We start from the raw sequence: 56008 nt of genomic DNA on the forward strand, positions 1-56008 counted from the left end.
GCCGAACACCACGACTGGCCCCAACCCACCCACACCGGAGCTCAAGCCGTCACCATCCAGCGACCACAACCCGCGAACCCGTAAAGCAACAGCATTGGGTCTAAACGGGCGGTTGCCTCTGAAGTCTTGTTCCGGCAGCGGCCGGGTTCACCGTGCTGAGGGCTGCGTGACCTCATGTGCGGTGCAGGCGTTGAACGGTGGGCTTCGTGTGCCTGGGGGTCATCCATGACGGATACACGAACCGAGAGGGCTCGCACCCGCTGTTCCGCTCGGGTACGATCCCTCGCTCTCCTCCTCGTGCACAGACACGGCCGGACACGGCTCACAGCCCCGGCCGCGGACATCGCCGACGGCCGAAGCGCGCTCTGTGTTCTCCGGCATCCGCCGCCCGCCCGCCTCCGCCACCTGTCGCCCGGCACCAGTGACCGTTCAGGAACAGGATCAGGCGTGCAGGGCGTGCCGGAGGTCGGGATAGCAGCCGAGGAGACCGGCGAGACCACTGAGTTCAAGGATGCGCTGGACGGGAGGTTGCGGGCCGGCCAGGCGGAGCCATCCGGAGGTGTCGCGCAGGACGCGGTAGGCAGCGACCAGGGCGTTGATGCCGCTGGAGTCCAGGAAGGTCACCCCGCCCAGGTCGACCACGATGCGTGGGGCGGGATCAGCGGTGTCGGCGGTGAGGGCCTGGCGCAGCCGCCCGGCGCTGCCCAGGTCGACCTCGCCCTGTAAGCGCACGATGGTGCCGGCCTGGGTGACGGTACGGATCACACAGAGCCGACTGGGGCCTGTCGTATTGCGAAAGTCGATTGCATACCCCTGTGCCTTGGTCAATGGATGGTCCGTCCGCGCTGGTCATGGACGCGCGGCTCTTCAACCCTAGGCGGGCACCAGGCGCGTGGCCCATCCATGTGCCCTGTGAACACTCCTTTGACCATGGTTTGCGTGCCGCACAACAGTGCGCACCACGCGGGAGCGTGCGGCCCGGGCGGGCGCACCCGGCACAGCATGACCCGCCACAGGGAAGGGCCGTTGGGCACGGCGTTGCACAACTGAAGATCATCCATGGCCACCAGCGCACCGCGGAAGGAGGGCCCGAGACGAACCGGTCCCGTCATGGGCCCTCCTGCTTTCCTTTTCGCCGGCTGCGCCACCACTCGGGCCCCGCTCACCTGCCGCCGCACATTCCCGCCCCCCCGGCCCTCGGCCCTGGCTTCCGGGCGCTGTCCGGGACCCGGGATCAGGCGTGAAGGGCGTGCTGAAGATCGGGATGGCAGGGGATGAGAGTGTCCAGGCCGACGAGCTCGATGGCGCGCAGCGCGGCGTCCGGGCAGCCGGCCAGGCGCAGCCAGCCGCCGGCCGCTGCGGCGGTGCGGTGGGCCTTGATGAGGACGTTCAGGCCGCTGGAGTCCAAAAAGCTCACGCCGGAGAAGTCCAGCACCGTCCGCGGGACCGCGGTGGCGTCCTCGGTCAGCAGCGCCTGGGTCAGCTGCGGGCAGGTGGCGTGGTCGATCTCGCCGGCTACCGCGACGATGCGGACGGCGTCGACGGTCTTCGTGGTGATGGACAGCTGTCTGGGGCGTGGGGCCGATCCGCTGGTGTGGGTCATGCTCTCCTCAAGCGCGCGGTGCTCCGGAACACGGCGCGCCGGACAGGGTCTGGGTCGAAGCTTCGCCGCACGGGTGCGATCCGATGCTATCGAGGCCAGGCCGCCACCTCGATGTCCGGGCCGATGGAGTATGCGGGAGAGGATTTCGGGTACGCAGGCGCCACAGAGCGGGGGGTGGAACAGCACGTGACACACGCACCCGAAGGCGAGGACGCCATGGTGCCCGGACCTCCCCACTCGAAGGCCTGCGTCGTCCTGGACGGCGACGACTCCTGCATCGCCTTCGCCCGCCACTGGACCGTCGACTACCTCACCCAGCTCAAGGACGACCACGGCCCGGCCGTGTCCGAGCGCGCCCGGGACCTGGCCCAGCTGGTGGTCAGCGAACTGGTTACCAACGCCTACAAGCATGCCCCCGGCCCCGCCCGCATGGAACTGCACGCCACCGGCGATCGGCTGCACATCACCGTCTGCGACAGCCAGCCCGTCCTGCCCTCCGCGCGCGCTGCCGATCCCGAACGCGTCGGCCAGCACGGTCTGGAAATCGTCGCCGCCATCACCGACAGCCTCGACATCCAGCCCGAGGCGGGCGGCAAGTGCATCACCGCCCGCCTCCCCCTCACCGACACCCCCACCACAACCGGCAAGGCTGTCTGAACAGGGGCGTACAGGCACAGCGGTCGTCCGGGTCCCGGCGGGGGCCACGGCATCCGCACGGGCGTACCAGCCGGCCTCCCAAGACCAGACCGCGCAACCGGGCGCCCGGAAGCGGACCATGCCGGGGGTGCCCGCGCACACCGGGACGAGACAGGAGCAGGACCGGCCGGCGGCAAGCGGCGGTGCCGACAGGCGCGTGCGCACGCTGCCGTCGCCCCACAGAGGCAAGCGTGCCGGGATCCGCCTGCTCATGCTTACGAGGGAAAACAAAGTCCAGCGCACCCCCAACCGGCCAGGCCAGCAGGTACGTACCGGCTGTTGTGTGATCATCCGGCACCTGGAGACCTCCGGCCGTCCGGGCACACTGGCCAGTGCTGCCGCGCGCAGATCTGGCAGCGCCGGGGCGGTTGTCGCCGTTTTCCCTGGCCGCTGCTGCGACCGCCCCGACTCCTTCCCGCACCGGCCCGTCCACACGCGCGCACGTGGCCGTGCCCGCGCCCGGGGCGTGCCACCACAGGCGCACGGCCAAACCGGTGCACCCGGCGCGGCGTGACCCGGCCCAGGAGCGTCCGTTGGACAAGCGGTCGCACCGATGGGCACGGCAGCCGTGCGACCAGGTGCGGCCCGGGATTGCGCCAGCTCCCGGGCCGCACCCTTGCTTCCCGAGCCCCTGTACGGACATGCAGGCGCAGCAGCACGACGGTTTCCAGCGGGAGAGATCAGCGCGGGGCGAGGGCGGGCCCAGGTACGGGAGAGGGCCGGAAACGCCACCGCGGCGCCGGCGCAGCAGATGTCTTCCCGGCCGGAAGCAGCCGTAACGCGCAGACCGGACCACCGAACCGGATTCCGCTGTGTGCCGACGTCCGTGAAATCGCAGGACATCGGCGCGCACGAGGTCGTGCGCCCGGGCGCCGCGCGCCGAGCCGGGCGTGACCTGCCACGGGGATGAACCGTTGGAGCAGGCGTCGCACGGCGCGCGCAGCACAGAGCCCTCATCGAGGGCCTTGCGCATCAGGAAATCCTATTGTTTCGTCGCAGATCGGGCTCGATGGGGTGTCACATGCCACTGCGGAATGGGCAGAAGCGCCTCGCAGAGTCGCGGGTTTGCGAGAGGTTTCCTGCAAGCGGCCTTGGGGGCACAACGGACGCAATCCGAACCTTTCGCAGAAGCTGCGCAGCTGGTCGTTTACGACCAGCACCGTCCGCGGCAGTCGTCACGCTGGAAGGGTGTGAGCATCTGATGGCTGGTCGACGCACTATGCCAGAATCCGCAGAGGAGCAAAGCCTTCCGCAGCCGACGCCGGGCTCGATGCCGTCGAGCCATCCGGCTGACGGGCATCGAGAAAGTCCGCGCATGGACGCCTCACCCGCCGCGGACCGGCCCGTTCCGGCGGTGCCGGCACGCGCTGCTTTTGAGGTGCACGTGTTGCCCGACCGTCCCGGGATTCGAGCCGGTGGCGAGATCAGCACAGCCACTGGTTCTGTCTGGCGAGAGGCCCTGTCACAGCTGGCCCGCCGGCACACAGGGGTGTCGTATGTGGACCTGTCGGACGTAGCCTTCGTGGATGTGGCCGCAGTGACAGCGCTGGCGGTCACCGCCCTGAACCTGCCAGAGGGCCGGATGGTGGTGGAGCATCCGCCACCACAGCTGTCGCGGGTACTGCAGATGTTCTGGCCGGGCCAGAACCGGATCGAGGTGAGGCCACGATGAGCGCGGCAGTGGCCGACGAGGCATTCGAGCATCCCGCGCTGTTCTACAGCAGCAAGCAGGAGTACACCGAGCAGACGGTGGCCTTCGTGCGGGAGGGCCTGGCCGCGGGCGAGCCGGTGGCGGTGGCGGTTCCGGGCCCGAATCTGGAGCTGATCAAGACGGCGCTGGCGGCAAGCGCCGAGGATCTGCTGCTGGTGGACATGGAGCGGGCCGGCCGCAATCCGGGACGGATCATCCCCGGGGTGCTCAGGCACTTCGCCGACGCGCACGCCGAGGCGCGCGTGCGGATCATCGGTGAGCCGATCTGGGCGGGCCGCTCCCCGGTGGAGTACCCGGCGTGCGCGCAGCACGAGGCGCTGATCAATGCCGCTTTCGAGGGCCGGGCGGCGATCATTCTGTGCCCCTATGACGAGTCGCGGTTGGAGGAGCAGGTGCTGGCCGATGCGCGGATCACCCATCCCACCCTCATCCGCGCCGGACAGGAGGAGGTCAGTGACGTCTACGACTGGCAGGAGGTGGTCGCCCGGTACAACCAGGCATTGCCGCCCGCGCCGCACGCCGCGACCTTCTCCTACGAAGCCGAAGACCTGCCCCGGGTCCGCCACTTCGCCGTCGAGCAGGCCGTACGGCTGGGGCTGACCGGAGGGCGCCTGCAGGATGCACAGCTGGCGGTGGCGGAGCTGACCACCAACAGCGTCCTGCACGGCGGCGGCAGGGGAACGCTGGCGATCTGGGCCCACGACGGCCAGGTCGTCGTCGAGGTCCGCGACGCCGGCCATCTGAGCGACCCACTCGCCGGGCGCAGACCGCCACAGCCCAGGCAGATCGGCGGCCGCGGCCTGATGCTGGTCCACTACGTATCCGACCTGGTACGCGTGCACACCGGCACCGAGGGCACGACCGTGCGCTTCTACCTCACCATCTGAAAAAGGCAAGCAGTTCGTCGCGGATATGCCCTCGGCACCGCGCGCGGCACGGCACTGCACTGCACTGCACTGCACTGCACTGCACTGAGAAACGATTCCCCAGCCAGAGCACCGCCTTCCCTTCGCCCCACCGCTCGCAGACCTGCCATCGCACCAGCACGTCGCAGGCACGACAGGACCAGCTATGCACAACCAGGCCATCCAGCTCGGCCAACCAGGCACGCGGCCAGTCCCCAGCCGTAAGCGCGTGAGCGCGGCCGGCGCCAGACGAGCCGGGATCCGCAAAACCGCATACGAACGCAACGGCAAGGACACGCTGCTGCTTTTGCAGGCCGAGGCCGGGCATTGAGCCTTAGCACGTTTGTCCGGCTTTGCGCCATGCGCGATGATTTCCGTTCGCTGCCCATACAACCTCGGCGCGCGGCACAGGAAGAGAGAACTTGTCGTGCAGGACCGTGTGGTGAGGGATGTACATCGTCGTGGCGAGGGCGGACCAGTGCTCTGGCGGCTATCCGCATCAGGGGTTCGGGCGTAGGCTGCAGGTAGTCCGTGAACCATCGGCCGTCCGTTGCTACGGCGCCGTGGTCCGACGATCGCTCGGGGCCCAAGGGGCGCTCCTACGTCAGCGGCTGTCTTCTGCGGGATCCTTGAAGCCCGCCTTTTCGGCACCGTCCGAGGAACCGCCGCGGCCCCCTCTCGTGACATCTCGGGAGCCCCTCACTTTCCCGGCAGTGCATGGCTTTAGGGAATCCTGGTCATGACCGACCACTACATCGACGACCTCATGTTCATCACGCCCCTGGGACATGCACCGGGCATCAGGCTCTTCGGCCAGGTCACAGCCGCTCACAAAAGCCCCGTCACCCTGGCCGTGCTGCACTGCCACGGACAGCACCAGGACACCACCGACGTCACCGTCGACCTCACCGGCGTCCACTACCTCTCCCAGGACGCACTCAAAGCCCTGATCGACGTCGCCCGCGCCCTGCCCCCCTCCTTGCGCCTGACCCTGCGGGCACGCCCCGAACTCGGCCTGCCCGAGCGGCTCGCCACCCACGGCTGGCACGAGATGGACAACCTCCAGGTCAACGAAGACTGAACGCGCCCCCACGGTCACGGCAGGCCACAAAGACACACGCCGCGCGCGATTCGGGCGGTCCCCGACAGATGGCGCGTCGGCAGCGACCACTCCGGCACAGAACCGCCGGGGCCGAAGCCGGCTTCGGCAGACCGGCCCCGCCCCGCCCCACTTCCTCGCCACCGTCGGCGTGCACGACCACCACGGCCGTGCTGCCCTTGCACGAAGGAGTCCCACGGAACTTCGGCCTCGTCCAGCCCTCAGGGCACTGCGCGCCCGCCAGGACTCCGAAACGCCCTCTTGGGGCCCGCCTGACCTGACGATCCTGGCGCTACGGCAACGGCCGGCAGCGTGCCGCACCCATCGAGCAGGGCGTGACGGACAGGCCGGGACGGTGGGTCCTGCACACCTCCCCAGGCCGCAGAGCCCACCGCCTTTACCCACGCTACGAAGGACGTTCCCGTCCCGCACGCGGGAGACCGGATCTGGGCACGACCGGCCGGATGCTTCCCGCACCTGACAGAAGCCGGACCGCTTCTCGTCGTCCGACCTCACCGTTATCAGCCCCTGCGAGCCGTTGCCGTTCTTGTTGTGGTCGGCGACGACCACCGCACCGTCATCGCACAGCACCAGCAGTGAAAGCTGTTCGTCTATCCGTGGGCGCTTCGCATGGCGTAGCCGATGCCGCTCGGCTGCACAGTGGTGCTCAAGGCGGCGCGGCGCCAAGGTGTGGGCAGTGCCAGACGGCGCCCCGGGCTATCCCTTCCGGTGGCGGCTCATGGGCAGGGACGGACCTTGGACCGGGGCTGCCCGGCCTGCGTGAGGCAGGCCGGGTTCCTCGTCACTACGGGGGTCGGGACGACTGCCTGTCGCCGGCCGGGCAGAGGGAGACCCTTTCAGGAGGCAGCTCAGCAACCAGGCGGTAAGGCTGTGCGGCGGTTCCTGCCGCGCCCTTGCTCGCTCGGCTTGTGCCGGCTCCTGAGCGCGGTCGCCTTCACCACGGCGGTGCGTGGACGGCCGCTTGATGAGCCGGGGTACGTCCGTACCGGCGATCAGTGCGATATGGGCAAAACCTCGCCGCCTGGCCTACCTCGGCCCTACGCTGCCGGGCAGACACAGGCGCCTATTTCAGATGGGTAAAGCATGCAATGGTCCGAGCTGGTACCTGATTTGCGGTTCGCCCTCACGCGCGGCGAGGAGCAGACCACCCTGCATCTGGCCGGTGAGCTCGATGTCGCCGCGGCCCTGGCGCTGTTCCGCCGGCTGCCGCTGCCCACGATGTGCTCGCGACGGCTGGTGCTGGATGTGAGCCGGGTGACGTTCTGCGACCTGGCCGGGGTGGACGTGCTGCTGGCCCTGCACCACCAGGCCGCCGCCAGCGGCGGGCAACTGGACCTGAAGGTCGCCCACAGCGCGGTGCTGCGCGCCCTGGCCCGCAGCGGGGAGACGGCCGCGGTGGAACTGGCCCGCGCCTGCACCGCCCGGATGCGCCGGGAGCACCACCCCGACCAGCGTCTGCTGCACCAGGCGATGGTCATGGCCCTGCGCCTGACCGAGACGTCACTCGGCACCGCCCAGATCTGGGACGCACAAGCCCAAACCCTGCGCGTCGTGACCCAGCACGGCTTCCCCTCAGATGTGGTCTCCTTCTTCGAAACCGTCAACGGCGGCGAGTGCTCCTGCGGCAGCGCCGCCCTGAAGCACTCCCCCGTCTTCGTCGAAGAGGTCGCCGGCCACCCCTCCTACAGCGGCACCCCGGCCGCCGACGTCCTGGGCACCGTCCCCGTCGGCGCGGTGTCCTCCCTGCCCATCATCAACCCGAACAGCCAGCTGGTCGGTATGGTCTCCGTCCACCACGACCGGCCCAGCCGGTGGCCGGCCGAACAGCGCCGCCGCCTGCACACCCTCGCCCACGCCACCGGCCAACTCGCCCAGCATTCGGCTTAGCCCCACCGCCCCGGCCTGCCGCACTGTCATCTTCGGACGGCACATACCGTTCCCCCTGACGGCACCGGCGCAGGCTCAGCCCCGTGCCCGGCGGCGAGGCCGGCAGGACCGGCGCGGGGCGCGTCGCCCACAGGAGGGAGCCATGTGGTGGCCGGGGAGCGCGCCTGCACTCGGACGAAGGCGGGGCAGGCAGATCCTCCTTGCAGGGCGCGCGCAGCCGCTGACTACCCAAAGGGACGGCTGCCGCCCGGGTCCGGACGGTTTCGCGCCCGGGACGTCCCCGGCACTATGCGGTCGGCCGGTGCGGCCGCTCGTGACGACGCGGGGTGCGGGCCGGGCGTGTCCACGGCCCGCCTGCAGTCGGCGCCATGGACAGCGAACTGCGCGAGCCGCAGGAGTCGCGGTCCGGCGCCCCGAGGACGGCCCCGAACCGCGCGTGAGGACCTGGCCGCCGGGCGACCGCCCGGCCCTGGCGGTGCGGGCCCACGGCACGTGGCGCTACGCGGCAGTGACCTCCCGACAGGACTGGACCGACGGCAGCACGCACTACCGGGTCGCCGTCGACCTGAAAGGCGACACCTCGGTGGTCTCGCGACTGTACCGCTGGCCCCGACCCGGCCCGCGCATCGCCCACGGCCCCACGCCGAGCCTGAGCACCCGGGAAACGCAACGGCATCGAGCAGGTCCTGAGCGCAGAGGCAGGGCGTGGTGCGAGGCACGGTCTGCACCGGCTGCTCATGGCGAAAATGGCAATCACAGCGGTTGCGGGCTCCGCGTCGGTACGCGGTGAACGGTGCGCGGGCAGGGTACGCACCGCCCGGCGCGGCCGTGCGCCGATGCGGAGTCTTCCCCGGCCGACGACCCTATGGCTTTGTATCTCAGCAGGGATGTCGTTGCGAGGTGGCTGCGGGAGACACCGTCCGGCCGAGGTCGCGATGCCGGTTCGTTTTGATGTCGCTCAAGGGCTTGCGAGGAGGGTGAGGTGTGCCGCTGCCGCAGGGAGCAACCTCAGGATGAGGTCCGCGCAGCCTGCCCGGCCGGATCTCATCTGCCGCGTCCGGCCGTTTTCGCTGCAGCGTGGGCCCGGCCCGCGACAAGCGCGCCGATCACGACGGCGAGGACGTAGACGGTGATGCCGGCCGTGGATCCGCCCGGCAGCCGGCCGAGCAGGCCGGCGTTGCCGTGGTCGACGAACTGGCGGATGGCTCCTTGCCCTCCGAGGGCGAGAAGGACCACCCCGAGGCCCTCGAGGATGCCGTACTTCATGCGATGCCCTTTCGATCCCGGGACGTTGTTGCCGTGTAAAAACACCGTGGCAGGCAGCTCTGCGCACCTCCGCGGCCCTCGCCGACACGGTTACAGTGCACTTGCACTGTAAAAGGATCGAAGCACCGTTCGCAATGCAGCCGCATGGTGAACGGTCGAGGAGGCGACGTGCCGAAGATCGTGGATCACGAAGAGCGCAGGACGCGCCTGGTCGAGGCCGTCTGGGCGCTGGCGGTCCGGGGTGGCATCGAACAGGTGACGCTGCGCAAGGTGGCCGACGAAGCGGGCGTCTCCATGGGCCACGTGCAGCACTACTACTCCTCGATGCAGGCCCTGATCCGCGACGCGCTCGACCGGGCCGTGCGAGCCGTGCACACCACCATCGAGAACACGGTCGGGACAGCCGGCACGAGCCCGGAAGCCGTGCTCCGCGCATGCCTTCACGCCTTGGTCCGTCCCGATGAGGAGAGCATGCGGCTCATGCGGTTCTCCCTGGCCGCTGCCGGGCGAGCCGTCTCCGACCCGACCACGGCCAACGTCCTGGCCCCGGGCGACGAGAAACTGCTCACCTTCACCGCCAAGCTCATCGCCGCAGCCCGGCAGGAACGCGGCAACCGGTCTCACGGCGAAGAGCGCACCGACGCCGACATCTGCTGGTCGCTCGCCACAAGCCTCGGCGTGGACGTCGCCCTCGGATACCGCTCCCCGGATGCCGCCGGACGCATGCTCGACCACCACATCAACCAGGTCCTGGGAGCGGACCAGAGCAAGGCAACGACCTGAGACACCATGCACGCTCGTTCGTGAACTGCAAAAGCCCGAGACGGCACCGGCAAGCCCTGCCGCCCTCGAGCGACATCAAAACTCACCGACTTTGACCATGGAGGGGGCCACGAAACGACTCCCCGAGCCGTCTCGGAATGACTTCCCCGGAGACTGATGCAGCCAACCCTTGGGCCGGCACCAGCACCAGGCCCCGTGTGGACGACATCCATGGCTTTTAAGCATGAAATTGCAAGGCAGAGGCGCGTTAGAAGGCGCGCGCCCGACCCGTACGCCCGCTGGTGCGTGACCTGGAACGAGTGAGGGTGCTTGGATCGGACACCGCGTACAAGCCGCGCATCCCGGCTCCCCGGGAGTACGCGGTCGGCGAGGGCCTGGACCAGCACGGGCTTTCGGCGAGGGCCTGAACCAGCACAGGCTTCAGGTCCTCGCCCTGCGCCTTCCCTCACGGCAGGAACGGACGGGTGCCTGCTCCTGCCTACCCTGCTGTCGCGCCCTCTTGCCTACTCGCCGACGTCATGGCCACAACGCTGACCTGGCCCGGCCGCCAAAAGGACCGGCAGCAAGGCTGCCGTCAACCGGACGCCGTACGTCCGGAAAAGGACCATGCGGGTACAGCGTCTTCCCGGCGTGAACAAGGCGCCGTCCAAAACGCGCCTCTCGTCCCTGCCCACCCTGCTCATGGCCCCCTTGTGGCCTGCATGCCGCAATGAGACGGTCCTGTCCGCGCATTGCGCATACCGGCGCGTCGCGCCTAACTGGTCCGGGAAGGCGCCCCACATGACGCGCCAGGAGAACATCCCACCGGCAGTTGCCGAGGACCGCGCGGCGGACACGGTCCGCCGCACCACCCCCGCGCCTCTGTCCTTGGCCCGCACCACCACATCCGACGGCGTCACCGTCCTGCGCCCGCACGGCGAGATCGACCACTGCACCGTCGCTCCGCTGCGCCAGGCCCTCACCGACACCCCCACTACCGCGCCGGCCCGCACCGTCGTCGATCTGAGCGAGGTCACCTTCATGGACTCCACCGGTCTCAACGCCCTCATCATCGGCCAGCGCGCCACCCGCGGCACCCCCGGCTGGATTCGCCTTGCCCACCCCCGACCATGCGTGCAGCGCGTCCTTCGCCTCTCCGGCCTGGACGCCTTCATCGACTGCTACCCCACCCTCGACCAAGCCCTGGCCCGCTGACACTCGCACCCCTTCGGCTGTCGCCTTCAGGGCGCGGGAGAACGGATGATCACTGGGTCGGTGAACGCGGTCCGATGCCGACACTTCGAACGGTTGGACACGCCAGCGTGAGGTCCTGACCAAGGGACTCGCCGACCGGCCGATCAGGACCGGCCACAACCCCAGGACCGTGGCTCGCCGCGGTTCCCTGCGGCTCAGGCAGCCAGCGCCCGGCGCAGGGTGGGATAGCAGTCGAAGAACGCTTGCAGACCGCTGAGTTCGAGCAGGCGCTGGACGGGCTGCTGTATGCCGGCCAGACGGACCCAGCCGGAGGCGTCCTGCACCGCCTGGTGGAGATCGATGAGGGCGTTGAGACCGCTGGAGTCCATGAAGGCGACGCCGTCCAGATCGATCACCATCCGGGCCGGGCCGTCAGCGCGGTCGGCGCTGAGTGCCTGGCGCAGCCGCGGCGCGGTGTGATGGTCGATCTCGCCCTCAAGGCGGACGACGGTGACGGCATCGGCGACGGTCCGGATCGCGGTAAGTCGGCTGGGGCTGTGCATGTTGTCGGGGTCGATCACACAGTTCCTCTGCAACAGATCGGTGGAGCATGTCCTGGGCACCCTCGTGTGAAGGGCAGTCTTGCGACCCTAGGCGGGGGAGGAGCACGTGGCCTACCCATACACGTGTCAAAGCCGCCCGGCGGCAAGACCTCGGCAGACAGAGCCCGCACCGCCGCGCCCGACTGCTTCCGGCTTCCGCCCCGGGCGGGGCCTCTCATCCGCCACCGGCTGCGAGCGGGAGCTGTTCGGCCACCCCCGTGCTCTCGAAGGCCAGCCGCGCCATCGCACTCACCTCCGCGATAACGACGCGGATGCCCACGACCTCCATGCCCCAGCACACGCCCAGCAGAGTGCAGGCGCTGTCGCGGCCGCAGTAGGAGACCTCGGACAGATCCAGCACCACCCGGCGCCCCTCGCCTTGCCCCCGCGTCAGCTGCTCGACCGCCTCGGTCAGCAACTGCACCTCCTTCAGCCCCAACTCACCGACCACGCTCAAAAACGCCGCACCGTCGTGCGTCCTGACATCACGGATCACCAGCTCACAACGTGGCGTGTGTCCCATGTCTGCCCCTTCCCTTCAGCGGTGACGACCCCTTGCGCCTGTTTCCGCAGCCGCCGCCTCCAGCCCGCCGGCGCCCCCTGGCCCGCGCATCGGTGTACGGGCCGAAAACGCCGTCGCACCGTCTACCCCGCTCCTGCCGCCCCATCGGCGCGGCAGGAGCGCGCCTGCGGCACACACCCCACCGGCCGCCACCGGGCACCTGCGGCAACGCGTCCGGCACCACCCCTCGGCGCACGCGAGCACGCCAGAGCGCACGGCTCAGGCGAACACAACCGCCACGGCGTGACCGGCCCCGCACACCGGCTTCGGGACTGGTGGGCTCGCAAGTTGAGGTGTCGCGTATTCGTAGCCGAGGTCGGCAGCCCCATGACGCTGAGTGAGCCGTCAGGGGCGGTCGATCGCAGTGGGGTGATCGCGTGGTGAGTGATGCGAGGGTGTTGGCCGCGGAGGCCGTTGAGTCACATGTCCGGGCGTTCTTCGAAGGGCACTCCGTGGAGGTCGTCGACTACGACCTCGGGCCGGAACGGCGCGAGGTGGCGCCCGATCTGCGAGTTCTCGTTGTGGGGCCCGGTCCCCGCAGCGACAGCTGGGCCTATGTGACCGCCGGGTGCTGGGCCGCGATGGAGAAGGACGGTCACGGCCTTGAGTTCGTCATGACCGCCCACGTCCGCGACCAGCGGTTCATCGAGCTCATGGCGATGATCGCCTACTACCACTGCGGAGGACATCAGCTCGACCTGGAGCACAGCATGCCGATCGGGGAACCGTGGGTGCCGGGGTCAACCTGCGATCACCTGCTGATCAGCCTGCCCTATCTCCACGGACCAGACCTTGAACACTGCCCCGTTCCCGGGGGCCACGCCCGCATCCTGTGGACCCTGCCCGTAACGACAGCCGAGATCGAGTTCCGCAGGTGTCACGGGCACGAGGCGTTGGAGCAGCTCTTCGACAAGGCAGAGATCATCCCCACCGATCCTTTCAGGGCGTCGGTTGCCTGAGTCTCCGTCCTCCGGCGGTCATCAATTGTGGTCGCCAGGGGCGTATCGGCTCCAGGTTCCGCCAGCCTCGGTGACCAGCCGGGTGGCGGCCTTGTCGTGATAGCCGAGTGCCTTCGCGACGACGAGGGCCGGGGCCTGCAGGACGAGCTGACGGATCGCGGAGGCTCTGCCGCGCTGTGGCGGGACGCCGATCTCACGCAGATGGGCTTGGAGGCTGACCGGGTTCATCGGCTGTCCGGGTTGGCGGCCGGGGAAGAGCCAGTGGGAGCTTCTGCTGCTGGCGTAGGGCAGATGCTGGCGGGACAGGATGTATGCCCGCATCAGGTCCGCAACGGGCCCGGGGAGCGGGGAGGGCGGATCATCCAGCCGGACAGTGACAGTGACTCCGTCGTCGATGATGTCGTCCATAGTGAGGCGAACGATGCGGCTGACGGGCTGGGCATAGGCAAGAACGAGTGCGGCAACGATGCGGCTCCGCAGAGGTAGGGAGTTGTCGTTGAGGACCCGTCGGAGCATGGGGAGTCGGCGGTGCTGGTGCAGTGGCGCCTGGTCCTGGGTGATGGCCTGGGGCGGAAGGGTGAGGCGGGGCATGCGGCCCGTCTTCATGCACCAGCGGAGGAAGGTCTGAGCTGGGCGCCGGGTGGCGAGGTTCTCGGTGTGCCAGGCGTCGGGGTCGGCCTGCCGACAGTGCTCGATAGTGCGGCCTCGGCCGGCGAGCCAGGCAAGGAAGGAGCCGGCCTGGGCGGTCTCCTGCTTGGCCTGGTGCGTCTGAGAGTGTCCCAGCGGCCCCTTCTCCGCCGTGGCCCGTAGTCGGCGCATCTGGTGCCAGGTAGCGAAGTGCCGGACGAGGCGGTGGTGTTCGGGGTCCTCGATGGTGGCGAGCCGTTCGGTCAGCCAGCGCTGGTAGAGCAGGAGCTGGTTGCGTCCACTGACGTGGTGTGCGGGTTCGACCTGATCCGGGGGTTTGTTCCGGCTTCAGGGCGGATGCCCGCATGGATGAACGGCCACCGGCTGATCTTCGAGGTGTCGAAGCTCGAAGGAGATCAGAACGATGACCGCACCCGACAGTCCGCCCCTGCACGCCCTCACCGAGGAGAATCCCGCCTGGGGGCGCCCCCGCTTGCGGGGGAGAGCCCCGATCTGCTGCGCACGATGGTCAAGACGTTCACCGACGCCCTCAGGTCCGCCAAGGCCGACACCCTGTGCAATGCCGCAGACGGGCAGGTCAGCGACGACCGCGTCAACCAGCGCAACGGCTACCGCCCGCACGAGTGGGACACCCGGACCGGCACGATCGAGCCCGCCACTCCCACACTGCGCTCCGGCAGCTACTTCCCCACCTGGCCCCTGGAGTGCCGCCGCCGGACCGAACAGGCCCCGATCAGCGTGGTCGCCACCGCCTACCTGCCGGGCATCTCCCCCCGCAGAGCCGAGAAGCCCGCCGAGTCCCCCGGTGTCACCCAGTTGTCGAAGTCGCAGGTCAGCGCGATGGCCAAACACCTGGACGAGCAGGTCACGGCCTTTCGCAACCGGCCCCTGGACGGCGGCCCCTACACCTTCGTCCGGGTCGACGCGCTCACGCAGAAGGTCCGCGAGGGCGGCCGCATCGCAGGCGTCCACGCCCTGGTCGCGGTCGGGGGCAACGCCGACGGCCACCGCGAGATCCTCGGCCTGGACGTCGCCTCCAGCCAGGACGGCGCCGACCGGCCGGCCTTCCTGCGCCCACGGGCCGCCCACGGCCTGTCCGGCGTCCACCTGACCGTCTCCGACGCCCACACCGGCCTGGTCAACGCCAGCGGCGCCACCCTGCCCGGTGCCTCCTGACAGCGCTGCCGCACCCTCCCCCACGCCCTGCACGGGCGCGGGCGGTACCCCCACCGCCAGAAACCTGCTCTCCCAGGCCCCGAAGTCGGCCCAGCCCTGGGTGGCCACCTTGCTGCGGACCGTCTTCGAACAGCCCGACGCCGACACGGTACAGGCCCAACTGCGCCACGCCCTGCACGCCCTGGAGGCCAAGTTCCCCAGGGCCGCGGCCCACCCGGACGCCGCCCAGCACGACCTGCCGGCCTTCACTGCCCTCACCCCGGACGATTCCTGCGATGAACGGCACGGAACAGTTCACGGGTCGCGCCGGAGCGCCAGCAGGTGGAAGGACGCGCCCCGGCGCTCCCTGGGCAGCGCTGCGACCGGCCCACAGGAAACCGGCCGCAGCCCCACACCACCACCACGCGCACGAGAGCATTCCGTGCACCCACCAACTCCCCCGGCTCCCCGACCGCAGGCTCGCCCAACAGGGTGATCATGCATGCAGCCCCGGCCGGAGGGATTTCCGGCCGGAGCTGCGGCGTGGGTCGCGGGAGGGGCGGTCGCCTACGCGGCGAAAGGCATTTCGGCGATCCGTGCAGGGCAGGACAAGGTCGACGGGCACATCCCTCGGTCCTGTCAGGTGGAGGCGGGGCGGAACGGCGTGCGGGCGGCCTTTCACGCGCCACTGACACGACCGGCGCGCCATCCGGTTCCCGCGCGGTCCGGCCTCACAGAATGGGCCGCCGGCCTGGGCGCCTGGCCGCTGTAGCGGTCGTCCGCTGCGGGCACGACCGCCCGGCGGGCGTGGCGGCCGTCCCGCGCCTGGACGGCTCGGCGGCCTGGTCCGGTGGCGTGGCCAGGGAACCAACGGGCTGTCCAGTTCTCTTCTTCGGCGAGAGATTGTCCGGTTACGCGGGGTGCAGTGACCGGAGCCGGTCCGCGATGTCGTACACGGTCAGGCGCAGCGCGCGGATGTCGGTGATCAGGTCGCGCCAGGGTTCGTAGGAGGTGTCCACGGTTTCGCCGGAGGCCCGGATGTAGGCCACGGCGACGCCGTATGCGAAGTACTCGTTGCGTGCAGGTAGCGGCCGCAGCAGCACCAGCTGTTCCAGCAGCGCGGCGGCCCGCCAGTACGCGTCGGGCTTGCCGACCTCGATGTGCGGGGTGTTCACGCGGTGCCGGGCCACGGCGGCGACGAGCCCGGAGTAGTCCCGTACGGCCAGTTCCTTGCCGAGCAGTTCCTCCTGCCGGTCCAGCAGCCAGCGGACATCGATGTGCAGGTCCAAGGTCAGGCCGCCCGGTGCATGCTGTCGGCGCTCTGGGGCAGGCCCCCGAAGTCACGGTCGAAGGCCTCGGCGATCCCGGGTTCGGCGATGACCTCGCGGAAGGCCGCGGTGGCCGCGCGCAGCTTGAGCTGGTTCTCCTCTTGGACGGCAAGCTCCGCCAACAGGGCGCGGACACTCGTGCCCCGGGCGGCAGCGATGCCGGCCAGCCGGTCTCGCGTCTCGGTGTCGATCTTTACCGTCGTGTCTGCCATGCTCACGAGTATACGTCCATGACTACCTTCATGAATACTTTTTCAGTGGTGCCGCTCGGCTCCGAGGGCGTGACGGTGCGCTCGGACAGGCGGGGCAAGGACTCGCGGCCACGTTCGAAGACGACGCCAGCAACTGGCTCCCGAACGAAGTGCGCGAAGACCAAGAACACACCAGTCCGTCCTTCAGCCACACTGGGCCGGAAGGGCCGGCCGTGATCGACTTCTTCCGCGCCCAAGGCATTGAGGTGCACGACCGCGGTCGCGTCCCCCGCAATGCCCGCGTCGCACCCCTCGGCACCGACCCTGCTCCAGGACAACCGACCGCCGTCCAGATCGGCAGCGGCTACGACCAGCAGCTCTACGTCTGTCCGATGGCGCAAGAACACCCCCACTCCGAGCTGATGCACTAGGTCGTTTCTGATGGCTCTTGGACGGTGTCGCGGAGCCGGATGACGATCGCGGTGACGGTGAGGGTGTCGTTGAAGATGTAGTCGCGCTTGTCGTAGCGGCTGGCCACGGCCCGGAACCGTTTCCACTTGCTGACGCACCGCTCGACCGCGCTGCGCCGCCGGTACCGGGCCTTGTCGAAGGCGGGCGTCGGCGTTCTGGACGGCGAGGAAGGCGGCGGCCGGCATGGAGCGTGTGATGTGCCGGTACCAGCCGTGGTGGGAGCGCACCTCGTAGCCGGCCAGTCAGGCCGTCTGCTGGGCCAACCGGATGGCCTCCTCCACCCGCCGGCGGGCGCCGGGCACCAGCACCGACTGCTCCACCGGGGTCTGCTGCGGCCCCCAGGCCAGGTAGCAGTCCCGCTCACTCGGGTCTTCCGGGCGGCGTCGGGTGATGAGCCAACGGGCCCACGCTTCGTCGCCGGCGGGTGTGTCCGGGTCGGGGATGCGCCGTACCCACCACTGCCGGCGGCGGCTGTCGAGCTGGGAGGGGCCCGCGGGCAGCTGCACCCAGTCCTCGTCCTGGGCGACGCGCTCGACCAGCCGGGCGGCGTGCCGCCGGCCCGGCCGCGGCAGCACCGTCTGGTTGGCCTGCACCATCCGCCGCATACGACAGCTCACGTGACTCCAAAAAGGTGCGGAAGGCGCCGTCGCGACCGTAGACCTCGTCCGCCGCCACCCACACCTGCCCCTGCGGCAGGTCGGACAGAATCCGGTCGATCAGCCGCTCCGCCTGGCGCGGCTCGACGGCAGAGCCCACCGCGTCGGGCACGTGCGCGGCACGACAGCGCGCCCGATCACGCGTCCACTCCTGCGGCAGATGGAGCTCTCGGTCGATGAGTGCCTGTCCGGCGCCGGTGGCCCAGGCGGCCATCACCCCCACCTGGCAGGGAGACCCCCCGCCGAGCGAGCCGGTGAACTGACGGTCCACTCCGGCCGAGACATGACCTTTCTTGGCGAAGCCGGCCTTGTCCACGACCAGCACTTCCGCGCCCGCCGGCCCGGCGCCGCAGATCAGCCCGCGGGAAAACGCTCCCGGCCCCAAGCAGCACATCCTCCAGCCGGTCCGACCACTCATCCGCCCGTTCGCGGTCGGTGGCAACCGGTGGAACGTCCAGCGATGGTGCCTGCATACCCGGTGGTTGACCGCTTCAGCAGATCACCGAACTGCAGCGGCGCAGTCGATCTCCAGCTGAAGGGCCAGCTGGTGCACCCCCAGCGGGCCTGGGGCCGCGGGACGCAGGGATTTGAGCGGTTGTCCGACCGGGGGCCGGGCAAGGGGCGCCAGGCTGGAGGAGGAGGCATGAGATGGGTGTCGTGGTTCATCGTCGACCTTGCATGGGCATTCCCGGCTTCGGCCGGAGGGGGAAACGCATTCCCGCCTCGGAGGCGCGCAGCCCCGGAGTTCGCTTCGCTGTCAGGGGCATGGGGCCGGTGGTGTCCCGGCTTGACGTAGTGTGCGGGCGGCCGCTTCCCTGGTGGCAGAGGCGGCTGCCGGGAGCGGTGTGACGCAGGACACTGGAACTCGACCGCACCTGCAGGCAGTTCAAGACGTGACCACAGATATGCGAACCCGGGTGCGAGCCGGAGATCCGGACGCCTTCGCCGGACTCTTCGACGCATACGCCCGCGCGGTGTACAACCACGCTTTCCGGCTGACCGCCGACTGGTCCGCGGCCGAGGACGTCATGTCGGCGACGTTCATGGAGGCGTGGCGGCGCCGTACGTCGGTCGAGGCCGAGGGCGGCTCGCTGCGGCCGTGGTTGCTGGGCATCGCGACCAACGTCGCCCGCTCCCAGTACCGCAGCAACCGGCGCTACCGGAACGCGGCCGAGGCGGCGGCGGCCGCGGGCGCCGCCGAGGAGAAGGTCGAGGACCACGCCGAGGAGACCGCCGGACGGCTTGACGACCGGCGTCGGATCGCCGCCACGCTCACCGCGCTCAGTCTGCTCAAACGTCCCGAACGCGAGGTCCTGACGCTGTGTCTGTGGGAGGGCGTGGAGTACTCCGAGGCCGCTCGCGCCCTCGGCATCCCCATCGGCACCGTCCGTTCCCGGCTTTCTCGCGCCCGCGGCAGACTCCGCAAGCTCGCCGACGCGGAACTGCTCGGAAGAGAACGGGAACCCACCGCCGCGAACCGGCAGACAACAGGTGATCGCGGATACGTGATCCGGTCCGCACAGGAAGGAAACCGATGAATGCCAGCCCCTTTCAGCCGCACCCGGCTGAGTGGACGGAGACCCAGGACCTTTTGCCCTCCGTCGCGCGGGATCTGCCGGCGGGCCGCCACCAGTTCCACAAGGAGCAGCTGATGGCCCAGATCCACGAGGACCTCCGCACCACCCGGGCCCCCGCCCGCCCCGTCGTCGCCCCGCGGCGCGGCAACCCGTTCCTGCGCCGTGCGGTCCTGCTGCCCGCCGCGGGCTTCGTCCTGGCCGGCGCGGTCGTGGCCGGCGTCGTCCTGTCCGGCGGCGACGGGGGCGGCAAGACCGCTCTGGCCACCGGTCCCGCCCTGACCACCCGGATCGGCGCCGCCGACGCCGAGGGCGCCCCCCGGCTGCTCGACCGCATCTCCCTGGCCGCCGCCGACGTGTCCGGACCCGCGCCGCGTGCCGGCCAGTACATCTACATCGCCTCGAAGGTGGCCGGCACCTACCTCAGGACCGTCGACGACAAGACCGAGGTCGTCAGTCAGGAGCTGCACTCCCGCCAGGTCTGGAACTCCCTCGACGGCCATGACGGCTGGCTGATCGAGGCGGGCGAGACGAGCGACGAGGGCATGGCCCTGTCCAGCGACACCCCACTCAGCTCGGCCTACGACGCCCTGGTCGAGCTGCCCACCGACCCCGACAAGCTGTTGCAGCGCATCTACCGGGACTCGGGCGCCGTCCGCGACCACGAAGTGCCGCGCGACCAGGCGGCCTTCGTCGCCATCGGCGATCTGCTGACCGAGAGCTACCCGCCGGCCGATCTCGCCGCCGCCCTCTACAAGGCCGCGGCCAGGATCCCCGGGGTCGTGGCGGTGGAGGACGCGGTCGACGCAATGGGCCGTCACGGAGTGGCGATCGCGCGGCAGAACGACGCGGACGGCGAGCGCACCGAGTGGATCTTCGACAAGAAGACCCTGCGGTTCCTCGGCGAGCGCAACGTGGTGGTCAAGAAGGTGGCGGACAGCCCGTTCGAGGTCGGCACCATCACGTTCACCAGCGCGATCACGCAGCGCGCGGTCGTCGACGACGGCAAGCAGGTTCCGGGACAGGCCGGCTGATACGCGTCGGTTCCTCATCGGCGGCGCCGGCCGTCCCGCTGGTCGCGGGAGTGACGGCGGGCCCCTCGGCGGCGGACACCGGTACCGGGCTCGGACCGCGGACGCGGACACCGCGCCTGCCGCCGGTACGGGCTGAGCAGCCGGACCGCCGGCGCGGCCACCGCCGCAGGGGCGGACGCCGGACCCCCGGTCCCATGCGTCAGCCCGGTCACCGGGGACCGGTCCTGATGAACGCCCGGGGCCGGGTGACCGGCGTACGGAGGGCACCGGGACGCGAGGACGTCCCGGTGCCCGTCGGCGCCTCGACGGTGAGCAGTACGTCGTGTCGGCGGATGCTGCCGCCCACGTCGGCCACAGCGCCCTGGACAAGCGGCTGTTCGACGTCGGCGGCCTCCGTACGCGAAGGACGGTGCGGCACCGGCGAGCCGGACCCGGGCGGGGCGGTGGTCCGAGCCACGCTCCCACCGGTTGACGGCGCCCGACGGTGTGCCCGACGGACGGACGACTGGGACTTCCACCTTGTGACACCCCGTTCGACCGGTGCTCGTGCCGCTGACGGGGGCCATTTCATCGTGTGCTGGGTCGGGGTGCGTTCTCGGCGGAGCGGGCGTCCGTGAACCGCCCTGGTGGCCGGCCCGGGCGCCGGGTACCGACCTGGCTGTGCCGCCGTCCTGGAGCAGGCCATGGTGGGAGCAGGGGCGCGTCCCGACGTCCTGTGCGGGATCGCGTTGTGTCGTCGTTACCGCGTCACCAGCTCCGTGAGGTCTGCGAGCACCTCGGACACGGTCACCGGGTCGAGTTCGGCGAAGGCGGGTCCGGACGGCTCCTGGGCCGGGTCCGACGCACGGGGGTGCCCGCACAGCTCGATGCGTTCCAGCGTCTGTTCGGAGGAGATGTCGACGGCGCCGATCACGAACCCCTCCGACGGACCGATGACGGCCCAGCGGTCCGTCGCGACCCGCTCGGACAGGCAGAGCTGGATGCCGGCGAACACCGGCTCGTCGCGCACCCCGCCGCGCCGTTCAGGCCGAGCAGCACGGCGGTCGGCACGGTGATGCCCTGGAACCGTTCCAACCGGTCAGGGTCGGCCGCCGAGACCGCGGTCGTGAGGTCATATGTCGCCTTCCGGCGGGGCGGTACGGTGAGCACGGTCAGGCAGCCGGTGACCAGGACGATGCCTGCCCATCCCAGCAGGGGGAGATGTTCCCCGACGACCCCCACGGCCAGGACGGCCGGACTGGCCGACTACGAAATGCGCTCCTACCACGGCTGGTACCGGCACATCGCACTCTGAGCCTTTTTCATCCTGCGTGGGCCGGGTTCTCGACGTGGTGCAGGACGAGGATGGCCTGCACGATCGCGGTCGCGCGACGCGGGCAGCAGCGCAGCTTGGCCAGGATTTTCCAGGTCTTGAGGGTGGCGATCGCGCGTTCGCCGCGGGCGCGGATCTTCGCGTGGGCGCGGTTGACCGCCTTCTGCCGGCGTGACAGCTGCGGCCGGAAGCGGCGCCGCTTGAACGGGCTGCGCACGCTGCCGCAAGCTCCTTGGTAACCCTTATCGGCGAACGTCATGACGCCGACGCTGGTCAGCGCGTCGATGATGCCATGGGTACGGGCGGCGGTCAGATCGTGAGTCGAACCGGGCAGGGCCGCTGACGCCCACACCAACCGTCCGGCCGGGTCCGCGATGACCTGCAGGTTGACGCCGTGACGCTTGCGCTTATCCGAGTAGTACGGCTTTTGATCGGCGACCCTGTCGATCGGGATCGGGGTGCCGTCGAGGATCGCGTAGGCCAGCAGCCGGATCCGGGTCATCGCCGAGGCCAGGTCGTCGGCGGTGACGGCGAGCAGGTCGATCGCCTCGCGAACGTAGCGCCAGGCCGTCGTGACGCCGATCTGGAACCCGGCGGCCAGGCGCGACAGCGTGTCGCCGTTGCGCAGGTGAGCCAGGGCGAGCAGGTCCTGCCGACCGGGGTCGAGGCGCCGCCATCGGGATCACCGCTGGTCACGGCGGGCTCGGATGAGCGCGGCGAGGTGGTTCAGGCTGCGGGCGGGCAACGCAATCGCGGCAGGGTAAGACAGCACAGCGAGGCTCCCGGTTGGGGCATCTGATCCTGGTTGATTGCTGTCTTACCGGGAGCCTCGTCCCATGTCGACACCAGCCGCCCGCACCACCTGTGGCCTTCACCGTCACGATGAAACGGCTCACTGCATCGCGACGGGCGCTCGCGTCCGTCGCGAGGGCGTCGGCGCCGCCCTCACCTTGCACGCACTGGCGTTGGCCCGGGAGGCGGGGCGAACGGTTGTCACGCTGCACGCGCATCGGGTCCGAGACCGTCGCTTACACGGTTTCCACACGTTCCCCGCCTCGTACGTCACGGCGAGGACCAGAGGCCCGGCGCACCGCGGGCCGGGCGTTGAAAACAGAGGCAGACGGTCACGGTCCTGAGGCATTCGACCACCCGTTCGCCCCGACCGAATTCCTACGATCGACCGGAAAGACGCCCGTCGAACAAGGAGAATCATGCAATTGCAAGGATGCACGGCACTGGTCACCGGCGCCGGTCGTGACCTCGGTCGCCTCTTCGCTGAGCACCTGCTGCGGCGAGGGGCGAAGAAGGTGTACGCGGCCGCGCGACGCGCCGAGCTCGTCGACCTGCCCGGCGTCGTGCCGCTGCGCCTGGACGTCACCGACCCGGCGTCGGTGGCAGCAGCCGCCGAGGCCGCCGGCGACGTGACCCTGCTGATCAACAATGCGGGCGTCTCGTTGGGTCAGAACCTGGTCGAGGGCGACCTGGACCAGATCCGGATGGTCGTCGAGACGCATCTTTTCGGCACCCTCAACATGGTCCGCGCGTTCGCGCCGGTGCTCGGCGCCAACGGCGGCGGCGCCATTCTCAACGTGCTGTCGAATCTGTCCTGGATGAGCTTCGACGGCAACAACTCCTACGCGGTGGCCAAGGCCGCACAGTGGAGCCTGACCAACGGAATCCGGCTCGAGCTGGCGAAGCAGCGGACCCTCGTGTCCGGGCTGGTCTTCGGGCCGACGAGAACCGAGACCATGAAGGCGTTCAACCCGGCTGCCGTGATGAACGACCCGGTCGACATCGTCAGCTCCGCGCTCGACGGTATCGAGGCCCGCCGGATCGAGATCGTGGCGGACGATTATGGTGCGGCGGCCAAGGCTTCGCTGACCGGCGAGCCGCGCGGTTTCGTTCTGGCGACCAGCGACTGAGTCCGGCGCGGCTCGCGTTGAGCGCAGTCCCGGGTGGCTACTCCGACGCCATCCGGGACACGGTGCGGTAGCGCAGCGGCGATTGCCCGCGAGCCCGCTGGAACGCACGGCGGAAGGCGTGCGACGAACCGTAACCGACGGTTTCGGCTACGACATCGATCGGGTCATCGGTGTCGCGAAGGCGGACGGCGGCCACGTCCATCCGCCACGAAGTCAGGTAGGCCCCTGGTGACATACCGAGCGCGGCGGGGAAACGGCGGCTCAGGGTGGCTCGCGACACCCGGACCGCCGCGGCGAGATCGGCCGTGGTCCACGGATACGCGGGACGCCGGTGCATGAGGGCGAGGGCATCGCGTACCACCGGGTCGGTCACCGTGGTCAGCCAGGGCGAAGCGGCGGGACCGGAGCCGCCGGCGCCGACCACCCGGACGAACTGCACGAGCAGCAGATCGACGAGGCTGTTGACCGCGGCAGTGATGCCGACCTCGGGGTGTGAGAGCTCGTCGCACAGCAGACCGATCGTCGCGTCCAGTTTGCGGCTGCGGGCCGCCTCGACGTGCAGGACGGCTCCCGGCATCGACACCGGCGTCTGGCTCACCGCGGGGTCAAGGTCATAGTGCACCGTGATGAACCGGGCCGACACCGGTCCGGATCCGAGTCGCACCACGCCGCCCCGGTCACGGGCCAGGGAGGCGGCGGCGCGATCGCAGGACCCCATCCGTACGCCTTCGCCGCTGGACAGCCCGTGGGCCGTGCCCGGCGGCAACAGCACCGCGTCGCCCGTCCGGAGCGGCCGGCGCGGCTCTTGCGGGACCTCCAGCCAAACGGTCCCGGAGGTGATGAGGTGCATCGCCGCGCCGGGGCAGGTGTCGAGCCACAGACCCCAGTCGCCGCCGGCGTCGGTCCGGGTCCCGACCGAACCGTGCGCACCGAAGAGACGTACGGTTTCGGCCAGCGGGTCGGACACCCGCGGCGTGGCCGGGGCCGGCCGACGGACCGGCGTGTCCGCGGCAGCGGTCATGAGCCGGCTTCGTGGCTCCGCCGCGCGACGCTGGCTGCGCTGTCCATCGATCAGCGATCCTGGTGCAGGCGGGTTGCTCATGACCAACGCAGCGCCGGCCGTGCTCCGGCGTATTCCCGGCCTTGTAACCAACGCGACCGTCTTGGCGCAATATGCGGCTCAGGTCGCCTGCGGCCCCGGGAGACACCAGGTCTTGTACAGCCGGATGGCTGTCGACTTCGACCTGGAGGCATCCATGAGCTCGGCGGCCGTTCCCGACGATGGCGGTCCAGGTCGGCCAGCAGATGCGTGGTGGTGCTCCAGAGGCCGCGCCGCCGGTACTCCTCGGCGATCTCGGCCGGCGGCCGGATGCCGGCGGGCCGCCACGACGGAGCCGTTGTCTCGATGTCAACCATTCACTGAACCTTTTCAACCTGGCGACGGGCCTGAGGCCGCCGGGCCGTTGATCAGCGGCGGCGCAGTGGGCTCTGGACACGTTGAAAAGGTTCTCTCCATGCCGGCCGCCGCCTTCCTCGCCGTCCAGGACGCCGACGCCCGCCGCACACCAGATCCACCGCCGGCCACGGCGGAGAGAGGGGGCCTGCAGAACGACCTGGAGGACCGTCCCACCCCGATCCGGTTCAGCGCCTATGAGATCCGCCGCCTGGTGGTGCCGGTGCAGCCCCAGCCGCCCCGAGCCGAGCGGATCCGGCACGGCCTGGCCTGGTCGTACTGGCGCCGCTGCCACCGGGCAGTGGCCCGCGCCCGCCACCGCCGACACAACGACCACGGCACCGCCCGGCCACCACCCCGAACTGCAGCGGCGCAGTCGATCTCCAACTGAAGGGTCAGTGGCGGTGCCCGCGTGGAAGGAGCCGTGCGAACGGCGCCGTCGAGACACCGAGTCGGCCGGAAAGATGCCGATCTTGTGCCGACCACCCTCGAGTACGCCCTCGCGGAGAACCTCTGGACGCTGATCATGACCGAAGGCCTGCGCAGCCGCACCTTCGCCACCCGGGCCGAGGCGAATCTCGCGCCCTTCGCATGCATCGACGGGTTCTACGGCAGCCGGCGCATTCGGAAACGCCCGGGCCACCCCGGCCCCGTCGAGCTCGAAGGGAAGCACCACGCCGAGCAGGCAGCGCCCGAACGAACGGACCTGAAACCCCGCCGACCCGCCCTGCCCAGCTGATCGACCTCCCCCCGGGCAACGGGGGAACCTCAGCTCACCTTGCCTGCAGTGGCGTGGAACGGGACAGGTGCCCATGAGCGGCCACCTGTGGAACGACGGGTGCCGAGCGGGCCCTGTCCTACGCGGTCGGCCGCCCTTGCTCGAACGTGGCTCTCATGCGGTGGTCGTCTTCGGGTAGTGCGGGCGCAGGGCGGCGGCGGCGACGCGGTCGAGCAGCCGGTCCGGCAGTACCCGCGACAGGCGGGTGAGCAGGGCCGCGTCCCGGCCGATGGTGTAGCGCGCGTGGGGCTTCCTGACGGTCACCGCCTTGGCGATCACCCGCGCGGCGTCCTCGGCGGACGAACCACCGGTGGTGCCGGCGACGGTCAGCGCCATGACCGCCTGGACCAACGGCCCGTAGCGATCCCGGTGTTCCGGTGACATGGCCTCGGCCAGCCGGCCCGTGGTGGCGACGCCCCGGTCGCCCATCTCGGTGCGGACGCCGCCGGGTTCGACGACCACCACCCGCACACCCAGCGGCGCCAGTTCCCGGCGCAGCGCGTCGCTCACCGCCTCCAGGGCGAACTTCGTGCCCGCATACGGGCCGAAGGTGGCCAGGGCGACCTTCCCGCCGACCGAGCTGATGTTGACCACCCGGCCGCTGTGGCGCAGCAGGCCGGGTAGCAGCGCCTGGGTGACGGCGACGTGACCGAACAGGTTGACCTCGAACAGCCGGCGCCACTCGTCCAGCGGCAGGGCTTCGACCGGGGCGTTGACGGAGATGCCGGCGTTGTTCACCAGCGCCCGCAGCGCGCCTGCCTGCGCGTCGACGCGGGCGGCGAGCTCGGCGATGTGGCCGGGCCGGGTGATGTCGAGGATGACCGGCTCGATGCCCGGGGCGCGGAGCGCGTCGGCGTCCCGGACGCGGCGGACGCCGGCGAGGACGTGGAATCCCTGGCGGGCCAGCTCGCGGGCCGACGCCGCGCCGATCCCGGTCGAGGCTCCGGTCACGACAACGCAACCACGGGTGTCCCGCGAATTCTCAGATGACTTTGTCACCTGAGTGACGGTAGGGCGCTCTGGATGACAGTGTCAACTGTAGAGTGGCGGGCATGGTCAGCCGAGTGGAATCCGCTGCCGCGACGCGGCGCGCCTTGCTGGACGCGGCCGCCGGTCTGCTCGACAGCGGCGGTCCGGGCGCGGTGACATTGCGCGCGGTCGGGGCGCGCGCGGGAGTCACCCGCGGGGCGCCCTACCGGCACTTCCCCGACAAGGACAGCCTGCTGACCACCGTGGCGGCCGAGGCCCTGGACCGGCTCGCGGATCAGGTACAGGCCGTGCGCGCCGACCCGCGGCTGTCCCCGGCCGACAAACTGCACAGGGGCCTGTCCGCGCTGATGACGGTCGGCCGCCGCCGGCCGCACCTGTACCGGCTGATGTTCACCTACCCGGCCGGCGACCCGGCCGCGATCCACGCCGCGAAGCGGGCGGGCGATCGCGCGATGGGCGAGTTCCTCGCCATCGTCGGCGGTGTGGTCGGCGCAGAGCACACCCGCCGATTCGCGCCGTTGCTGTTGACCAGTGTGCACGGGATCACGGACATGGAAGTCAACGGCCACTTGTCCGCGGACAAGTGGCACGTCACGGCCGAGGAACTCGTCACGACCCTGGTGGCCATGATCGACCGGCAGGCCCACAGCGGGTAGTCGTGCGGTGAGCGGCCCTGCACTGCTCCCGTTGCCATATGAGTTCTGCCTGCCGGACCGGGCCGCTCGCCCGTGGATCTTCCCCCTGACCTTGGGACACCTGGAGACGGGGACGTGAGGTTCCAGGGGAAGCAGTGCCCGGTGGGAACTATGAGCAACTGTGGCGGGCGGTACACGCAGGGGTTCGAGCGGGATGCGGTCGCGCTGGTGCGCTCCTCGGGCAGGACCGTCGCCGAGGCGGCCCGGAACCCGGCGTCAGCGCCGAGGGGCTGCGCACCCGGGTCAGGCAGGACCAGGCCGCCCGGGGCCAGGCGACCTCGGGATGCCGTGTCACAACGGCGTGGGCCCGGTCGAGCGGCCGGCTCGGTCCCCGCACCTCTCACCCGGGCTTCGCCCGACCGGGGCAGCGACCGGCACCCGGGCCTGTCCTGTGCCGCCGTCGAGCCGCTCACGCAGGCATGCGAACAGGACGCCCGCCGGCGCCAGGGCGAAGGGCAGCAGGACGAGTGCCACCGCGGCCGGGGTGATGACGACGAGGACGCCGGTGACCCACACGTTGTCATCGGTGGTGGCCAGCATGAGCAGCCCCGCCCAGTGCGCCACGTACGTCCCGAGCCACTTCAGCACCGTGAAGACGGCGGCGATCGCGGCCGTGCTCAGCAGAAGGGTCCCGGTGGTGCGCAGACGTGCCGTACGGGTCAGCGTCCAGGAACGGCGCATCGCCGCCGTCGCCGAGCAGCCGTCCGCCACCCGTACGGCGGTGGCCAGTGAGAAACGGATCAGGAGGAGGAGTCCGAGCGCCCAGATCACCACGGGCAGGATCCGGCCCACCAGGATGAACTGCACGGTCGCGGGTTCGTGGTACGTGGGCCACACGACCCCGGGCACCACCTCCAACTGGATGGCGACCAGGACGAACAGACCCGCCAGTCCCGGGACCAGGGCCCACATCAGGGTCAGCGACTGCACGCGGAGGGCGGCGCCGAGGTGCGGACGGGAGCGGCGCCACAGGGCGCGCAGGGTGAGCGCACCAAGGGCCCAGGTCGTGCCCGCCGCCGCACGTTCACGCGCGTGCGCGACGGTGACGGCCTGGGCGGTGAGCAGCCAGGCGACCAGAACCATGGCGAGGAGCAGCAGCAGCAGCGGGAACGCGCAGAGAGCGACGTCGACGAGGCTGTCCCACTGGTCGGCGTACGCGACGTAGGAGTCCTCGTATGCGACGGCGAGCTCGGCGGCTCTTCCCGCTTCCAGGAAAAGGCCCCATGACACGGCGAACGCGCCTGCCACGATCCCCCCTCCGACCAGCAGCGCCGCCACGCCGGCCAGGGCGGCGGAGCCGAACACGGGGCGCCGGTCGCGGCCGGTGATCCGCAGGGCCTCGGCCACGACGGAAGTGCCACCCGTCACGCCGCGCCCTCCCCTTCCACGGGTCCGTGGACGGCAGCGGTGGGCCTGGCGCCGTCGTCCTGCTCTTCCTCGCGGCCCTTGAGCGCGACAGCGGTGGTCCGCGGGTCGCTCACGAGGACGGTGCCGTCCGGGTGATCCTTCATAGTGGGACCGACGTCCGTGTCCGTCCGTTCGGTTCCGTTTCCCGACCGGAGGGGCAGACGGACCTGATGGCCTTCTCCCGGTTGCGGGCACGCATTTCACGCCGGACAAAACCCTCGCTCTCCAGCACGCGGACCGCGTCCGCCGTCGACCGCGCGTGGCGAAGGAGTCCCGTACGACGGGAATCAGTCGCGGACGAGGAGGACCAGGGCGGCGAGGACGACAGCGAGCGCCACCGCGAAGACCCCGTACACGAGCCGGTGCGCCCGGAGCACAGGAAGCGCGCGGTCGACGGCGAGCCGGCCCGGCCCGGTGAGCGCCAGCCCCGCGGCACCCGCGGCGAGCAGCAGCCCGTACTCGACGCCCTGCGGCACGAAGAAGCCGCCGCCCCGCTTCACGGCCATCGCGTTGATCATCGTCCCGAGGACGGCGGCGTCGGCGAGCGGCGCGAGGGGAGCCGCCGCCGGTGATCGCGCGTTCACAGCAGCAGGCGGTCGAGGCAGAGGTTCAACCCGGCCTCCAGATGTTCCGTGGAGCCCGTGGAGAGCAGGACGGTGACACCGCCCTGGATGGCACCGATCACGGCCGCGGCCGTGCGGTCGGCGTCGAGCTCCGGGTCGGCCTCGCCGGCCGCCTGCGTGGCCTCGATACCGGCCCGGACGCACTCCTGCCAGCGCCGCACCAGTTGGGCCGCGACGGCTTGCGAGGCCGGGCTGTAGCGGCCCACGTCGGAGATCAGCACCCCGAGCGGGCAGTACAGCCCTTGGTCGCGGTACTGCTCGACGATGAGGTCGCGCCATGCTTCCCAGGCCGCGCGCGACGTGAGTTCGTCCAGATACGGCTGCTGACCTTCGAACACACGGTCGGCCTCGTGTACGGCGACCGCGAGCAGCAGCTCCTCCCGGCCCTGTGGGAAGTAGTGGAACATCTGCCCTTTTCCGGTGCCGCTGCGCCGGCCCACGTCGTCGAGCGTGGTGGCGTTCGCACCGCGTTCCCGGATCTCGGCCGCGGCGGCTTCGACGATGCGCAGGCGGGTCGCCGCGCCCTTCCCCGTGGTCATCGAAAAAGTGTACTTGCAGGTACATTTTTTGGAGCCTAGCTTCGGCCGCATGAAGGCGATAGTCATCAGCGAAGCGGGCGGACCGGAAGTGCTGCGGCTGCAAGAGCGGCCGGCACCTCGTCCGGGTCCGGGAGAAATACTGGTGGACGTCCGGGTGGCCGGCGTGAACTTCTTCGACGTCGGCGTCCGCCGGGGACGGGCGGCCGAGGTGCCGGGCGCGGAGGGGGCCGGTGTGGTGGTGGAGACGGGCGAGGGCGTGCACGGGTTCGCTCCGGGGGACCGTGTCGCATGGCTGACGATCGACACCCACGGCAGTTACGCGGAGCAGATCGTACTTCCCGTGGACAACGTCGTCGCGGTGCCCGACGCCATCGACGACGAGACGGCCGCGGCCGTGCTGCTACAGGGGCTGACCGCACACCACCACTGCACCGTCTGCCACCCGGTGCGGCCCGGCGACGTCACGCTCGTGCACGCCGCCGCCGGCGGGGTCGGGCTGCTGCTCACCCAGTTGATCAAAGCCCGTGGCGGTACCGTGATCGGCCTGGTGTCGCGGCCGGAGAAGGTCGAGATCGCCACCGCGGCCGGCGCCGATCACGTCGTGGTCTCCACGGGGGACGCGTTCGTCGAGCCGGTGCGGGAGCTGACCGGCGGCGAGGGGGTGCACGCGGTGTTCGACGGCGCGGGCGGGCCGACGTTCTCCGCGTCACTGGAGGTACTGCGCACACACGGCACGATGGTGTTCTACGGGCCCCTGATCGGCGACGTGCCGACCATCGCGATGAACGAGATCCCGCGCAGCACCCGCCTCACCTACGGCACGCTTCCCGACCACATCCGTACGCACGAGGAGCTCACCACGTACGCGGCCGAGCTGTTCGCGCTGGTCGAGCGGGGTGAGCTGGTCGTCCGGATCGGCGGCCGCTACCCGCTGGCGGAGGCGGCGAGGGCCCACGCCGCCATCGAGTCGCGTACGACCACCGGGAAACTGCTGCTGATCCCGTGACCTGCGGCCGGTGGCACTGCCGGGCAGGCGGTCGCCGGCACCGCGGCGGGCCGGAAGGGTCCCGGTGATCGCCGGACCGGCGAAGAACGGCTGGTCATCACCGACGGCCCGCTTCGGGCCACCCAGACACACGAGGACACGCTTGACTTCCTCCCCCTCCTGAAGGAGGGGGATTCCTACGGCTCGCGCCGTAGGAGTTTCTGCTTCATCGCCGGCTGCCCGCCCGGCGTGCTCCGTTGAGGTCTTGCATCCGCTCCGCAGACAGACACCGTCAGCCCGACGGCCAGGATGTTCTTCACGGCGTTCACGTCCCGGTCGTGCACCGCCCCGCAGCCGCACGTCCACTCCCGGACACCCAGCGGCATCGTGTTCCGCACGGCGCCGCAGGCGGAGCAGAGTTTGGAGGAGGGGAAGAAGCGGTCGACCGCGATCACGTCGCGGCCGTACCAGGCGGCCTTGTACTCCGCATGCGCCGCAACTCCGCCCAGGCCGCATCGCTGATGGCACGGGCCAGGCGTCGATTCTCGATCATGGTGCGCACGGTCAGGTCCTCGATCACGATCGTTTGGTTGTCACGAACGAGCCGAGCGGTCAGCTGGTGCAGGTGATCGCGCCGGCGGCCGGTGATGCGGGCGCAGACCTCGGCGGTCCTCCGCCGGGCTTTGCGGCGGTTGGCGCCGTCGCCGGGGGCCACCATACTCACGGTCCAGGAAGCCAAGTCCCAGCCGGGCATCAAGTCCAACGCGGTCGGGCCCGGCACCACCGCCCACGCGTTCTCCGGCGGCGTGCTCCCCGGCGAGGGGCCGGCCCCCTCACTGCCATCGCCTCCCTCGACTACGCCGTCTCGCATACCGGCTGTCCCGCTCCCCTCCCGTCACGGCGGACTCCGTCCCCTCACGGATCCGCGAAGGCACCACGCCCCGTCCGGTCGTACCGGACCGGAGCGCCGAGAGCCATCCCGTACCGATGAGCCGGCAGGAGTGGCTGACCGCCACCCCGGCCGGGGTCGGCGGGCTCCGGCTCGTCCGGGACAGCGGCTCACCGGCGGTCATGCAGCCCCATGGGAGAAGGACGTCGTGTTCTACCAGAACCTTCTCGGCGCCTTCCGACTCCTTGCGGGAGGGGGGTCAGCGAGCACCGGCCCGGACCGCGCACCGGGAAGTGGCGCGTGAGCGCCCGGACCGCTCCCCGCCTCGGGCCCTGCCGGTGAACAGCCGTTCGCCGACAGACAGGTTGCCTTCGGGATCTCCTCGAAGCAATTACTTGGCCAGCCACACAATCGGTGCTACTTTTATGTGGCTGGCCACAGGAAGTGGTCGGCGCGGCATCCCACCCGAGGAGACCCAGGCATGAAGGCCATTGTTTTCGACGCGTTCGGCGGCACCGAGGTCCTGCACGAGGCGGAGATCGACATTCCCCAGCCCGGCCCCGGCCAGGTCCGTGTGCGCGTACGGGCTGTCGGCGTCAACCCGGTGGACGGCAAGATCCGCTCCGGGAGCATGGAGGCCGTCTTCCCCACCACCCTGCCCGCCGTGCCCGGCGGGGAGATCGCCGGTGTCGTCGACGCGGTCGGCGAGGACGTGCAGCACCTGAAGGTGGGGGACGAGGTCCTGGGCTGGTCCGACACCGGCTCCTACGCCCAGTACGCCCTGGCGTCCGCGGCCGTCCTCGCACCCAAGCCGGCCGGCCTGGACTGGACACACGCCGCCGCCCTGCCCGTGGCGAGCGACGGTGCCGAACGCGTCCTGGACCTGCTCGACGTCACCTCGGGCGAGACGCTGCTGATCCACGGAGCGTCCGGCGCGCTCGGCACCATCGCCGTCCAGCTCGCCGTCGCCCGCGGCGCCCGCGTCCTCGGCACCGCCGGTGAGGCCAACCAGGACTACGTCACCTCCCTCGGCGCCACCGCCCTGGTCTACGGGGACAACCTGGTCCAGCGGGTCCGCGCCCTCGCCCCCGACGGGGTGGACGCCGTCCTCGACGCCGCCGGCAAGGGCGCCCTGGAGGACTCCATCACCCTGCTCGGCACCACCGACCGGATCGTCACCACCGCCGACTTCCGCGCCCGCGAACTCGGCGTCGTCTTCGCCGAGGGCCCCCAGCGCCGCAACGCCGCCCGGCTGGCCGAACTGGCCCAGCAGGCCGCCGACGACACACTGGTGACCACGATCAGCGCCACCTACCCGCTGGCAGAGGCCGCCAAGGCACAGCAGGCCAGCGATGCCGGCCACAACCGCGGCAAGATCGTCCTCACCGTCAACCGACCGACCGCCCCACTCATGCAGTGAGGGAGCAGCGATGCCCGACACCACCTCACCGGAGCTGCCGAACACGGCGCGCGACGGGCGACTGTGCTACGCCCTCTTCCAGCTCGCCCGTGCCCACCGCGGCCACGCCGCCGCCGTGCTGCGCGCCCTGGACCTGCATCCAGGACAGGAGCTGCTGCTGATGCAGCTCTTCGACCGCGACGGCCAGACACAGTCGGAACTGCTGGAGCGCGTCGGCCTCGACCACTCCACCGTCCCCAAGTCGCTGCGCCGTATGCAGGAGGCCGGACTGGTCACCCGGGAGCCCGCTCCCCACGACCGGCGGGTCATGGTGGCCAGCCTTAAGACATGCGGCGGGCCGCCGGGCCCGGACGTGTACGGACTGTGGTCCGGCACGCCCCGCGACATCGTGGGGAGGGCCTCGTCCCGGGGCGCAACGGCGGGCGTTGGCGGAAGTGAGCACCTTTGAGCAGCCCGAAGCGGCGGGTCGAGCGGTCGCAATCCGCACAATGGAACAACGAGAACCGGCCGCGGCCAGGCAGTCCGTGACGGCCGGCCCCTCGCGGGCACTGTCACGCCGTTCGCCGTGGCACGTTTCTCGTCGGCCCGACCATCGCTCCGTCGAAGGTGTTCCATGCGCATTCTGTTCCCGGGCACTCCGGCCTACGGCCACCTGCTGCCACTGCTCCCTCTGGAGAGAGCCGCCCGCCGGGCCGGTCGCACCACCGCGTTCCTCACGCACCCGTCCCTCGCATCCGTGATGGCGCCCACGGCATGAGTCGGGGTCCGCGCCCGCCGACTCCCGCGTGGCGGACAACCTGCCGGTTCGCGCGACGCTGGACAGCCTTCGGGAGCATCGGTGTCGTGCGACCACCCGCGCTCAGGAAGACGCCCTGTGCGGCATGGGTGATCGTCGAATCAAAGGACGGCAGGACAGGTACAAGACGGCCGTCAGGGACCAACCGGGACGCAGCCGAGGAACTGCTCACGCGAGCCGCCTGACGAAGGTGCTCGCCCTGGCAGCTAGACGTCAGCGCGCCCCCCTGGGCCCGGCGCTGTCCTGTCGAGGGCTCGAGGCCATATCCCTGTGTCCCTCCTTCCCGTTGGGGCGTACTCATGCTGGAGCAGCCATTCTTCGGTCGCCGGCTGAAGCAGTTGAGGACCGAGCGGGGTCTGACGCAGGCCGCGCTCGCGGGCGACGGCATGTCGACCGGCTTTCTCTCCCGCCTGGAGTCGGGGGCTCGCCAGCCCACGGAGCGGGCCGTGGCCCATCTGGCACGGCAGCTGGGCGTCGGCCCGGAGGAGCTCGAGGGCATCCGGGCCACCTCGCTCGCCCGGGTCCTGTCCCTGGCGACCTCCCTGGACTCCGACGAGACCAATGAGCAGCTCGCACGGGAGCTGAAGTCGGCCCACGACCAGGACCCGATGCTGCGCTGGCAGGCCCTGTGGCTGCTGGCTCGGTGGAAGCGGCGGCACGGCGAGCAGGCCGCCGAGCGAGCCTACCTCGACGAGCTCGTGACCCTGAGCGAGGAGATCGGCCTGGCCGAGCTGCGCTGCCGGGCGCTCACCCAGTCCGCGCGGTGCCTGAGCGTCGAGGGCGAAGTGCTGCCGGCCGTCGAGGCGGCCACGGCGGCCCACCGGCTCGCCCGGGAGGGCTCCCTGTCCGCCGAGGACACGGCCACGGCCCTGCTGGTCCTGGTGTCGGTGGAGGCGGAGGCGGGCCGGATGCCCGACGCCCGGCAGCACGCCGACGAACTGGCCGCGCTGGTGGAGGGCCGCTCCGACGCGCTGTGGGCCGAGGCGCTGTGGACCGCGAGCGCACTGCTGGTGCGGCAGGGCGAACTGGACGCCGCGGAGAAGCTGTTAGAGCCGGTCCTGGAGAAGTTCGACAGCCGGGAGGACCTCACCCTCTGGCTGCGGCTGCGGGTGGCCATGGCCGATCTCCAGCTGCTGAAGTCGCCCGCCGGCACGGACGCCGCCCAGCGCTGCATCGAGGCGGCCGAGGCCGGGCTGCCCTTCGCCCGCACCGCGGCCCTGGAACAGTCGCTGACGGCGCTCAAGGCCCGGCTCGCCTTCCACGAGGGGCGGTACCCCGACGTACGCGCCCTGCTCGCCCGGCTCAACCGGACGGAACTGCGCCTGCCCTACCAGACCCGGGTCCGCCTGGAGGTCCTCGGCAACCAGCTGCGCATCGCCGCGGGCGAGGAGGAGGAAGGCATGGCCGGGTTACAGGAGCTCGCCCGGCAGGCCCAGCGCAACGCCGACGTCGAACTCGCCGCGGAGATCTGGCGGGTGGCCGCCGAGTCTCTGATCGCGGCCCGCGGCAGCCGGCGCGACCGGCGCTCCTGACCCGTTCCCGCCTGCGGTTCCGCCCCCTCCGCCCGGGCATTGCCAAGAAGAGCGGAACTATGGCGGCCTTATGCCACCTGACTGGCAAAAGCCTTTCCGGTGATCCACCACTCGTTCCGGAGCCAGTGCGGGACGCTGTGACGACCTCACAGACCGCCGACCTCGGTCGGCGCGGCGCCGAACCGTCCGCGAGAGAGCCGGGGCCCGTCCCCGCCGTCCGCTGTTCCCATGTGAGACCGGGGCTCCGCGGGCGTTCCCGCCGGCGGACCGGGACGGGGCGCGCACGGCCCGCCGGCTCTCTCGCACCGACACGATTGCCGAGGCGCCGCCATGAGTGAAGACCTGTCCCAGCGCGCGCTGCTGGAAGCCGCGGCCGAGGGGCTGCGCGAGCCGGCGTCCGGCCCACGGTGCCACCATGCCTTCGCGGCCCCGGCTCCGTACTGCGCGAACTCCTCCTCCCCGCCGCGCTGCGCTACGTCCCGGCGCCCGACCGAACCCGGTCCTGAAGCGGGTCGAGGCGCTGCGGGCCGAAGGGCATCGGGTGACCGCCGGGCTCGCGGGCGGGCAGGAGGGCGGCGGTCCGGCGCAGGTCGAGCGGTCCGTCGGGGAGTACCTGGCACTGCTCGCGCACGACGGCGGCCCCGACCGGGTCGGCCTCAGCCTGGCGCAGACGGGGCTGGCCCTCTCCCGCGAGCTGGCCGTGGAGAACACCGGGCGGATCGCGGCCGCCGCCGGGCGGCGGGACCGCGACGTCGTCCTCGGCGCGGACCGCGCGCCCGCCGTCGACACCGTCCTCTCCGTGCACCGCGAACTGGCCGGCCGCTACGGCAACCTGGGCGTCACCGTCCACGCCCAGCTGCACCGCACCGAGCACGACCTGGCCGAGCTGGCCCGGCCCGGCCGCCCCATCCGCCTGGTCAGGGGCGACTTCCGGGAACCGGCGGGCATCGCCCTTAACCCTGGACCCGCGCTGGACGACCGCTATCTGCAGCCGGCGGAGACCCTGGTGGAACACGGGGCACGGCTGAGCCCGGCCACCCGCGACCCGGCGGTGCTCGCCACGGCGAAGGAGACCGGGCTGCTCGCCCGGGTCGCGGACATTGAGATGCCGCACGGGGTCCGGCCGCAACTGGAAGCGGGCGGTGGAGAACGCAGGCGGACTCGGCCGGCATCTCGCCCAGTGGCTCATCGCCCGCGGCGAGAGCGTCGTCGGCATGCCTGCCGCGGCGACCAGCTGTGTGCGGGAGCTCTCCCGTGGTGGACGGCGCAAGAACGACCGGACCGACGCCGCGGCCGCGGCCACCGTCGCCTGCCTGCAGGGAGACGGACGGGATGTCGAGCCCGAGGATCACACCACAGCACTGGCTCCTCTGGACGAACGGCGTGTGAACCCGGCCCGGACCGGGGTCCGCACGGTCCATCAGCTTCACGCGCTGCTGCGTGATCTGCTCCCCGGCGGCGCCCCGACCCAGCTGTCCGCGGACCCGGCGGCCACACTGCTGCGGGCCGTCCGTCCCGTCGGCGACGTCGAGGCCGTCCGTAAGGACATCGCCTGGGACTTGGTCGCCGAGATCCGGAAGCTGGACAAGCAGCTCACGGACAACGCCGCCCGGATGCAGAGCCTGGTGGAGGCATCGGGCAGCGCGCTGACGGACACCCCGGGCATCGGACCGGTGAGGGCCGCCCGGCTGATCGGCCGCACCCGGCGGGCTCATCGCTTTCCCACCTCGGCGGCGTTCGCGAACTACGCGGGTGCCACCTCGGTAGAGATCGCCCGTGCGGAAGGCCCGCCACCGGCTCTCCCGCTCCGGTGACCGCCAGCTCAATTCCGTCCTCCACACCATCGCAGTCGTGCAGATACGGATGCCGAACTCACCCGGACACGCCTACTACCAGCGCAAACTCCCTGAGGGCAAGCCGCCGAAGGAAGCAGAGCGGTGTCCGAAACGCCGCCTGGCGGACCACGTGTGGTGCGTCATGATCGCCAACGAACGGCAAGTCAAGTCCCTTCTTGACCAGGCGGCTTGACAAGACACAGAGGCACCTCGGGTTCGATAGGGACTCGATCATTTGAGAGGATCGAGTTATGGCACGTCCTTCCCAGTATCCGCTTGAGCTGCGCCGTCGTGCGGTGCGGATGGTCGCCGAGGTGCGGCCCGACCACGACGCCGAGTGGGCCGCGATGAAAGCGGTCTTGATCAAGTTCGGTTCACTGGACAGACCCGGCAGAGGGGGATCACTGTGCTGTACGGTGGGCCGCCACTGAGCACGGGGTAAGGCAGTCGTGATCTTCCTCGGAAAGGGGATCGTCGTCAGCATGACGGCGATCACGTCGTTTTGATGGCGAAGGGATACCGGCATGGCCAAACCCGTTCGAGCGCAGTTGGGTGACACCTGGATCACCTGCCAGGTCTGTCAGGGTGATCTCTTTCGCGAGCGGCAGATCAAGCTCAACAGCTTCGGCATGGAGTTCGTGAAGATGGCGTGGGCCGACGAGTCGGCAACCGGTCTGATCTGCTGGAGATGCGGTTATGTCCACCTCTTCGTGAATGACGGCATAAAGCTCTCCCGAGTCGAGAAGTGACGCCAGAACGACGGCCGTGATCAAGCGACGGCCCCCATCACGGTCGTAGCGGTCGGCGCCCGCACCGCTTACGGTGCCTGCTTTCGAGTGAGGCGCGTTACTGGCATTGTGATCTGCACAAACACCACTCTGCGCCCGGGCCGACCGCTTCCCCGGGCGCAGACGGAGTGCCGCCCCGACCGGGTCTGCACGGTCAACGGGTCCGGCGCACATCCGGTGGTGACCGAGGGTGACGAGCATCGTGGGCGATCATGCTGCTCGTGAACTTCCCTGCGAGCAGGTCTTTTCAGGATCGTCAGCGCTGGTCGGGCAGGACCGTCACCGAGGTGGCCCGGGAACTCGGCGTCAGTCCCGAGGGGCTGCGTGACCGGGTCGAACAGGACCAGGTCGACCGGGGCCAGGGGGCGTCGGGTGAGCTGACGAGCGCGGAGCGGGAGGAGCCGCGCCGGCTGCGGCGGCGAAGCCGTGAGCAGGCCGAGACGATCGAGGTGCTGCGAAAAGCCGCGGTCTTCCTCGCGAAGGAGAGCGATCGATGAGCGCGGTCCATGCGTTCATCGAAGCGGAGAAGACCACCTACCCCGTTGCTCTGCTGCGCCGACTGCTCAAGGTGGCCCGGTCCTCGTTCTACGCCTGGCAGGCCGGCGAGCAGGAACGCCGGGCGAGGCGGCTTGCCCGTCGCGCCGTCAGTCCGGTTGGCGGTGCCGGTGCGGCTGGAAGGGATGCCGGCGGGTGTGTTGGCGCCGGGCTGTCAGCGCATCGTGCAGGTCCCGGCCCATCGGGGCCGGTCCGGCGAGGGCGCGGCGCGATGGAGTGCCGGGAGGTCGTCGCGGCCGTGGGCTTGGCCGTGGTGCCGGTGAAGATCGAGGGGGTGCGGTCGAAGCCTGCCCGTCCTGCCTCCGGGTCGAGGCAGGACGGGTGGGACACGTCAGGCGCCGTCCGGCACCACGGCGTCGGAGGGCCGCGGCGCGCTCGGGGTTTGCGCTGCTGATTCGCGTACGACCTTCGCCGATCCCGTGCGGTTGGCGCGGGGGCGCAGGAGGACGAAGGCGAGGACGGCCGCGAGGAAGGTCAGCGCGGCCGAGACGGTCAGGCACAGGCGCATGCCGTCGAGGAAGGCGCTTCCGACGGCGCCCCAGACCTGGCCGGTGCGCGCGCCGAGCGGCACCGAGCCGGCCGCGCCCAGACCGCCGTCCCGGACCGCGTCGGTGAGCCGGTCGGCGAGGGGGCCGTCGATTCCGGCGTCGGAGAGGCGGTCCGGCAGCGCGGAGACGGCGCGGCTGGTGAGGAGGGCGCCGAGTACGGCGGGGCCGAGCGCGCCGCCGACCTGCCGGAAGGCGTTGTTTCCCGCGGCGGCCATCCCGGCGAGCGGGTGCGGCACGGAGGCGACGGCGACGGCGGTCATCGGTGTCGTCACCATCCCCATGCCGAGCCCCAGCAGGACCAGCCGCCAGGAGAGCGAGCCGAAGGACGTGCTCGCGTCGGCGCCGAGCAGGGTGAGCAGCGCGGCGGTCACCAGAAGCAGGCCCGTGGTGATCATGAGGCGTGGCGCGATCCGGTACATGACGCGTCCGGCGACGCCGCTGACGAGCAGCGCGGCCCCGGTGATCAGGAGCATCCGCCAGGCGGTGCCGAGGGTGTCGAGGTGCTGGACCATGCCGAAGTAGAGGCTCAGCACGAAGAAGAAGCCGATCATGCCGAGGAACATGACCATGGCCACGAGAGTGGTGGCGGTGAAGCCGGGGCTGCGGAAGAGCGCGAGGTCGAGCATGGGGTGCGCGGAGCGCCGCTCGGCGACGACGAAGGCGGCCCCGCTGACGAGCGCGACGGCGAGCGCGACGACGACCTGCGCGTCGGCGAAGGAGCCTTCGCCGCCCTGGATGACGCCGTAGACGAGTGCGGTGATGGCGAGCGCCGCGGTGATCTGTCCGGGCCAGTCAAGGCGGCCGGTGCGCGGGGCGCGGGACTCGGGCAGCAGCCGCAGGGAGACGCCGAAGGCGGCCAGCGCGACGGGTATCGGCACCAGGAAGATCCACCGCCACTCCGTGTGGCCGAGGATCAGTCCGGCGATCACGCCGCCGACGGCGAGGGCGCCCAGCAGGCACATCGCCCAGAAGCCGATGAACTTCCCGCGCTCGCGGTGGTCGGGCACCGCGTGGCTGATGAGTGCGAGCGTCGTGGGCAGCAGCGCGGCGGCGCCGATTCCGGAGAGCGCCTGACCGGTCCACAACTGGCCGATGGAGTGCGCGGTGAGCGAGGTCGCCGCGCCGGCGGCGGAGAGCAGCAGTCCGGTGAGGTAGACCTTCTTGCGGCCGTGGACGTCGCCGAAGACACCGGCGGTGAGGATGAAGGCGGCCATCGGCAGCACGAAGGCGTCCGACACCCATGACAGTTGCGAGGTGGTCGTGGAGAGGGCCGACTGGATGGCGGTCAGACTCACCGAGACGCTGGTCACCGGCAGGTAGGCGACGAAGACCCCGAGGCAGGCCATGAGGAGCGTCGTCCCGCGACGGGGCTCGGCGGCGGGCGGTGACTGGGACAAGGGGAAACTCCTTCGGGGCACCGGGACGCCGGTGCGAGGGACGGGTCGAAAGACGTGGGAGACACGGCCGGCGCGGCAGTACGAGACGGACGGGTACGGACGACAGGCCAGGTTCTGCCACGGGGCTGGAGGGACGCACGGCCGGTCCGCCCGTACAGCCTCCGGTGCAGAAGTCTCCGCCACATCGGGCCAATCCCCCAATTTCCTGCCGTTCACATGGAGAAATGCGCTGCCGTAAGGCACTGCATGCGAAAATTCCGCCATGCTTGACGCCTTGGACAGTCTTATCCTCCACGCGCTGCACGTGGCGCCGCGCGCGCCGTTCCGGGTGATCGGGGAGGCGGTGGGGGTGTCGGAACAGACCGTGGCCCGCCGCTACCGGGCGATGCGGCGCGCGGGCACCATGCGGGTCGTGGGACTGGTGTCCCCGGCGGTGAACGGCTTCGCGTCGAGCATGGTGCGGATCACGCTGCGCCCGGACAGGATCGACGCGCTGGCCGAGGCGGTGACCCGGTTGCCGGAAATCTCCTTCGCCAACGTCTCCGTCGGCGGCTCGGAGATCGTCTGCGCGCTGGAGGCGCCGCACGACGGCCGGATCCCGGAAGTGCTGCGCCGGCTGGCGCGCTTTCCAGGGGTGGTGGAGGTCGCCACGAGCATGGTGCTGCACACCTACTCCCCTCCCGGTGCCGACTGGGCGCGGCTCGGCCCCTCGCTCTCACCGGAGGCGGTGGCGCTGCTCCTCGAGCGGCACCCACGGCAGGAACGTCAGGGTCCGCCGGTCGAGCCGCGGGAGGAGGACAGCGCGCTGCTCGACGTCCTGGCCGAGGACGGCCGCGCGAGTCAGGCCACTCTGGCCGAGAGCACCGGCTGGACCACCGGACGGATCGCGCGTCGCATGGAGACCCTGGAGCGCTCGGGCACACTCCTCTACGACGTGGATCTGGTTCCGGAGCGGCTGGGTTACCCCTTCGGCGCGGCACTATGGCTGCGTACCACCCCCGGAGCGCTGCACGAGACGGGCACGGCCGTCGCCGCGCTTCCCCGTGTCGTCTTCACCGCGGCGACGTCGGGCGAGCAGAACCTCATGGCGATCGTGATCTGCACGGGCGTCTCCGACTTCTACGACTTCCTCAGCCGCTCCCTCGCCACGGTTCCCGGCATCACCGACTACGCCGTGAGTGCGTGGCTGCGAACCCTCAAGAGAGCCGCGTCGCTCGTCTACCAGGGGCGGCTGGTCCCGTCGCCCATGCGACGGTGAAGGGAAGAACGTCGCGTGCCCCGGCTGACGCCGAGCCCAGGCCGGAAGGCCGGGTTCCCTGTCAGGGCGAAGAGTCCGCCCGGGTGCAGATCACCAGGGGCCGGAACCAGAGGTGTCCACCACTCGGGGACAGGTCCCGGTCAAGACTCTCTCGTCCGCCCTTCACGATCCTGCGGTGGGCCGGTGGAGAAGGGGAACGGCCACCGCGTGGTCACCAGCGGTCGTGCGGGCTTCTGGAGATCGTGCGGTGGCCGTGAGCCACAGCGTGGCCCTGTCCGATGACGGACGGCGTTCGGCCAGGTCACGGCCCGGATCTCAGGCCGTTTCCGCAGGGCTGCTCCCCGGGCCGCAGCCCGCGCGTACCTTCTCGCGCTCTTCTCCGGCGTCGAGCGCGAGGTCTGTCGGCGGCCGGCCGGACACGTGCGCCCGGGATCGATGAAGATCGCCCCTCATCGCCCGTTCGGGGGGTGAGGGCGCCGGGCCCGGGGAAGGATGCCGCCATGGCCGGAATCAGTGACCTGCTGTGGAACCAGGACATCGGAGCGTCCGCCTACCGCGAGGGTCCCACTGGGTCCGTGCAGTACCAGTCGGCGGTCATCGAGCAGTACAAGCTGTGCGTGGAGATGGCCGACCGGGTCAGTGCCCGCCGCAATCTGGCGAACACCTTCTTCCTGACACTGAACAGCGGCCTCGTCGCCGCGTTCGGTGCCTGGCGTTCCGGCCGGTCGGGCAACGGTCTCCCGGTCCTGTTGCTCCTGGCGGGACTGGTGGTCCTGCTCGGCGTGTGCGCCGCCTGGTGGTTCACGGTCCGCTCCTACCGGCAGCTGAACGAGGGGAAGTTCAAGGTGATCGAGGCCTTGGAGGAGCGGCTGCCGGCCCGCGCCTTCGTCGCCGCCGAGTGGAACGCCCTGGAGAAGGGGCAGAACTGGCGCGTCTACCTGCCGCTCGTCCACGTCGAGCGGTGGATCCCGCTCACCTTCGCCCTCGCCTACGTCCTCGGCTTCGCCGCCCTGGTGCGGTGAGGCGCGCACGAGGGGTGCGCGGACCCGGCCACGGCCGGCGGACGGCGCGCAGCCGCGCGAGGCGGGGACTTCACGTATGACGGACATAGCCGTGACCGGCCACATGGATCTGGCTCCTGAGGCGTACGGACCCGTACGCGCCCGCCTTCACGAGTTTCTGGCAGGCCTGCGCGACGAGAGGCTCGTCGGTCGTTCCTGCCTCGCCCGCGGGGCCGACTCGCTCTTCGCCGAGGCGGTCCTCTCCCTGGGGTGGGGACTCTCGGTGATCATCCCTTCCCGGGACTACCGGGAAGCGGTCGTACACGCGGCCGACCTCGCGCGCTTCGACGCCCTGTGCGAGGCCGCCGACGAGGTGACCGTCATGCCGTACGCACGCGCAGGACGCGAGGCCTACGAGGCGACCACCCACCGTCTGCTGCACGGCGCGCAGCGCCTGGTCGCCGTCTGGGACGGCAGCGCCCCCACGGGCCGGGGCGGCGGCACCGCCGACACGGTCGCCGAGGCCCGGTCGCTGGGCCTGCCCGTCGACGTCGTGTGGCCCGCCGGTGCCCGGCGCACCGGCGGGGCGTCCTGAGCAACTCCCGTGCCCGGCGGGCCCACAGGGTGGTCCGGCAAAGATTGTCCAACTGTTGCGGAACGGCTTCGATTGGCCGTTGTGCCGCCTTACTATCGACGCAACGTCACAATGTGAAGAGCCGGACGTCAACGAGGGAGACCACACCGGGCACGGGAGCCGCAGAAGGCCCGCCTCCCGGTGAGTCGTGTAGGTGAACGGGGACTTCTGCAATGCCCGGTTTCGAAAGAACCGGGGCAGCGCTGTTCGGACTGCCCCTGGTCGTGCCCAGAACCACGGAGTACACGCGTCTCGGTGTGCCGCCCGAGGCGACCGCCGAGGAGATCCGCGCGGCGGCCGCCCGCTACGACGCCCGCCTCCAGGCACGCGGCGCGAGCGAGGACGAGATCGCCGCCGCGCACGCCGTGAACATGGAGAACGCCGAGGCCCGTGCCGAGCACGACGCACGGCACCCACCGCTGTCCCTCCTGCGTGTCGAACCGACGTGGGAGGCCGTCCTCGACGACCGGGACGCCGGGCTGACCGTGCTGCGCCGCGAGATCGAGTCCTTCCTCGCGGCCGCCGGCGCGGACGTCCACCACCCCACGGACACCACCCGGACGGACTTCACCGCCGACTTCACCCGCGCTCACCTGCTCGACGGTTTCGCCGACGAGTGACCACCGGAGGACCGCCCCATGGCTGAAGAGCTGCACCGAGTCGTCGGCATCGACCTCGGCACCACCTACTCCGCCGTCGCCGCCTACGACCCCGAGGACTTCGCTCCGAAGATCCTCGCCGACCCCGGCCGCGAGGGCGCCGCCGCCGTCGCCATGCCCAGCGTCGTCCGGCTCGACCCGGTCACCGGCGCCCTCACCGTCGGCCACGACGCCAAGGACGCCATCGGCGACGGGACCGGCAACGCCGACACCCTCGTGGAGATCAAACGCGAGATGGGGGCGCTGTTCACACCGGAACTCCTCGACCACTTCGGCGCGCGGGGGGTCTACGCCGAGGGCGACCCGGTACGCGTCCGGCTCGGCGGCGACTGGCTGCGCCCGCAGGAGTTCAGCGCCCTGGTACTGATGAGGATGAAGCGGATCGCCGAACAGGCGCTGGGCAGCGACGTCCACGACGCGGTGGTCACCGTGCCCGCCTACTTCATGGAACGGCAGAAGAAGGCCACCGAGGAGGCCGCGCTGCTGGCGGGCCTCTATCCCCGCCAGCTCATCCCGGAGCCCACCGCCGCTGCCATCGCCTACGGCGTCGACCGGGCCGAGTCCGAACGGCAGATCTACCTCGTCTTCGACCTGGGCGGCGGCACGTTCGACGTGTCCATCATCGAGACCCGCGACGACCAGATCGAGGTCATCGCGACCGCGGGCGACCAGCGGCTGGGCGGCGGCGACTTCGACGACGCCGTGGCCCGGTGGATCGTCGCGGAACTCGGCGAGGCGCTGCCGAAGGGCTTCGACCGGCTGCGGATCAAGGCCGCGGCGGAGGCGGCGAAGCGGGAACTGTCCCTGCGCGGCACGACCACCGTCTCCCTCGGCGGGGACGTCCCCGGCCTGGAACTCGACCGGGCCACCTTCGAACGGCTGATCCAGCCGATCCTCGACCGGTCGCTGCGCCAGGTCGACGAGGCGCTGCGCTTCGCCGAGACCGCCAAGGGCGTCGTGCGCGAGGACGTCAACGCCGTGCTCCTGGTGGGCGGTTCCACCCGCATCCCCCAGGTCAAGCGCATGCTCTTGGACCACTTCGACCAGGACGAGGGGTTCGTACGAGGCGACGCGAACCCCGACACCCTGGTCGCCAGAGGCGCCGCCATCGTCGCCAACCGCTTCGAGCCCTCGCCCGTCTTCGACCTCGCCACCCGGCCGACCGCCGAACGCTCCGCCGAGGAGCAGGACTACACGGTGACGCTGATCACCGAGCACACCCTCGGCGTCGGCGTGCAGCAGGGCCGCTTCAACACCCTGATCCCGCGCGGCACCAAGATCCCGGCCCGCCAGGTGAAGACGTACACCAACCCCGAGCAGGCCGACCACATCGAGGTGGCCATCTACCAGGGAGAGGGCGAGTACATCTTCGACAACACGCTGATCGGCACCATCCACCTCGACGAGATCGAGCCCCGGCCCGAGGGCTACCACCAGTTCGACGTCGAGTTCTCGCTGGACGTGAGCGGACTGCTCGGCGTGCAGGTCACCCACACCAACACGGGACGGGAGTACCAGGCTACCTTCGACCAGAGCACCACCATCGGCCGGCTCGACGAACTCGGCGAACGCCGGGCGTTCCTGCTGGAACTGTCAGCGGGCGCCGCGCGTCCGGCACCGTCCGGACCCGCCGCGGCGAGGCCCGGCGTCTCCTCGCCGCAGGGCACCGTCACGGTGCCGGCTCCGGTCGGCGTCCCCGACCCGGTCGCCACCGTTCCGGATCCGGTCACTGTGCCGGCGCCCCCACCCGCCCCGGCCTCGGAGATCGATCCGGCCGACGTCCCGGCGGAGTACCGGCGCACGGTCAAGAAGGCGTTGCGCGCGGCGGGCGGCGTTCCGTCACCCGCACTCGACGCGGCACTGCGCGCGTTCGCGGACGCCGTGCGCGCCGGCGCCGACGAGGACACCCTCGACGAGCTCGCCGACCGCCTCGAGGACGCATATGACGACAGCCGCCGGTGAGCGCAGAAAGGCCGTCGAGGAGGAACTGGACGCGGAGTACGCCGGCGCCGGCTGGTGGGGCTCGCTCTACCGCGCCCCACACCACCGCCGCTGGTACCGGCTCATCCCGGTCGAGGAGCTCAGCGGCCGGCACCGCTCGGAACTGCTGGCCTGGCAGGCCCGGCCACGCCGCCCCGACCTGGTGCCCGTGGTGCCCACGGACCGCAGCGACCAACGGCAGTTCGCCGGCCGTTGGTTCCAGGTCGTCTGCTACGAGACCGACGCCCGGCGCAGCCTCGCCCACGCCGTCGCCGAGGACGAACCGGCGGACCGGATCGCGTCCGTGGCCGGCGTACTGCGCGCACTGCCCGGCTGGTGCGCTGCTGTCGGTGCCGGACTGGTGGCGTTGCCCGCCGATGTCGTTCTCGCCGGTCACCGTCCCCTGCTGCTGCCACTGCCGCCCTGGGGCCCGCCGCCGCTCGGGCGGGTCCTCGCCGAGCCGGAGCGGCTGGCGCACCTGACCCCGGAGGCGGCCCGCGGCCTGCCCGTCGGTGTCCGCCCGCCCGGTCTGCACGCCCTGCTCGTCGCCGCGCTGCGCTGCTTCGAGGAACTGCCGGACGGCGAAGCGGGACGGCTGCTCCAGCGCACCGCCTGCGCCGCCCTCTTCACCGACCAGCGGCGCGACGGCCGACTGCCCTCCTGGATGCGGCGGGTGGCACCGGTCAGGGACGTACGGCGCCTGCTGCGCGACCTCACCGGATTCGATCCGGCGGCCGCCGGCGCGGCCGACCCGCTGCACCTGGCCGACATCCTGGACACCGCGCGCTCCGCGATGGACCCGGTCACGGCGGTACGGGCCCGGCGCGCCGAGGGCGAGGCACGGCTGGCCGTCGGACTGGCCCACGCGGCCCTGGTCGACCGGCCCGACTACGATCTCCTGCTCCTCGCCGCCGAGATCGCCCGCGAGGACCTGCGGGACCCCCTCGAAGCGCTCTCCCTGCTGGAACGGGCCGTGCAGACGTCCTCCGAGCGCACCGAGGCCTACGCCGAACAGCTGTCGATCATCGGGGGTCTGTGGTCCGTCCTCCAGGGACGGCTCGCCGGGGCCATCGACCGGTCGTTCGCCGAGCGGCTCGAGGCCACCGCCCGTACGGCCTTCGACCGGCTGCCGCCCGCGCAGCGCCGGGACAAGGCCCACGAGATGGCCCGCTGTCTCATCGGGCAGGGACGGCTCGCCGAGGCCAACGCCTTCGTCCACCGCTGGCTGCACGACGGCGGCACGCTGATGTGGTGGCGCTTCGACCTCATGCTCGACTACGCCGAGACGTTCCTGCTGCTCGGCCGGACGGACGCCGCGGGACAGGTCGCCCAGGAGGTCCGCGCGGGCCTCGGCCGGGTACGGCAGAACGGACAGATGCCCCACCAAGAGATCCACCGGTACGGCATGCGGCTGGCGGACTTCGACCATGCGCTGCTGGCCGCCCGGAACCAGGAGGGGAAGGCGTGACCACGATCCTGTGGGCGGTTCTCCTGCCGCTGCAACTACTGTGGACGGTGGGGATCGCCGGGTACTTCTTTGTCCTGGTCCCCCGACGCTGGCGCGTGCCCTACCAGCAGTCGCTGGAACTGCTGCACAGCGACGACCGCGAGGACCTGCAACGGGCGGACCGGCTGCTGGGCGAGGCGGTCAACGCGGGGCCCCGGGGCCGGACCCTGAACCGGATCAGATTCGCCCAGGCCGGCGTGCGCGCGATGCTCGGCACCCACGACCCTGCCCGTTACGCCGACGCCGCCACCGTCCTGCACGAACTGATCACCGCCGAGGGCCGCACCGAGCACACCGCCTACCTCGAGCTGTGGGTCCAGGCACGGCTGGAGAACCACAGCCGCGTCACCGACCTGTACGCCGAGCACCGCACACTGCTGGACACCCGCCCGGAACCCCGCCGCATCGCGGCCGCCTCCCACCTCCACCTGGCCGCCGGGCACTGGCGGCGGCGCGAGACGGACGGCGCGCTGCACCACTTCGACCGGGTCAGGGAACTCGGCGAACTCACCGACCGGATCCCCCCGGAGGTCGACAACCTGCCCATGGTCAAAGGCGTGCAGGCGGTGTTCGACGGGCGCGGCGACGACGCCCGCGAGGCCTTCGAGGCCGCCCGCGACCGGGCCGCCGACCTGCGGCGGTCCGCCGTCGAGGCCGAACTGGGCCTGGTCGTCTGCGACTGGCGCGACGGCGACCCGCAGGAGCTCGGGACGCGGCTCGCACGCCTCTCGGAGGAGGCCGGGCGGAAGCCGCCCGAGCAGGGAGGAGAGAACCGCCTGGACGCGGCCGTCGCCGTCCTGCGTCTGGTGGCCCTGCTGCGCGAGTGGCGGGCCCGGCCCGCTCTGTCCGGTGCGCCCACCCCGGCCGACCTCGCGGAGCTGGAGCAGCGGGCGCGCGAGGTGCGCTCCGCCGACGCCGAACTCGGCGACGCCGACCTCGTCGAGGGACTGGTCCGCTACTACTTCGCCCTCAACCAGTCCGAGCGCTCGCACGCCCTCGACATGCTCGACCGGGGCACCGAGCTGGCCAAGGGCATCACCCTGCCCGAGGTGCTCGACCTGATGGAGCGCGAGCGGGCCCTCGGCGGCGAGGGCGACGCCATCTCCCGCTACCTCGCCCTCGTCGGGGAGTTCCTCGACGACCCCACGCGCTCCGCGGAGGACCGGGCCCACTTCCGGCGGCTGCAGGCGAGGTTCGCGCCGTTCGGCGACCCGGGCGATCTCCCCGACCAGCCCGTGCCCCACCAGCGGACTCCCGCCGAGGACCACCAGCGCCGCACGGAGGCGCTGCGCCGCCGTATCGAACTCATCGTCCAGCCGCGCATCCGGGACCTGCCCCAGGACGCTCCCGCCCGGCTCGCCCTGCGCGAACTGCTCGACGAACTCGACCACGCCGCCCGGGCGGCAGCCGACGGCGCGAGCATCCTGCACCAGGCGGAGATGAGGCTCATCACCAGCACCGCGCAGACGCTGCTCCCCGAAGACCCCGAAGACCCCACAGAGCACAGGGGGACCCATGATCAGGAACCTGCCTAGCCGCCGCCCGGGCACGCCGTCCCGGCTGCTGTCCGCGCTGCGGCCCGCGCGGCGCCACGGCGCCGACCCGGCGGGGCTGCTCGACCGGCTTCCGCCGGTGGAGCACCGGCCCGCCGCGGACGAGGACGAACTCTTCCAGCAGGCCCCGCTCGGCCAGGTGCTGCTCCTGATGGTGCGGATCGACCAGGAGACCGAGTACCGGCTGTGCCGGGACCTGGCCGAGCACGCGCTCGGCTCCGTCCCCGATCCGGACACGGCACCGGACTGACCGCGGTCGTCCGGGCCCGGCCTCCCGGACCCGGACCCGCCACGCCGCTCGACAGCAGTCGCATCACCACCCGGAAGGGGCACCCGTGACCGGCACCGGCCGTTACTACAACCTCCAGGAGATCGGCTCCGTCCGGGCGCTCCGGACACCCGCCTTCGAACTGCGGGAGGTCCGGGAGGACAACCTCTTCGCCGAGCACGACCGACGGCTTCAGGAGCTCGCCCTCGGCGCCCCCGAGGCCCCGGCCGGGCCCCGGACGCCGCTGCTCCTGTCCCCGCTCGTCGACGCATCGGTCGAAATGTCCCTGGACCTGGGCGACGACGGCGAGGACCTTCTCGCGGACGCCCGGACCAACATCGCCTCCGGCACGTACGACGTCGCCCTGGAACTGCTCGACGAGTACCTGCACCTGGTACCCGGTCACCAGGAGGCCCGCTTCCTGCGCGCGTTCTGCCTCTTCCGTCTCGGCGGTGAGCATCAGACCGAGGCGCTGCGAATCCTGCGGCCGCTGCGCGACGAGAACCCGGCACCCGAACTGCGCGACAGGGTACGGGAGCTGCGCGGCGAGCTGCGCCGCCGGCTGACCCCCCTGGAGATCACCGCCTACGCGGACACCGTGGGCCGCGACCCCGCCGGTGCACTGGACCGGATCGGAAGCTACCTCGAACTGGTCCCCGAGGAAGGCACCCTGTCCTACCTCCTCGCCCTCGGCCTGGCCCGCGTCGGCGATCCGGAGAAGGCCCTCGAAACCGCCGAGAAGGGAGCGGCCGAGGCGGACACCGACGTGCAGAACGTCGCCGCCCTGGCCCGCAGGCTGCGCCTGGTCCTGCTCACCCCGGTCGCCGAACCGGCCGTGCGGGCCTTCCTCTCGGGCTCCGTGCGGCACGCCCGCCTCCTGCTGGCCGGCGTCGAGCCCCGCTGGCGCGACGACCCCGTCCTGAAGGACTTCGACGCCTACCTCGCGGACCTCGGGAACGCGCACCGCCACGGCACCGCACCCCCCGCGCCACGGCTGCCCGACGACCGCGCCGAGAACCTGTACTCGTTGATCGCCGAGTCCGAGACCCGGTACGCCTCCGAGCTGATGCAGGCGGGCCGCCTGGAGGAAGCGGAACAGGTGCTGGCCGGACTGATGTCCAAGATCCCTGGTTTCCGCTGGCTCAACTTCCTCTACGCGCTCTGCCTCTACCAGCTGGGCCGCAGTCCTGAACAGGCCGCGGCCTGCGCCGAGACCGCCCGCCGCGACCCCACCCTCACACAGGCCCCGGAGCTGGTGAAGGCGATCCGCGGCTGGCAGGAGGCCGTGGCCGTCAACCCCGCGGTGGAGGAGTACGTCTCCGCCATGGAATCCGTCGCCGGCGGCGCCTCCGTCGAGCGGCTGACCGCGCTGCGCGCCCGGCTGCTCGCCCTCCGGGCCCGGCTCCCCTCACTGCGGCGGGAAACCCGCACCGAGGCCGGCGCCCAGGTCGTCCGGCAGCTCGACGAGGCGATCACGGACCGGCTCGCGGAGATCGCCGACGCGGTGGTCGTGGGCGATCTCTTCCAGGACTACGAACGGGTCATGTCCGCGGCCGGAGGCGGCATCACCAGCGTCGCGCAGGCAGACCGGCTGGCCGCCTCCCTCGACCTCCTGGCCCGGCGGATCAAGGACGCTCGCACGAAGGCGGGCAGGGGCCCCTCCGCCCGCGAACAGCTCGACGGCCTGGCCTCACAGGTGGCGGCCCGCCGCGCCGAGGCGGACCGGGTGAGGACCGCCGTCGAGGTCGCCGGCCTCGTGCGGCGGTTCAACAGCCTGGCCGAGCAGCGGTCCGGCGCCCCCACCGCGGTGCAGGCCGGCGATTTCCTGCGGATGCGCGGGGAACTCGACGGCATCCTCCGCGAGGCACGGCGGCTGCGCCGCGGCAAGGGTCCGCTGGAGCCGCGCGACCTGCGACTGCTCGACGACCTGATCGGGGCCATCACGAAGGTGCTGCGATGACGACGGACAGGAGCGGGGCCGGACCCGCCCCCGGCCGGTGGGACGTGTTCATCAGTTACGCCCGCGAGGACTACATCCAGGCCAAGGACCTCCACGACGCCCTGCTCGACTGTGTCACCGAGGAGGGCAGACCGCCGAGGGTGTACCTCGACGTCTCCCGCACGGGTACACCCGTAGGGGCGGACTGGCAGGTCTACCTGGAGGAGGCGCTGCGGGGCACCCGTCATGTGGTGGCGCTGTACTCGCAGACGTACTTCGACAAGAACGTCTGCCAATGGGAGCTGCACGAGACGTACAAGCTGGGGCTGACCGAGAGCGGCCGGTTCATCCCGCTGCTCATCGACCCGGGAGCCGCGCAGAAGGTCCCCTACGTCGTCAACCGTGTCAACTACATCCCGACCTCGCGACCGCACTGGATCGAGGAGGTGCGCACGGCCCTCGGCCTGTGCACCGCCGAAGCCCTCCCCGTCCTGCGGATCGACGTACCGCCGGCGGACACGACCGCCGGACACACCCTGCCGCCGCTGACCGTCACCGTCACGGCGTCCGGCGGTGCCCCCGCCTCCCTCGCCCCGAGGAGCGTCACCCTGTCGGCGGCGCCGGCCGGCGCCGCCCTGACCGGAACGCTCACCGTGCCGGCCGGCGACGGCGCGGCCGTCTTCGACGACCTGGCCTTCCAGTCCCCGGCCGACGAGGTACGGCTCACCGCCAGCGCCCCCGGCTGCCGGCCGGTCAGCACCGCGCCGTTCCGGGTGCGGGCGGTCCAGGAGCAGCCGTCCTGGCACGACGACGGCCGGCCGGTCCTCGCCGCGCACGGCCGTCCGGTGTTCTTCCCCGACGGCCACGCCCTGGCCGTGCACGACGGGCACACCCTGACCGTGCACACCGCGGCGCAAGAGGCCGCGGGCACCGCCGAGCTGAGGGACCGGCCCCGGCTGTGGGCGCACGGCCGGCACTGCCTGGCGGTCGCCGACTGGACGGGCCGGATCGTCCTCATGGCCCCGGACGGCCGCGTCCGCGTCTGGGACGTCCCGGCGGCGACCGAGGACGCGGCGTTCAACGTGCCGGGCGCGCTGGCCTTCGACGGGGACGTCCTCCACGTCGGCACCTGGGCCGGAGCGGTGTGGTCGCTGACCCTCGACGACGCACCGCCCGAGCGCACAGCCGTGCACGCCTCCGGTGTGCAGGCCCTGGCCGTCGACGGCGACCGGATGCTGGTGGGCGGCCTCGACGGCACGCTCACCGACCTCGTGGCGGGCCGGACCGCGGCGGAGCACACCCTGGAGCCGCTGCTGCTCTCCCTCTCCCTGACCGGCTGCTTCGCCCTCGCCGTCGGCGAACACCGTGTGCACCGGCTCGGCCTCGACACCGGTCAGGTCCTCCGCGTCGCACAACCGGTGACGCCGGTCGCCGCCGCGCTGCCCGGCGGCGAGCTGACCGCGATCGTCGACGCGGAGGGCCAGGGAGTCTCCTTCGACACCGAACTCGCGGTCCGTTCCGGTTTCCACGGGGTGCCGGGCGCGCGCCCGGTGGACTGCGGACGGGACGGACGGCTGCTGGTCCTGCGGTACCCCGACGGCACCCACGCCCTGGTCGAGGAGGGCCGCACCACCTACGTCCACGCACATCCGCTCGCCGTCTCCCCGGACGGGCGGCGCGTGGCGGTGTCGGACGGGCGGCGGCTGCTGATCCTGCCACCGGATGAACTGGGTGACGTCGGCACCGCACCGCACGAGGGGGGCGGGGCATGAACCCCCGTACGGCGCTGGAGAACCGGCCCGACGTGCTCCGGCGCATCGCCGACACACTGTGGGAACGGCTGGAACGGGGCGAACAGCTCACCGGGGGCCAGCACGAGGCTCTCGTCGAGGCGTCCTTCCGGCTGGGTGTGCACCGCCGCACCGAACCCGCCACCGCCCTGGAACTGCTGGCCCGCGCCCACCGACTCGACCCGGCCAACCCCAAGCACCCCTACCACGCCGGACTGCTCTATCTGCGCCACGGACACACCGAGCCGGCCGTCCGATGGCTCACCGCGGCAGCCGAACTGGCGCCCGTCAACCACCGTGTCTGGGCCCACCTGGCGCTCGCGTACCGGCAACTCGACGAGCGGCAGCAGGGAGCCGCGGACCGCACCGGGGAGCACCGTGCCCGCGCCGAGGCGATCGCCGACACCATCCGCGCGGGCCGCGACGACTTCGGCCCCGAGGGGGAACGGACCGCCCTGCCGCTGCTGCGGCCCGGCGAGTGCCGCTGGTCCGGCATCCACGACATGGCCGCCGACGGCCGGCTGCGCGGCCGGACGGCCGAACGCACCCGCGACGCCCTCCTCGACGAACTGGAACGGGTCGCCGGACTCGCCCCGCACCGCCGGGGCGGCACCGCGGCGTTCACCGTGCTCGCCGTGCAGTGGATGGTCTACGGCTACCCGGCCGCCACCGTGCGCCGACTGGCCGGGCGGCTGCCGTCCGACGAGGACGATCCGGCCCTCCGAATGCTTCACCTGGTCTGCGACCTGTTCGAGACGGACCGCGCGCGGCTGCCGGCCCGGCTCGCGCGGTGCCTGGCCGAACGCACGCTGCCCGATGTGCTCGTCGCCCTGATCCACCGGCAGCGGCTGCTGTGGCGTCCGCTCGGCTTCCCCGACCCGGGAGCACACGCCGCGGCCCGCGAGTTCACCGACGGCGATCCCGTCCGGCACGAGAAGGCGCTGCGTGCCGCCCGGCGGACGCTCAGCGCCCCCGAGCCCGAGCCGATGCCGGACGCGGTGCCCGGCCCCGCCGCCCCGCCGGTGACGGACCCCGACGCACGGCTCACGGCCTTCGAGTCGGCCGCGTCCGGGCTGGCCGCCCTCCGCGCCGACGTGCACACGCACGTCAGGGAACTGGCCCGGGACACGGTGGCCGACGCCGCCGACCACGCCCGGGTCTCGGGGGACGCGGCAATCCTGGCCGAGGTGATCGACCGGCTCCAGACGCTGCGCACGGCCTGGCTCCAAGACCTCCAGCGGTTCAAGGAGGACGAACCGGCCGGACTGGCCATGCCGTTCGACGAGTTCCAGCGGCGCCTGGAGAACTGCGAGGGCGAGTACCAGGAACCGCTCGGCAGCACCCGCAGCATCCTCAAAAAGCGGGTCGAGCGGAAACTGGCCGGGAGCGGACAGCGGTACGGTCCTGCCCCCGGTGCGCCCTCACCACGGGCACGGTCCCTGGAGAAACGCCTGACCGTCCTGGAGGCGCACCGGCGCACGTCCGACGGCCACGGCCGGCCGTCGGACGCGGTACCCGCGGCCCTGCCCGACGAGCGGCTCGCCGCCCTGGAGGAGGCGGCCGCCGTGCTCACCGACGTCCTCGACGACGCCGTGCGACACGCCAAGGCAGTCGCCAAGGACACGGCAGCGGGCGTCACGGACCTCGCCCGGCTGCTGGGTGACCACACGGCCCTCACCGGCCTGGCCGACGACTGGGAGACCGTACGGTTGTCCCGGCTGGCGGAACTCGGACGGTTCGCGGACGCCGAACCCGCCGGGCTGGTCATGGCCTTCGAGGAGTACCAGCGACGGCTGGGAGAGTGCCAGGCACTTCTCCAGCGCTCCGCGGGCAGCCTGCGCAAGATCCTGGACCGCAAGGTCCGCCCGCGGCTCGAGGACCGGCGACACGAGTCCTCGGCGACCGCGCCCGCCCCCTCGCCGCAGGCCCTCGCGCTGACGGCACGCCTGGCAGCCCTGACCGCACCTGCGGCGCCTTCGGCGGTTCCGCCGCGGGCCGGCCCGGGAGCAGAGCCGCCCGCGGAGCCAGAGGTCTCCCGGGCCCCCCACACCGACTCCGGGCCGCTCCCGGCCACCGCCTCCGCGCGCGAGCGCGTCGACCACGCCCTCGCCGCCGCCGAGGCGGCCCTCGACGCCAACTTCACCGAGGCACGGCAGACCCTCGACGCCTACCCGGCGGAGTTGAAGCGCCGCGAGGCGGTGGTCCTGCTCCGCACCTACCTCGACGGCCGGCAGGCCGAGGCCGACCTGCGTCTCGGGCGCGGCACAGCGGCCCGGCGCCGCTGGAACGCCATGCTCACGGACGACCCGCTGCACCCCGCCGTGCTGCACAACCTCGCGGTGGCCCACACCTCCGCCGGCGACACGGGCACCGCCGCCCAGGCCTGGAACCGCTACCTCGAAGCCCTCTATCTGCGAGACCTCCTGCACGGTGACATCCGGCGCGGCGCCGCCGAGCGCGCGCGGATCCACCGGGTGCTCGCCGCCTCCTTCGGCACGCTCCCGCTGTGCCGCGGCCTCGTCCCCGGCGACGAACGCGACGACGACCCGCGCCCGCTGATCACCACCCTGGCCTCCCGGGGCAAGGTCGCGACCGCCACCGCCCACCTGCGGCTGGAGGAACTCAACCACC

Annotated in this window: 54 protein-coding genes and 4 pseudogenes (1 of these 58 cut by a window edge); 38 read left to right on the forward strand and 20 right to left on the reverse strand. The window is 71.4% G+C overall.

All coding sequences use genetic code 11. The features are described 5' to 3' along the window. Window positions 1-441 precede the first annotated feature (441 nt). Together IE271_RS30655 and IE271_RS30660 are read right to left on the reverse strand one after the other, a co-directional pair. A complete protein-coding gene (locus IE271_RS30655; protein WP_190193737.1) occupies window positions 442-765 on the reverse strand; it encodes an STAS domain-containing protein in 324 nt (107 codons plus the stop codon). Window positions 766-1234: 469 nt separating this feature from the next. Beyond that, the gene (locus tag IE271_RS30660) at window positions 1235-1603 is read right to left on the reverse strand and encodes an STAS domain-containing protein (protein WP_190193738.1); all 369 of its coding nucleotides are present in this window, start codon (window positions 1601-1603) and stop codon (window positions 1235-1237) included. Between the two features lie 186 nt (window positions 1604-1789). Between IE271_RS30660 and IE271_RS30665 the strand changes: the two genes are divergently transcribed. From IE271_RS30665 to IE271_RS30690, 6 genes are all read left to right on the forward strand, one after another. Beyond that, on the forward strand, window positions 1790-2260 hold the full coding sequence (locus IE271_RS30665) for an ATP-binding protein (protein WP_229919655.1): 471 nt from the start codon (window positions 1790-1792) through the stop codon (window positions 2258-2260). Window positions 2261-3614: 1354 nt separating this feature from the next. Continuing rightward, window positions 3615-3971, forward strand: a complete 357-nt coding sequence (locus tag IE271_RS30670) for an STAS domain-containing protein (RefSeq protein ID WP_190193739.1) — start codon at window positions 3615-3617, stop codon at window positions 3969-3971. After that, window positions 3968-4897 (forward strand): anti-sigma factor RsbA family regulatory protein, encoded by a 930-nt coding sequence (locus IE271_RS30675; RefSeq protein WP_190193740.1) that lies wholly within the window; start codon window positions 3968-3970, stop codon window positions 4895-4897. Before IE271_RS30670 ends, IE271_RS30675 begins: the two co-directional genes overlap by 4 nt. A gap of 184 nt (window positions 4898-5081) precedes the next feature. Continuing rightward, window positions 5082-5246 (forward strand): hypothetical protein, encoded by a 165-nt coding sequence (locus IE271_RS30680; protein ID WP_190193741.1) that lies wholly within the window; start codon window positions 5082-5084, stop codon window positions 5244-5246. A gap of 408 nt (window positions 5247-5654) precedes the next feature. Continuing rightward, window positions 5655-5996, forward strand: a complete 342-nt coding sequence (locus IE271_RS30685; protein WP_190193742.1) for a hypothetical protein — start codon at window positions 5655-5657, stop codon at window positions 5994-5996. 1122 nt (window positions 5997-7118) lie between these two features. Next, complete coding sequence (locus IE271_RS30690; RefSeq protein WP_190193743.1) at window positions 7119-7922, forward strand: STAS domain-containing protein; 804 nt, start codon at window positions 7119-7121, stop codon at window positions 7920-7922. Window positions 7923-8966: 1044 nt separating this feature from the next. On the opposite strand, the gene IE271_RS30695 is transcribed toward IE271_RS30690, so the two are convergent. Beyond that, window positions 8967-9188: a hypothetical protein gene (locus tag IE271_RS30695; protein WP_190193744.1), complete on the reverse strand. Its 222-nt coding sequence runs from the start codon at window positions 9186-9188 to the stop codon at window positions 8967-8969. Between the two features lie 168 nt (window positions 9189-9356). On the opposite strand from IE271_RS30695, the gene IE271_RS30700 reads away from it, so the two are divergent. Together IE271_RS30700 and IE271_RS30705 are read left to right on the forward strand one after the other, a co-directional pair. Further along, on the forward strand, window positions 9357-9971 hold the full coding sequence (locus IE271_RS30700) for a TetR/AcrR family transcriptional regulator (protein WP_190193745.1): 615 nt from the start codon (window positions 9357-9359) through the stop codon (window positions 9969-9971). Window positions 9972-10751: 780 nt separating this feature from the next. Further along, entirely contained in the window at window positions 10752-11165 is a 414-nt protein-coding gene (locus tag IE271_RS30705) for an STAS domain-containing protein (protein WP_190193746.1), read from the forward strand. Window positions 11166-11359: 194 nt separating this feature from the next. Here the strand turns inward: IE271_RS30705 and IE271_RS30710 are convergent, their stop codons facing one another. Both IE271_RS30710 and IE271_RS30715 read right to left on the reverse strand, forming a co-directional pair. Then, window positions 11360-11725 (reverse strand): STAS domain-containing protein, encoded by a 366-nt coding sequence (locus tag IE271_RS30710; RefSeq protein ID WP_229919656.1) that lies wholly within the window; start codon window positions 11723-11725, stop codon window positions 11360-11362. Window positions 11726-11921: 196 nt separating this feature from the next. Continuing rightward, the gene (locus IE271_RS30715) at window positions 11922-12269 is read right to left on the reverse strand and encodes an STAS domain-containing protein (RefSeq protein WP_190193747.1); all 348 of its coding nucleotides are present in this window, start codon (window positions 12267-12269) and stop codon (window positions 11922-11924) included. Between the two features lie 491 nt (window positions 12270-12760). On the opposite strand from IE271_RS30715, the gene IE271_RS30720 reads away from it, so the two are divergent. Next, window positions 12761-13267, forward strand: coding sequence for a suppressor of fused domain protein (locus IE271_RS30720; protein ID WP_229919657.1), 507 nt, complete (start codon window positions 12761-12763; stop codon window positions 13265-13267). A gap of 21 nt (window positions 13268-13288) precedes the next feature. Here IE271_RS30720 and IE271_RS30725 read toward each other — a convergent pair whose 3' ends face one another. Next, window positions 13289-13675, reverse strand: coding sequence for a hypothetical protein (locus IE271_RS30725; RefSeq protein ID WP_190193749.1), 387 nt, complete (start codon window positions 13673-13675; stop codon window positions 13289-13291). Window positions 13676-14318: 643 nt separating this feature from the next. Between IE271_RS30725 and IE271_RS30730 the strand changes: the two are divergent. Beyond that, a pseudogene (locus IE271_RS30730) lies at window positions 14319-15566 on the forward strand (IS256 family transposase). Between the two features lie 415 nt (window positions 15567-15981). On the opposite strand, the gene IE271_RS30735 reads toward IE271_RS30730, so the two are convergent. Further along, window positions 15982-16359: a toxin Doc gene (locus tag IE271_RS30735; protein ID WP_190193750.1), complete on the reverse strand. Its 378-nt coding sequence runs from the start codon at window positions 16357-16359 to the stop codon at window positions 15982-15984. A gap of 2 nt (window positions 16360-16361) precedes the next feature. Beyond that, window positions 16362-16610 (reverse strand): antitoxin MazE7, encoded by a 249-nt coding sequence (locus tag IE271_RS30740; RefSeq protein ID WP_190193751.1) that lies wholly within the window; start codon window positions 16608-16610, stop codon window positions 16362-16364. Window positions 16611-16822: 212 nt separating this feature from the next. Between IE271_RS30740 and IE271_RS30745 the strand changes: the two genes are divergently transcribed. Continuing rightward, window positions 16823-17020, forward strand: coding sequence for a hypothetical protein (locus IE271_RS30745; protein ID WP_190193752.1), 198 nt, complete (start codon window positions 16823-16825; stop codon window positions 17018-17020). Between the two features lie 400 nt (window positions 17021-17420). Here the strand turns inward: IE271_RS30745 and IE271_RS44050 are convergent, their stop codons facing one another. Then, entirely contained in the window at window positions 17421-18134 is a 714-nt protein-coding gene (locus IE271_RS44050; protein WP_373308868.1) for a transposase, read from the reverse strand. Between the two features lie 487 nt (window positions 18135-18621). On the opposite strand from IE271_RS44050, the gene IE271_RS30760 reads away from it, so the two are divergent. Together IE271_RS30760 and IE271_RS30765 are read left to right on the forward strand one after the other, a co-directional pair. Then, window positions 18622-19254, forward strand: a complete 633-nt coding sequence (locus IE271_RS30760) for an RNA polymerase sigma factor (protein WP_373308869.1) — start codon at window positions 18622-18624, stop codon at window positions 19252-19254. Next, a complete protein-coding gene (locus IE271_RS30765; protein WP_190193756.1) occupies window positions 19251-20324 on the forward strand; it encodes a CU044_5270 family protein in 1074 nt (357 codons plus the stop codon). Before IE271_RS30760 ends, IE271_RS30765 begins: the two co-directional genes overlap by 4 nt. A gap of 739 nt (window positions 20325-21063) precedes the next feature. On the opposite strand, the gene IE271_RS30770 is transcribed toward IE271_RS30765, so the two are convergent. Continuing rightward, complete coding sequence (locus IE271_RS30770) at window positions 21064-21333, reverse strand: hypothetical protein (RefSeq protein WP_190193757.1); 270 nt, start codon at window positions 21331-21333, stop codon at window positions 21064-21066. A gap of 292 nt (window positions 21334-21625) precedes the next feature. Then, window positions 21626-22408, reverse strand: a pseudogene (locus IE271_RS30775) (transposase family protein). A 439-nt stretch (window positions 22409-22847) separates the two neighbouring features. Here IE271_RS30775 and IE271_RS30780 point away from each other — a divergent pair. Next, window positions 22848-23558, forward strand: coding sequence for an SDR family oxidoreductase (locus IE271_RS30780; protein WP_190193758.1), 711 nt, complete (start codon window positions 22848-22850; stop codon window positions 23556-23558). Window positions 23559-23595: 37 nt separating this feature from the next. On the opposite strand, the gene IE271_RS30785 is transcribed toward IE271_RS30780, so the two are convergent. Then, window positions 23596-24579 (reverse strand): AraC family transcriptional regulator, encoded by a 984-nt coding sequence (locus IE271_RS30785; protein ID WP_229919659.1) that lies wholly within the window; start codon window positions 24577-24579, stop codon window positions 23596-23598. A gap of 493 nt (window positions 24580-25072) precedes the next feature. Between IE271_RS30785 and IE271_RS30790 the strand changes: the two genes are divergently transcribed. Both IE271_RS30790 and IE271_RS30795 read left to right on the forward strand, forming a co-directional pair. Further along, on the forward strand, window positions 25073-25402 hold the full coding sequence (locus IE271_RS30790; protein ID WP_190193759.1) for a hypothetical protein: 330 nt from the start codon (window positions 25073-25075) through the stop codon (window positions 25400-25402). Window positions 25403-25486: 84 nt separating this feature from the next. Continuing rightward, complete coding sequence (locus IE271_RS30795) at window positions 25487-25750, forward strand: hypothetical protein (RefSeq protein ID WP_190193760.1); 264 nt, start codon at window positions 25487-25489, stop codon at window positions 25748-25750. A gap of 153 nt (window positions 25751-25903) precedes the next feature. Here the strand turns inward: IE271_RS30795 and IE271_RS30800 are convergent, their stop codons facing one another. Continuing rightward, window positions 25904-26740 (reverse strand): SDR family oxidoreductase, encoded by an 837-nt coding sequence (locus tag IE271_RS30800; RefSeq protein ID WP_190193761.1) that lies wholly within the window; start codon window positions 26738-26740, stop codon window positions 25904-25906. A gap of 101 nt (window positions 26741-26841) precedes the next feature. On the opposite strand from IE271_RS30800, the gene IE271_RS30805 reads away from it, so the two are divergent. Beyond that, a complete protein-coding gene (locus tag IE271_RS30805; RefSeq protein WP_190193762.1) occupies window positions 26842-27435 on the forward strand; it encodes a TetR/AcrR family transcriptional regulator in 594 nt (197 codons plus the stop codon). Between the two features lie 330 nt (window positions 27436-27765). Here IE271_RS30805 and IE271_RS30810 read toward each other — a convergent pair whose 3' ends face one another. The 4 genes and pseudogenes from IE271_RS30810 to IE271_RS30825 form a co-directional block, all read right to left on the reverse strand. After that, window positions 27766-28842, reverse strand: a complete 1077-nt coding sequence (locus IE271_RS30810) for a hypothetical protein (RefSeq protein ID WP_229919660.1) — start codon at window positions 28840-28842, stop codon at window positions 27766-27768. Next, window positions 28839-28985: a hypothetical protein gene (locus tag IE271_RS30815; protein ID WP_190193763.1), complete on the reverse strand. Its 147-nt coding sequence runs from the start codon at window positions 28983-28985 to the stop codon at window positions 28839-28841. Before IE271_RS30815 ends, IE271_RS30810 begins: the two co-directional genes overlap by 4 nt. A 183-nt stretch (window positions 28986-29168) precedes the next feature. After that, window positions 29169-29435, reverse strand: a pseudogene (locus IE271_RS30820) (DoxX family protein); the annotation flags it as partial. A gap of 26 nt (window positions 29436-29461) precedes the next feature. Then, window positions 29462-30043 carry a TetR/AcrR family transcriptional regulator gene (locus tag IE271_RS30825; RefSeq protein WP_190193764.1) on the reverse strand — a complete coding sequence of 194 codons (582 nt, stop codon included), beginning with the start codon at window positions 30041-30043 and terminating at the stop codon, window positions 29462-29464. A 49-nt stretch (window positions 30044-30092) separates the two neighbouring features. On the opposite strand from IE271_RS30825, the gene IE271_RS30830 reads away from it, so the two are divergent. Continuing rightward, a complete protein-coding gene (locus IE271_RS30830) occupies window positions 30093-31049 on the forward strand; it encodes a quinone oxidoreductase family protein (RefSeq protein ID WP_190193765.1) in 957 nt (318 codons plus the stop codon). Window positions 31050-31225: 176 nt separating this feature from the next. Here IE271_RS30830 and IE271_RS30835 read toward each other — a convergent pair. Continuing rightward, window positions 31226-31737: pseudogene (locus tag IE271_RS30835) on the reverse strand (RNA-guided endonuclease TnpB family protein); the annotation flags it as partial. Between the two features lie 661 nt (window positions 31738-32398). Here IE271_RS30835 and IE271_RS30840 point away from each other — a divergent pair. From IE271_RS30840 to IE271_RS30855, 4 genes are all read left to right on the forward strand, one after another. Further along, window positions 32399-33337, forward strand: coding sequence for an NADP-dependent oxidoreductase (locus IE271_RS30840; protein ID WP_190193766.1), 939 nt, complete (start codon window positions 32399-32401; stop codon window positions 33335-33337). Window positions 33338-33347: 10 nt separating this feature from the next. Next, entirely contained in the window at window positions 33348-33785 is a 438-nt protein-coding gene (locus IE271_RS30845) for a MarR family winged helix-turn-helix transcriptional regulator (protein ID WP_190193767.1), read from the forward strand. A 165-nt stretch (window positions 33786-33950) separates the two neighbouring features. Continuing rightward, entirely contained in the window at window positions 33951-34094 is a 144-nt protein-coding gene (locus tag IE271_RS30850) for a hypothetical protein (RefSeq protein ID WP_190193800.1), read from the forward strand. A 338-nt stretch (window positions 34095-34432) separates the two neighbouring features. Then, entirely contained in the window at window positions 34433-35665 is a 1233-nt protein-coding gene (locus IE271_RS30855) for a helix-turn-helix domain-containing protein (RefSeq protein WP_190193768.1), read from the forward strand. A gap of 472 nt (window positions 35666-36137) precedes the next feature. Here IE271_RS30855 and IE271_RS30860 read toward each other — a convergent pair whose 3' ends face one another. Further along, window positions 36138-36680: a hypothetical protein gene (locus IE271_RS30860; protein ID WP_190193769.1), complete on the reverse strand. Its 543-nt coding sequence runs from the start codon at window positions 36678-36680 to the stop codon at window positions 36138-36140. Between the two features lie 127 nt (window positions 36681-36807). Here IE271_RS30860 and IE271_RS30865 point away from each other — a divergent pair, with 127 nt between their 5' ends. The 5 genes from IE271_RS30865 (at window position 36808) to IE271_RS30885 (ending at window position 38785) form a co-directional block, all read left to right on the forward strand. Beyond that, the gene (locus IE271_RS30865) at window positions 36808-37479 is read left to right on the forward strand and encodes an IS110 family transposase (protein ID WP_190193770.1); all 672 of its coding nucleotides are present in this window, start codon (window positions 36808-36810) and stop codon (window positions 37477-37479) included. Continuing rightward, the gene (locus tag IE271_RS43430) at window positions 37442-37693 is read left to right on the forward strand and encodes a transposase (RefSeq protein ID WP_190193771.1); all 252 of its coding nucleotides are present in this window, start codon (window positions 37442-37444) and stop codon (window positions 37691-37693) included. Before IE271_RS30865 ends, IE271_RS43430 begins: the two co-directional genes overlap by 38 nt. Before the next feature lie 58 nt (window positions 37694-37751). Continuing rightward, entirely contained in the window at window positions 37752-37931 is a 180-nt protein-coding gene (locus IE271_RS30875; protein WP_190193772.1) for a hypothetical protein, read from the forward strand. Between the two features lie 93 nt (window positions 37932-38024). Continuing rightward, on the forward strand, window positions 38025-38249 hold the full coding sequence (locus tag IE271_RS30880; protein ID WP_190193773.1) for a hypothetical protein: 225 nt from the start codon (window positions 38025-38027) through the stop codon (window positions 38247-38249). 251 nt (window positions 38250-38500) lie between these two features. Further along, entirely contained in the window at window positions 38501-38785 is a 285-nt protein-coding gene (locus IE271_RS30885) for a transposase (RefSeq protein WP_190193774.1), read from the forward strand. Between the two features lie 389 nt (window positions 38786-39174). Here IE271_RS30885 and IE271_RS30890 read toward each other — a convergent pair whose 3' ends face one another. Beyond that, entirely contained in the window at window positions 39175-40737 is a 1563-nt protein-coding gene (locus tag IE271_RS30890; protein WP_190193798.1) for an MFS transporter, read from the reverse strand. A gap of 325 nt (window positions 40738-41062) precedes the next feature. Here IE271_RS30890 and IE271_RS30895 point away from each other — a divergent pair, with 325 nt between their 5' ends. The 11 genes from IE271_RS30895 to IE271_RS30945 form a co-directional block, all read left to right on the forward strand. Beyond that, window positions 41063-42046: an Lrp/AsnC family transcriptional regulator gene (locus tag IE271_RS30895; RefSeq protein ID WP_229919661.1), complete on the forward strand. Its 984-nt coding sequence runs from the start codon at window positions 41063-41065 to the stop codon at window positions 42044-42046. Window positions 42047-42546: 500 nt separating this feature from the next. Continuing rightward, window positions 42547-43068, forward strand: coding sequence for a RipA family octameric membrane protein (locus tag IE271_RS30900; protein WP_190193776.1), 522 nt, complete (start codon window positions 42547-42549; stop codon window positions 43066-43068). 76 nt (window positions 43069-43144) lie between these two features. Continuing rightward, the gene (locus IE271_RS30905) at window positions 43145-43642 is read left to right on the forward strand and encodes a hypothetical protein (RefSeq protein WP_190193777.1); all 498 of its coding nucleotides are present in this window, start codon (window positions 43145-43147) and stop codon (window positions 43640-43642) included. Window positions 43643-43854: 212 nt separating this feature from the next. Next, window positions 43855-44301, forward strand: coding sequence for a hypothetical protein (locus tag IE271_RS30910; protein WP_190193778.1), 447 nt, complete (start codon window positions 43855-43857; stop codon window positions 44299-44301). Window positions 44302-44319: 18 nt separating this feature from the next. Then, on the forward strand, window positions 44320-46302 hold the full coding sequence (locus tag IE271_RS30915) for an Hsp70 family protein (protein ID WP_190193779.1): 1983 nt from the start codon (window positions 44320-44322) through the stop codon (window positions 46300-46302). After that, a complete protein-coding gene (locus tag IE271_RS30920; RefSeq protein ID WP_190193780.1) occupies window positions 46283-47788 on the forward strand; it encodes a hypothetical protein in 1506 nt (501 codons plus the stop codon). Before IE271_RS30915 ends, IE271_RS30920 begins: the two co-directional genes overlap by 20 nt. Beyond that, the gene (locus tag IE271_RS30925; RefSeq protein WP_190193781.1) at window positions 47785-49362 is read left to right on the forward strand and encodes a hypothetical protein; all 1578 of its coding nucleotides are present in this window, start codon (window positions 47785-47787) and stop codon (window positions 49360-49362) included. Before IE271_RS30920 ends, IE271_RS30925 begins: the two co-directional genes overlap by 4 nt. Further along, window positions 49343-49630 (forward strand): hypothetical protein, encoded by a 288-nt coding sequence (locus IE271_RS30930; protein ID WP_190193782.1) that lies wholly within the window; start codon window positions 49343-49345, stop codon window positions 49628-49630. The genes IE271_RS30925 and IE271_RS30930 overlap by 20 nt, the downstream gene beginning before the upstream one ends. A gap of 85 nt (window positions 49631-49715) precedes the next feature. After that, window positions 49716-51608, forward strand: coding sequence for a tetratricopeptide repeat protein (locus IE271_RS30935; RefSeq protein WP_190193783.1), 1893 nt, complete (start codon window positions 49716-49718; stop codon window positions 51606-51608). Next, window positions 51605-53359 carry a TIR domain-containing protein gene (locus tag IE271_RS30940; protein ID WP_190193784.1) on the forward strand — a complete coding sequence of 585 codons (1755 nt, stop codon included), beginning with the start codon at window positions 51605-51607 and terminating at the stop codon, window positions 53357-53359. Before IE271_RS30935 ends, IE271_RS30940 begins: the two co-directional genes overlap by 4 nt. Beyond that, on the forward strand, window positions 53356-56008 hold the 5' portion of the coding sequence (locus tag IE271_RS30945; protein WP_190193785.1) for a hypothetical protein. The gene runs 1499 nt beyond the window's last position; only the first 2653 of its 4152 coding nucleotides appear in the window; its start codon is at window positions 53356-53358; its stop codon lies beyond the right edge, outside the window. The genes IE271_RS30940 and IE271_RS30945 overlap by 4 nt, the downstream gene beginning before the upstream one ends.

Source organism: Streptomyces minutiscleroticus (assembly GCF_014650875.1).
GTDB lineage: Bacteria > Actinomycetota > Actinomycetes > Streptomycetales > Streptomycetaceae > Streptomyces > Streptomyces minutiscleroticus.

What these genes read in the sequence shown, in the direction of transcription:
- IE271_RS30660 (WP_190193738.1), bottom strand. Translation starts at nt 1,603, where the DNA reads ATGACCCACACCAGCGGATCGGCCCCACGCCCCAGACAGCTGTCCATC.
- IE271_RS30670 (WP_190193739.1), top strand. Translation starts at nt 3,615, where the DNA reads ATGGACGCCTCACCCGCCGCGGACCGGCCCGTTCCGGCGGTGCCGGCA.
- IE271_RS30675 (WP_190193740.1), top strand. Translation starts at nt 3,968, where the DNA reads ATGAGCGCGGCAGTGGCCGACGAGGCATTCGAGCATCCCGCGCTGTTC.
- IE271_RS30680 (WP_190193741.1), top strand. Translation starts at nt 5,082, where the DNA reads ATGCACAACCAGGCCATCCAGCTCGGCCAACCAGGCACGCGGCCAGTC.
- IE271_RS30685 (WP_190193742.1), top strand. Translation starts at nt 5,655, where the DNA reads ATGACCGACCACTACATCGACGACCTCATGTTCATCACGCCCCTGGGA.
- IE271_RS30690 (WP_190193743.1), top strand. Translation starts at nt 7,119, where the DNA reads ATGCAATGGTCCGAGCTGGTACCTGATTTGCGGTTCGCCCTCACGCGC.
- IE271_RS30695 (WP_190193744.1), bottom strand. Translation starts at nt 9,188, where the DNA reads ATGAAGTACGGCATCCTCGAGGGCCTCGGGGTGGTCCTTCTCGCCCTC.
- IE271_RS30705 (WP_190193746.1), top strand. Translation starts at nt 10,752, where the DNA reads ATGACGCGCCAGGAGAACATCCCACCGGCAGTTGCCGAGGACCGCGCG.
- IE271_RS30715 (WP_190193747.1), bottom strand. Translation starts at nt 12,269, where the DNA reads ATGGGACACACGCCACGTTGTGAGCTGGTGATCCGTGATGTCAGGACG.
- IE271_RS30725 (WP_190193749.1), bottom strand. Translation starts at nt 13,675, where the DNA reads ATGGACGACATCATCGACGACGGAGTCACTGTCACTGTCCGGCTGGAT.
- IE271_RS30740 (WP_190193751.1), bottom strand. Translation starts at nt 16,610, where the DNA reads ATGGCAGACACGACGGTAAAGATCGACACCGAGACGCGAGACCGGCTG.
- IE271_RS44050 (WP_373308868.1), bottom strand. Translation starts at nt 18,134, where the DNA reads ATGAGTGGTCGGACCGGCTGGAGGATGTGCTGCTTGGGGCCGGGAGCG.
- IE271_RS30760 (WP_373308869.1), top strand. Translation starts at nt 18,622, where the DNA reads ATGCGAACCCGGGTGCGAGCCGGAGATCCGGACGCCTTCGCCGGACTC.
- IE271_RS30765 (WP_190193756.1), top strand. Translation starts at nt 19,251, where the DNA reads ATGAATGCCAGCCCCTTTCAGCCGCACCCGGCTGAGTGGACGGAGACC.
- IE271_RS30780 (WP_190193758.1), top strand. Translation starts at nt 22,848, where the DNA reads ATGCAATTGCAAGGATGCACGGCACTGGTCACCGGCGCCGGTCGTGAC.
- IE271_RS30785 (WP_229919659.1), bottom strand. Translation starts at nt 24,579, where the DNA reads ATGACCGCTGCCGCGGACACGCCGGTCCGTCGGCCGGCCCCGGCCACG.
- IE271_RS30790 (WP_190193759.1), top strand. Translation starts at nt 25,073, where the DNA reads ATGCCGGCCGCCGCCTTCCTCGCCGTCCAGGACGCCGACGCCCGCCGC.
- IE271_RS30805 (WP_190193762.1), top strand. Translation starts at nt 26,842, where the DNA reads ATGGTCAGCCGAGTGGAATCCGCTGCCGCGACGCGGCGCGCCTTGCTG.
- IE271_RS30815 (WP_190193763.1), bottom strand. Translation starts at nt 28,985, where the DNA reads ATGAAGGATCACCCGGACGGCACCGTCCTCGTGAGCGACCCGCGGACC.
- IE271_RS30825 (WP_190193764.1), bottom strand. Translation starts at nt 30,043, where the DNA reads ATGACCACGGGGAAGGGCGCGGCGACCCGCCTGCGCATCGTCGAAGCC.
- IE271_RS30830 (WP_190193765.1), top strand. Translation starts at nt 30,093, where the DNA reads ATGAAGGCGATAGTCATCAGCGAAGCGGGCGGACCGGAAGTGCTGCGG.
- IE271_RS30840 (WP_190193766.1), top strand. Translation starts at nt 32,399, where the DNA reads ATGAAGGCCATTGTTTTCGACGCGTTCGGCGGCACCGAGGTCCTGCAC.
- IE271_RS30845 (WP_190193767.1), top strand. Translation starts at nt 33,348, where the DNA reads ATGCCCGACACCACCTCACCGGAGCTGCCGAACACGGCGCGCGACGGG.
- IE271_RS30850 (WP_190193800.1), top strand. Translation starts at nt 33,951, where the DNA reads ATGCGCATTCTGTTCCCGGGCACTCCGGCCTACGGCCACCTGCTGCCA.
- IE271_RS30855 (WP_190193768.1), top strand. Translation starts at nt 34,433, where the DNA reads ATGCTGGAGCAGCCATTCTTCGGTCGCCGGCTGAAGCAGTTGAGGACC.
- IE271_RS30875 (WP_190193772.1), top strand. Translation starts at nt 37,752, where the DNA reads ATGGCACGTCCTTCCCAGTATCCGCTTGAGCTGCGCCGTCGTGCGGTG.
- IE271_RS30880 (WP_190193773.1), top strand. Translation starts at nt 38,025, where the DNA reads ATGGCCAAACCCGTTCGAGCGCAGTTGGGTGACACCTGGATCACCTGC.
- IE271_RS30885 (WP_190193774.1), top strand. Translation starts at nt 38,501, where the DNA reads ATGCTGCTCGTGAACTTCCCTGCGAGCAGGTCTTTTCAGGATCGTCAG.
- IE271_RS30890 (WP_190193798.1), bottom strand. Translation starts at nt 40,737, where the DNA reads ATGGCCTGCCTCGGGGTCTTCGTCGCCTACCTGCCGGTGACCAGCGTC.
- IE271_RS30900 (WP_190193776.1), top strand. Translation starts at nt 42,547, where the DNA reads ATGGCCGGAATCAGTGACCTGCTGTGGAACCAGGACATCGGAGCGTCC.
- IE271_RS30905 (WP_190193777.1), top strand. Translation starts at nt 43,145, where the DNA reads ATGACGGACATAGCCGTGACCGGCCACATGGATCTGGCTCCTGAGGCG.
- IE271_RS30910 (WP_190193778.1), top strand. Translation starts at nt 43,855, where the DNA reads ATGCCCGGTTTCGAAAGAACCGGGGCAGCGCTGTTCGGACTGCCCCTG.
- IE271_RS30915 (WP_190193779.1), top strand. Translation starts at nt 44,320, where the DNA reads ATGGCTGAAGAGCTGCACCGAGTCGTCGGCATCGACCTCGGCACCACC.
- IE271_RS30920 (WP_190193780.1), top strand. Translation starts at nt 46,283, where the DNA reads ATGACGACAGCCGCCGGTGAGCGCAGAAAGGCCGTCGAGGAGGAACTG.
- IE271_RS30930 (WP_190193782.1), top strand. Translation starts at nt 49,343, where the DNA reads ATGATCAGGAACCTGCCTAGCCGCCGCCCGGGCACGCCGTCCCGGCTG.
- IE271_RS30940 (WP_190193784.1), top strand. Translation starts at nt 51,605, where the DNA reads ATGACGACGGACAGGAGCGGGGCCGGACCCGCCCCCGGCCGGTGGGAC.